Below are 54624 nucleotides of genomic sequence, written 5' to 3'. Positions count from 1 at the left end.
TCGAAGGTGCCAAGGCGCTGATGGCCGAGGCAGGCTATGGCGACGGCTTCTCCATCCGCTTGGACTGCCCCAATGACCGCTACATCAACGACGAGGCGATCTGTCAGGCCGCTGTTGGGATGCTGGGCCAGATTGGCGTCACGGTGAACCTTGATGCGATCCCCAAGGCACAGCATTTCCCCAAGATCACAGACGGCAAGACCGACTTCTACATGCTGGGCTGGGGTGTGCCGACCTACGATTCCGAGTACATCTTCAACTTCCTCGTCCACGGACGTGAAAGCGATGTCGGCACGTGGAACGGCACCGGGTTCGACAACGACGAGATCGACGCCAAGATCAAGTCACTGGCCTCCAACACCGACCTCGAGGCCCGCAACGCCGACATCGCCGACATCTGGCGCGTGGTGCAGGACGAAGCGCTCTACATCCCCATCCACCACCAGGTCCTGAACTGGGGCATGGCCGACGGCGTGGGCATCGAGGTTGATCCCGAGGATCAACCGAAGGTGAAGTATTTTACGATGAACTGATTTGCGCACGACGCGTTGGGAAAGGCGGCACGAAAAGTGCCGCCTTTTTTTGTTGCCCTCGCGAGTGGCACAAGGGTTCGGCAGCAGGGTTGTGCGTCGCAGACATCGGGTTTCATGCCGGAGCAGTCGTTGATCTTGAGCGCTTTTTGCGTCCGTATTGCGGGACAAAGCGTACTTTCGCGGCGGCTGCGCCAATGTCGGCTTGGCGCCCACCTTTCCAACTGTACTCTTTTCTGGTGTTCAATCTGATTTAGGCAGAATTGTGCGCCTCAATACAGTACCGCCCTCTATTTCGCAGCGGCTGACATCATCCAATGCTGCTTTTCGCTCCATTCTAGAATGTCGGTAAGAACTCCGACTGTGCCGTCGTCCCGGACATCAGCTAGAACCTGAATTGCATTGCGGAGAGTATCGATGAAGCTCAAGAAATCAGCGCAGTGGTTCGCCAGCATTTCATTGGCAGTCTTGGCCGCAGACAATTGGGGTCCCTCGCCGCCAGCAAGTAGCTCATCCAACGATGCGGGTGCGTTCACACCCAGAACACGCAGCCGCTCTGCGACCGCATCCAGGAACCCATTCAACGCCTGGTATTGGACCTCAAACATGGCATGCAAATTGTGGAAATTCGGGCCTTCCACGTTCCAATGATAGCACTGGGATTGCAGGTAGAGGCGGAAAACCTTGCCGAGGACTGCCCTGATCGTGTCTTCCTTGACTGAGTTTGATTTCATTCTTTGTCCTTTGATTTCTGTAGGCTTGCGCGAACAAGACTGTGACCGTGCCCGCCATCTCACATGTGGATAGCGGGTACGGCAGAACTCTGATCTGGATCAGAGCCCCCTGGGGAAAGGGTTGGTTTAGCGCGCGGCCGCGTTGATTTGCGCCACAGCTTCTTGGGTGCTCCAGACCGCGTTGGCGATGAAGCGGAAGTTGATAAGGGCCGCCAGGTATCCATCACCTTCCGGCAGTTGCGCCGCAGCCGTCGCGTCCTTCACGACCGCCACTTCGAACCCGTTTTCGATCAGTTCGCGCATATGGGATTCCGTGCACAGGTTGGCCGACATCCCTGCCAGAATGACCTGATCCACGCCTTGCTTGCGCAGCTGCAGCGTCAGATCGTTGGTGTCGTTGCCGTACATCTTGTGGGGGGATGTCACGATGGTCTTGCCGTCGTTGATGTAGGGCTTGTACCGCTCAAGCCAGTCCGCGCCCGAGCCTTCGAAATCGTCAACATTCAGCTGGCCCTTGCGGTCGAACATGCCGATCTGATGCATCAGTTTTTCCAAGGCGCCTTCGAACTTCCAACCATGGTCGGTGGGAAAGTAGTAATGCGGCGACACGGCGGTCGTGATGTCGTGTTCCTTGGCCGTGCGGAACAGTGTTTCGATGTTTTCTACCGTGTTCAGTTCGGTGGCGGATGGGCCGATGACACCCCAGGTTACCCCGTCGGGGCTGAGGAAGTCATTTTGGGGATCGGTCACCACGAGGGCCGCGCGGCTCAGGTCGAGCTTCATGTCAGAGGGTGGCAGTCCGGGCTCTGCCGGTTCGGCATAGGGGTTGGCTGCCTCTTGCGCCTGAGCGGTTCCGCCAAGCGCTGTTGCTGCAGCCGCCGCAGTCCCGGCCAGCCCGGTGGTCAAAGCCTGACGGCGAGACAGTTTTCTGTCGCCATGATCGTGGTCATCACAATTGCACATAGGGTCGTTCTTTCTTTGTGTTTATCGAGAAGCCCTTCGTGCGATAGTCTGTGTGCTTTTTCGTCTTGAATTGGACCGATCACGAAAATTTACATGACTGCAAAGGTGTTTACGGTCAAAGTCCCGCAATGAGCTACGACCACATTTTCGATCAACTCGACATCCGTACGGAACCGTTTGCGGTCTGTGAAATCCATGGGACATGTCATGTTGGCCTCAAACCAGATGCCGCGGTGACCCTGCACTATATTCTGTGCGGCCAGGGCCAGATCACGATGCGGGGGCAGGCTCCGATCAGGATATCCAAGGGCAGCTTGGTTTTGATCCCATCGCTGAACAGCCACGAGGTCTTGAATGATGGCGCGGTGATCGTGCCCGGACCATCGTGCAAACCTGCTGCGCTGAACCTCGCGCAAGTTCTCAAGTCTGCCCCTGATGAAAGTGAGGGCGGCGCCAGCCGCCTGATCGCACTGTGTGCGCACGTCAATATCGGGCTGATGGGCGCCACGGACGTGGTCAACCTGATCCGCGAACCGCTGGTGACACGCGCCGAACCCGGCAGCGACCTCATGGCATTGGTTGACACGCTGATGCACGAAGTGTGCGAGCCAAGCGTGGGCAGCCGTGCCCTGATCCGGGTTCTGTTGATGCAAGCGCTGATCGTTATGATGCGCAAGAGGATAACAGAGCAGGGCGGGCCATTGGACTGGATGGCAGCGTTGCGCGACCCGATGCTCTGGAAGGCTTTGAACGCAATGCTGGACAACCCGGGCAATCCGTATTCCGTGGAATCCCTTGCGGACATTGCCGGCATGAGCCGGGCCGCCTTTGCCAAGCGATTTGCCGAAGCCTATGGCGCAGGGCCGATGGAGTTGCTGCGCAGTCTGCGGGTGCGCAAAGCGGGCGACTTGCTGCGCAACACAGATTTGCCCATCAAACGAGTGGCTGAAACTGTCGGGTTTTCCAGCCGGAGTGCCTTTAGCCGCGCATTCGAAGCAACTTCCGGCGATAGTCCCGGCGCATTTCGCAAGGACGTAAGAAAATCCTGACCGTGGTTCCGCTTTTTTTGCCGGTCTTAACGCTTCAGATGTGCGCTGAGCCGCGCGAATAGACCAAAACCGACATTCGTTCCAATCGCAGCAATTAGTACTTTGGGCTGAAAGCGGATATTGTACTCAGACTTTGCAATGTCCCTTTCCTGCGGCCTTATGTATCAAACGCACCAAGCTATTCGTCGTCTCGTTCAAAGCTGTCGTGAATTTCAGTGACGGTGTAGCCCTTGATCTCATCGTCCATGCGAGTTGCGTAGATATCCACCACAAAGACCATTGCGAATGGGTTGTCCTTGCCCTGTAGCATCTTCTCCTTCAGCCCTTGGATGCTTTGCCTAAAATAGACAGGCAGCACTTTGTCTGAAATATCAGGCACACGCCCCCTGTCGCCAGTGCGGCCTCTTTCTTTGCCGGGGCCGCGATTGGCTTGCTCAAGAAAAAGCATCACCTCTGAGCGTATCTTGTCGTCTTGGTCCTCTTCCTCAGGCTTTTTCGGTGCAGGCAGGGCCAGCGCCTTGTCTATGTTGACTGACGCCTTGTTCAATTCAGCTTCATCAAATTTGTACTCAACAACTGTCTTCTTTTCACCGTCAGTTTTTTCATACCTGGCTTGCTTGATGCCAAGCCTTGCGCCCGTCTTTCCGACCAATGGTCGTGTGAACTCTTTGAGGTCGGCGGCGTCTTCTTTGGAGGGTGCTTCGAGCAGCTTTGTGTCCTTGCCCCCTCCAGTGAAATAGCTAATACCGCGCCAAACGCGATTGGCAAAATCGGTCACGATCATGCCGCCATCCATCATGGCGATGCCGCCCATCATAATACCGTAAGGCGCGATCTCGGCTATGACTGACCCGGTTTCGAGCTTGGTCACAAAGAGACGGGGCGCATCATCCGAACCGCTACGATAGTGGCGCTCATAAATGCGAGAAAGGGCCGCAAAGCTGTCTGCCAAGTCAGTCAGTTCAACTGGCTGGCCGGGATCAAGCGTGATGATCAACCTGTCGCCTTCCTCTTTCACGTCATAAGAAACCATTTTAGAGCCTCAATTCTGTGACCTCGATTGCAGCCATACATTGCAGGAAGAAAGCCATTGTAAACACACCACGGCTAATCTTGTTCGCAATGTTCTTTTCGTTCTCTTGAACGCCTATTTTCTCAAGTAAATCAGATAATTGGGCATAAGTCACACCCTTTCTCTTTAGTTCAGAACGTAGCAAGTTCTTTGCTCGGTCCGACCATTCCGCGTCCGTTTGTGCCTTTGGCATTTCATTACCTCAGTGGATAAAACCCTATTTATAGGGATATAGCCCTTGTAATGATGATGTGTAACCCCTGTTTATAGGGTATAGACATCATAGGTAATGACAATGGCACAACACTTCCTCCTTTCCGCAGCATCCCGCACACTGAGCCTGCGCTCGATCTACAAAGCGGGCGAGGAAGCGGCTTACGAGACGTTCTGTCAGATGCGCTGGCCTGAGACGGATGGCGAGGCGGTATGCCCCTGCTGTGGCTTTGACGAGGCTTACAAGATCATCACGCGCCGCAAGTTCAAATGCAAGGCCTGTCACCACCAGTTCAGCGTCACCAGCGGCACGATCTTCGCCAGCCGCAAGATGGACTTCGTGGACCTGCTAGCCGCGATCTGCATCATCGTGAACGCATCCAAGGGCGTGTCTATGGTGCAGCTTTCCCGTGATCTGGACTGCCAATACAAGACCGCTTTCGTGTTGGCCCACAAGCTGCGCGAAGCAATGGCGTTGGAAGTCCACACAGGCGAAGTGTTGGAAGGTCATGTTGAGATTGATGGCGCTTACTTTGGCGGTCATATCCGCCCTGAGAATGCCAAGGCCGACCGCAAAGACCGCCGCTTGAAGCGCCACCAGACAGGCAAGCGCCGCGTTGTTATTGCCATGCGTGAGCGTGAGGGCCGCACCCTGCCATTTGTTACCCTAAATGAGGGTGAAGGCGTTGCGCTGGCAAGCGAGAACGTATCCCGCTTGTCCACTATGTCAGCCGATGAAGCCAGCCATTGGGATGAATTGCACATGGGGTACCATGTCGACCGCGTGAACCACTCCGAGATATACAGTGACCACGGCAAGCACACGAACATGGTCGAAAGCTATTTTTCCCGACTGCGCCGCATGGTCCAAGGCCAGCACCACCACGTCAGCCCGCAATATCTGCACCAGTATGCAAACCACGCTGCTTGGCTGGAAGACAACCGCCGCACCGACAACGGGACGCTGGCTCAGATCATCGTCAGCAACGCCATGGGGTCGCCAGTGTCGCGCCAGTGGAAGGGTTACTGGCAGCGAGCGGCTTAGCGCAAGTTGTCCACAAGTACCATCGGCACGGTCGCATATCTGCTTGAGTCGTCTAGGCGAACGTCCTGGTAATCAGTGACATAGTGGCTTGTATTAACGGTAGCAGTCTGGGGTACTCCTGTACCGTAGATCGGCATAGCGCTCTCATCACTCTTTAGAGGTACAACTATGAATTGGTCCACTATTTCTGCTCCCACCCATCAAATGTTACGCCAACTTCCGTACCAGTAACGGTCATAGGTGGCATATTTGGGGCCATTTGCTGTTGGTTCTGTATCAAACGAATGCTTCCTTTAGTCAACTGTTGAGTGCTCCCCCCAGCCACGCTCTCGATCAAAACACGCTGACACTCAAAATTTGCCTGTGGCTGTCCACCCAACTCTTGCATCGCGTCAAACTTCGATCTCAGTTGCATATCCTTTGCAATGTCTTCGTACAAATCGTTCATCAGTTTGTACAATTCCGGTGATGGTTTTTCGACGTTCAGTCCCAGCTTTGCGGCCTCTCGCCGGTTAATTGTTCGATCATGTGAGCCTGAGTCTGAACATAGAAAATCTACGATATTGTCGCTGTCGTCTTTTTTAACGCCTTGGTGTTCAAGCAAGCCTTCTGCAAGCGCTCTAATCTGGTTCCGGCTTCGAAAAATCTGTCCCAGAACCAGCGGATGCACCTGTTCTGTCAGCTTGACAAGAACTTGAGACAAGGCTGGGCCATCTGCTATCCCCAGCTCTTCTTTCGCCAGGTCTAAATACCCCTGCACCGCTTCAACGCTTACAGGCACTCGCTGATTTGGGTTGTTCGGCACAGCAGGCGACAGCGGGCCGCTAAGGCTGGGGTCTATGGGCCCTAGAGTTGCTTGTTTCGTAAGCACTATTCGATCACACCCCAAGCTGATCAGAGTTCCCGCACTGTGAGCACGATTAGGTACCAATACTTCGAGATCATCACAAAATATGCGCAAGAGGTTAATAATTCTCCATGCCGCCGCGCTGTCACCGCCTGCGGTATGCAAAATTAGGGAAATTTTCTTTGTTTCTTCAGGCCAAATCTTATCAAGATGATGGACAAAATAGTCAAAAGCATCGTTTGCAATCTGGGCTTCCATATTTGGCCGGTTGCCTGTTGCATAAAGAATTACTTTCGAACCTCTATCAGCCTCAATTGCCTTGAAAAGATCAGATCTTTCTTCAATCGTCATGCGCTTCCCCAAAAAGATGTTGCCTTTTCAACTGAGTATCACACACAAGATTAGAGGCAATGAGTAAAGGTTGACGCTATATTTAGCCCAGCCGCCACAAACACCCATCCGGCCCGAAGTCCTGCACCACATGCCCGTCTTTCTGCTGGCGCTGGATGGCGTGACGCACCCGCTTTAGCACATCTGCCCGCAACGCGTCGTCAGCGTGCCAGCCCTTCGCTGCGATGATCTGCGCGGTTATCGTTTCATCATCCGCAGGCGCTTCCCGCAGCATGTTGATGATTGTCAGCTTCAACTCGTTTCGCCCGAATAGCTGCCGATACTTGCCGCGTGGCGCTATGGCTTTGGGATCGTCCTGATAGCCGCACAGCACCAGCGTGCGATCTACGGCGTCGAGATCGGCCTTAAGGGCATCCGCGGCCTTCTGCGCGACCTTGTGCTGTCCCGCTATCTCGCCGCGCTTTTTGATCAGTCCGAATATCGTGTGTTCCATGCCGCATTATGGATTCACGCGGCCCGATTGTTCAGCTAGATTGTTGGTGCGTTTGATACATAAGGCCGCTTTCCTGCGCAAACCGACCACCCAAACAGCGTCTGCCCTTTGAACGACCTTTGACCCCATCCTCAGTCCCTACCCCTTCCCTTTCCGCGCGTGCTCGGCTCTAGTGTTCCTCAGAGTTCTGCCACTAAAGCGAAAAGGATACCCCATGTTCCGATACGTTCTTCCCGTCGCCTTGTGTATCGGCGCGGCACCCGCTCTTGCGGAAGAGTTCAAGTGGGCCGAAACAACCGACCCGCAGACCATGGACCCCCACGCGGTGAACTCTGCCGCCGTTCTGGGCTTTCTCAACAACGTCTACGAGGGCCTCGTGCGGCGGGACCGGGACATGTCCATTGAGCCTGCGCTTGCCACCTCGTGGGAGCCTATCGGCGACGGGATGGGCTGGCGGTTCAATCTGCGGCAGGGCGTGACCTTCCATGGCGGTGAGGATTTCAACGCCGATGACGTGATATTCTCGTACCAGCGCGCCAGCGACGAGGCGTCGGACACGCGCAGCTGGTTTGCGCCCGTCTCCGAGGTGATCAAGGTGGACGACTACACTGTCGACATCATGACCTCTGCCCCCAACCCGATCTTTCCCGACAGCATCGCCAACTGGATGATCATGGACAGCGGCTGGGCCGAGGCAAACAACGCTGTCCTGCCCGACAAGGAAAACGGCAACTATGCCACGCTCAACACCAACGGCACCGGAGCCTTTCGCGTCACCACGCGGGAACCCGGCCTGCGCACCGTGATGGAGCCCCATGCGGGCTGGTGGGATACGGCCACGCACAACATCACCCGCGCCGAACTGACGCCGATCCAGAACTCGGCCACCGCCGTGGCGGCGCTTTTGTCGGGGGACGTGGACCTGATCAACCCGGTGCCGATCCAGGACGCGGCGCGTCTGTCCGGAAATGACAGCGTCAAGTTGATCCAAGGGATCGAAGCGCGGGTGATCATGCTGGGCTTCCCGCATGAGGCGGAGGCGCTGAAATACTCGTCGGACGTAGACGGGGCCAACCCGTTTGCGGACGTCCGCGTGCGGCAGGCCGTGGCCCACGCCGTCAATGTCCCCGCGATCCTGCAAACCATTATGCGCGGCAATGCGGAACCTGCGAGCCAGTTGGTCAGCCCCGCGATGCGCGGCTTTTCGGACGCGCGGGCGGACCGGCCCGCCTTTGACCCGGACCGCGCCCGCGCCCTACTCGCCGAAGCGGGCTACGGCGACGGATTTTCGTTCGGGCTGAAGTGCCCCAATGACCGCTATCTCAACGATGAGGCGGTCTGTCAGGCGGTCACAGGGATGCTGGCGCAGGTGGGGATCACCGCCGTGCTGGATGCGATGCCGGTCCAGAATTACTGGCCCGAGTTGCGGGCCGACAATTATGATATGTACCTGCTGGGCTGGTCGCCGGGCACCTTTGATGCGGAGCATCCGATCCGCTTTCTTGCCGCCACGCCCAATGAGGAAAAGAAGTTGGGCAGCTGGAATTTCGGAGGCTTTTCAAATGCGCGGGTGGATGAACTTTTGCCCATGATCCAGTCGGAAATCGACGACGCCAAGCGGCAGGCAATGCTGGATGAGACCACCAAAATTCTACAGGATGAGGTGGCCTATGTGCCCATGTATGTGCAGCCTCTGGTCTGGGGGGCGGCGGCCAATATTGAGCTCACCCAGCGGCCCGACAACTTCTTTATTCTGCGCTGGGTCACGGTGAACTGATCGGGGGTGTCCCATGCTGGGACACCATCCAGCCCACCCAAAATCAATGGGTTACAGAGGCGCATTAAGCAATTGGCAACAATTAGCCCCGCGCCACACAAAACATCCAGAAGGGCCGGACCTGCGTCTGGCCCTTTGCTTTGCGCCTTGCGATAACTGCGACGAGCCCTTGCACAAGCCGGAGAGCGGACATGCGGATTGAACCCTTTGGCGTCGAGCTGTGGATGAACGCATGGGAGACGAAATGCGACTGGAACCTTGCGGAGACCTGCGTAGAGAGCCTGACGCTCCGGCAGTTGCTGGCGCTGGCTGGACAAAACGATACGGACCTGAGCGCGCTGCTGCCCATGAAGCTGACCTATGGCGACATCGAAGGCTCGCCCCGGCTGCGGCAGGCCATTGCCGCGCTTTATGCACATCAGGACCCGGCCAGAATCCTTGTCACCCATGGCACGATCGGGGCCAATATGCTGGTTCACAAGACGTTGGTCAGCCGGGGGGATCATGTGGTCGCCGTGGTGCCGACCTATCAGCAACATTACTCCATCCCCGCCAGCATCGGCGCGGATGTCGAACCGCTGCACCTGACCGAAGCGCACGGCTGGCTGCCTGACATCGCGGCGCTGCGCGCCATGGTCACGCCCGCCACGAAGCTGATCGCGCTGACCAATCCCAACAACCCCACCGGTGCCCTGATCGACCGGGAGATGATGATGCAGATCGTGGAAATCGCGCGCGCGGCGGATGCGTACATCCTGTGTGACGAGGTCTATCGCGGCACGGATCAGACCGGCAACGGGATCACCGCGTCCATTGCCGATCTCTATGACAAGGGGATCAGCACCGCAGGCATGTCCAAGGCGTTTTCGCTGGCGGGGCTCAGGCTGGGCTGGATCGCAGCACCGCAACACCTGATCCAAGACATCACGATACACCGCGACTACGACACCATTTCGGTGGGCATGATCGACGATCATTTCGCCGCATTGGCGCTGGAGCACAAGGACAGGGTGCTGGCCCGCAGCCAGCAGATCACGCGCGGCAACCTTGCCACGCTGGCGGCATGGGTGGCGGCGGAGCCGCGGATCAGTTGGATCAGGCCCAAATCAGGCACAACCGCGCTGCTGAAATACGACATCGACGTGCCATCGCAGGCGGTGTGCGTGGCGCTTCTGGAAAAGACCGGCGTGCTGCTGACGCCGGGGTCTGCCATGGGCATGGAAGGATATCTGCGCATCGGCTATGCAAACAGCCCGGACATCCTGCGCGAAGGGCTGGCGCGGCTGTCCGGGTTTCTGGCGCAGCATCCCTGAGCGCCTCAGCCGTCCGGCACCGAAAACCGTTTGGCCGATACGTTGATGCGTCCCCAATCCGCCATCGCAATCCGGCAACCCGCCCGCGCGTCTTGCACGTGCCATGTGGCCCCGTCGAGATGCAGACCAACCGGGTGGATCACCTGTTCGGCCGGGGACGCAAAGCGCAGGCGGATGATGGTCCGCGCCCGCACCGCCCGTGACACCGCAAGGACCCGCGCGTCATCCACAGGTGCCGGTGGGGTCTGGGTGAACTGCGCCATCCGGTCCTTGACGATCATCCGGGTTTTGTCGGGAAGGCTTTCGACCAGCTTGGCCCGGGCGCGGTTGGCGGCGTGACCCAGCCCCAGCGCGGAAATCATCGGGCTGTCAGCGGACAGGATCAGGCCCAGCGCCTCGGCCTCGTCACGGGCCAGCCCGGTCAGGCGGGTGCGGTAGTTGAACCCCAGTTCGATCCCGCCGCGATTGCCCTGATGCACGATGATCGGCAGCCCGGCTTCGGTCATGGCGTCCACGTCCCGCAGGATCGTGCGCTGTGCGACCTCAAGTTCCGCAGCCAGTTGCCCCGAGGTCTGGCGGCCCCGGTTTTGCAGCAGGAGCAGGATTTGCAGCAATCGTGCGGCGCGCATGGGCACCATCCTCAAATATGACAGGAGATGTCATATTAGGGTCTGTAGGCCTGCTGTCGTCAAGAGAGGCACGCCCGTGAAGACTTATGAGACAGAAACAGACATTGCCGCCACGCCCGACGTCGTCTGGCACGTGCTGACCCACGTCATGCCGCGCACCCCCGCGCCGTTTGGCATTGTGCGACTGGAGGGCACGCTGGAAGAGCGCGCGCGCATCAAGCTGTGGTCGCAGGCCAGCCCAAACCGGGCCTTTGGCCTGCGCGTGGCACGGTTTGACGCGCCGCACAGGATGGTCTGGCGTGGAGGTCTGCCGCTGGGCCTGTTCACGGGCGTGCGGACCTTCACGCTGACCCCCGCGCCGGGCGGCGCACGGTTTTCCATGCGCGAGGATTTTTCCGGGCCGCTGTCGGCTATGATCGTGGCAACGATGCCGGACCTGACCCCGAGTTTCACCACATTTGCACACACATTGAAGACAAAGGCAGAACAGGTATGACAGACGTCACCTATGGCTCCGGCACCCAAGATGATCCGTGGATTTTGAAGACCCCGCCCCTGTCGTCGGAGTTCGAGGTCTGGACAGATGCGGCACATGATCCGCCCGCGCTGGTGGTGCAAGTGGGCAAGACACGGCTGTCTTATCAGTTGCGCGCGCTGGAGGATGCGCACGCGATGCTCAAAGCCCATGGCGACTGGATGCTGCTGGGCAATGCGGATGAGGGCAAACCGACCAAGCCGGGCACGCTGGAGCATTGGGCAAGGTCCGCGGACAACCCGGTGGGCGGCTATTACGGCCTGCGCAAGGGCTATCGGGGGCGGTTTGCGAATTATGTAGCGCCCACGCTGGAGCTGTTGGGGCGGGTCGAACTGGAACACAACGCGCGCAACAATCGGGTGCGTGCGGTGTAGCGTGCGGCTTTCGACTTGACCCGCCGGGCCGGGCAATATCTGCTTGATCCATGCTCGCCTACACCCTCCAGCGAATCTTTCAGAGTGCGATTGTCCTGCTTGTCGTGGGGCTGGTCGCGTTTTCCATGTTCCGCTTTGTCGGCGATCCGGTCGACAACATGCTGGGGCAGGAACGCACCATCGAGGATGTGGAGCGGCTGCGCGGGCAGCTGGGTTTGGATCAGCCATTTGTCGTGCAGTATTTCCGGTTCCTCGAAGGGGCGGTGCAGGGCAATTTCGGGGTCAGTTACCGGCAGGGGCGGCCAGTGGCCGAGATCCTGCTGGAACGCGCGCCGGCGACGCTGGAACTGGCCGCCGTGAGCGGGTTTCTGGCGATTGGCTTTGGCATTGCGCTGGGGGTGTTCACCGCGATCCGGCGGAGCGGGTTTGCGGCCAATGCGATTATGACGGTGTCGCTGATCGGGGTGTCGCTGCCCACGTTTTTGATCGGTATCCTGTTGATTTACCTGTTTTCTGTGGAACTGGGTTGGTTGCCGAGTTTCGGGCGGGGCGAAACGGTGAAGATCGGCAACTGGTCCACCGGCTTCCTGACGGAAAGCGGGCTGAAGGCGTTGATCCTGCCTGCGATCACGCTGGGTCTGTATCAGATGACGCTGATCATGCGGCTGGTGCGGTCCGAGATGCTGGAGGTGCTGCGGCAGGATTACATCCGCTTTGCCCGCGCCCGTGGCCTGCGCGAAAGGGCGGTGAATTTTCGCCACGCGCTCAAGAACACGCTGGTGCCGGTGATCACGGTGACGGGGTTGCAGTTGGGGTCGATCATTGCGTTCGCGATCATCACCGAGACGGTGTTTCAGTGGCCGGGTGTTGGGCTGCTATTTATCAATGCGATCCAGTTTGTGGATATCCCGGTGATGGCGGCGTATCTGATGCTGATTTCGGTGATGTTCGTGGGCATCAACCTGATCGTGGACATGCTGTATTTTGCCATTGACCCGCGGCTGCGGGCGGACCGGACGGGGGCGCACTGATGGTTGATATGCGTTTGCCACCCGAAGAGCTTGTGACCGGGGACCGTTCGCGTCTGGCGCTGGCGTTGCAGTCGGATTTTGCCTACCAGTTCCGCCGCGCGCCGGTTGCGGTGGTCAGTTTTGCGGTGACGCTGGTGCTGGTTCTGGGGGCGCTCTTCGCTCCGCTCATCGCGCCATTTGATCCCTTTGATCCGGCGTCCCTGAACCTAATGAACGGGTTTTCCCGGCCTATGACGCCCAATGCGTTTACCGGCGACAGCTTTTGGCTGGGCACGGATGATCAGGGGCGCGACGTGTTTTCCACGATCCTCTACGGGATGCGGATATCGCTGTTTGTCGGTGCTTCGGCGGTGCTGTTTGCGATGGTTCTGGGGATCACGCTGGGCCTGCTGGCAGGCTATGTCGGTGGCTGGACCGAGACGATCATCATGCGCGTGGCGGATGTGCAGCTGACCTTTCCGAGCATCCTTGTGGCCATGCTGATCTTTGGCATCGCCAAGGGGATCACCCCGGTGGAATACCGTGACCAGATGGCGATCTGGGTGCTGATCATCGCGATTGGCCTGTCCGACTGGGTGCAATTTGCCCGCGTTGTGCGCGGCGCGACTCTGGTGGAGAAGAACAAGGAATACGTGGCCGCCGCCCGTCTGATCGGACGGTCTGGCCCCGCCATCATGGTCCGCCACATTCTGCCCAACGTGCTGAGCCCCGTTCTGGTAATTGCAACGATTTCGCTGGCGCTGGCGATCATTGCAGAGGCGACCTTGTCCTTCCTCGGTGTGGGTGCGCCCGCGACCAAGCCGTCGCTGGGCACGCTGATCCGCATCGGTCAGGACTTTATGTTTTCGGGCGAGTGGTGGATTCTGTTCTTCCCGGCGGCGACCCTTCTTGCGCTGGCGCTGAGTGTGAACCTGCTGGGCGACTGGCTGCGCGACGCGCTGAACCCGAGGCTGCGGTGATGGGAACACGCCACGCCGCGCATAAGCGCCGGGCACATGGCGCGCCCCCTCGCAAACCCGGTACATGAAGCAGACGCACATTATGACCACCCCCATCCTCTCCATCCGCAACCTCACCGTCGATATCCCCACACGCCACGGCGTTTTGCGGCCTGTGAACGGCGTGTCCTACGACGTTGCGGCGGGCGAAATTCTGGGCGTGGTGGGCGAATCCGGGGCGGGCAAGTCCATGGCGGGGAATGCGGTCATCGGGCTTCTCAACCCGCCGGCGCATATCGCCTCAGGGGAAATCCTGCTGAACGGGCAGCGCATCGACACCCTTCCGCGCGACGAGATGCGGCGGCTTCGGGGCAAGCAGATCGGGGTGGTGTTTCAGGACCCGCTGACCTCGCTCAACCCGCTGCTGCGCATCGGGGATCAACTGACCGAGACGATGCTGGCGCATCTGGACATCTCGCCGTCGGAGGCGCGCAAGCGTGCCATTGCCGCGCTCGAAGAGGTGGGCATTCCCGGTGCCGCGCAGCGGGTGGACAGCTATCCGCATGAATTCTCGGGCGGGATGCGGCAGCGGGTGGTCATCGCGCTGGCGCTGTGTGCCGAACCCAGCCTGATCATCGCGGACGAGCCCACAACCGCGCTGGACGTGTCGGTGCAGGCGCAGATTATTGCGCTCCTGAAACGGCTTTGCCGCGAACGCGGTACGGCGGTGATGCTGATCACGCATGATATGGGCGTGATTGCCGAAGCCGCAGACCGCGTGGCGGTCATGTATGCTGGCCAATTGGCCGAGATCGGCCCCGTGCGCGAGGTGCTGGCGGCCCCGATCCACCCCTATACCGACGGTCTGATGGGGTCGACCCCGCTGGCCTCGCGCGGCAAGGACCGGTTGCACCAAATCCCCGGTGCCATGCCGCGCCTCGACGCGTTGCCCCCGGGCTGTGCGTTCCATCCGCGCTGTCCCTATACCCAAGACGACTGCAGGGCCGATCCCGGCCCGCGGATCGAAGACGGGGCCGGGCGCGCGGCCTGTTTCCATCCCATCAGCCGCACCGAGGTGGCATGATGGCGCTGGTGTCGATCCGCAATCTGACCCGCATCTTTGACGTCTCGAAACCGTGGCTGAACCGGCTGATCGAGCGCAAACCCAAGGCGTTGCTGACGGCTGTGTCGGATGTGTCCTTTGAGATCGAAGAGCGGACGGTCTATGCGCTGGTGGGCGAAAGCGGGTCGGGCAAATCGACCATTGGCAAGATGCTGGTGGGTTTGTTGCCGCCGTCCGAGGGGCATGTGGAAATCCGGGGGATTGATCTGGCGCAGGAGACGGATGCCGACAAGATCGAGAGCATTCGGTCGGACATCCAGATGATCTTTCAGGACCCTTATGCGTCTTTGAACCCGCGCTGGCGGGTGCGCGACATCATCGCGGAGCCTGTGGCGGCGCGCGGCGGCAAGACCGAAGGGCTGGCGGAACGGCTGCTGGAGCAGGTGGGGCTGAGCGCGCGCGACGCGGGCAAATTCCCGCACGAGTTTTCCGGCGGGCAGCGGCAGCGGATTTGTATCGCGCGCGCACTGGCGTCAGAGCCGAAGCTGATCGTGTGCGATGAGCCGACATCGGCGCTGGATGTGTCGGTGCAGGCGCAGGTGCTGAACCTGATGAGCGACCTGAAGGATGAGTTCGGGCTGACCTACCTGTTTATCAGCCATGATCTGACGGTGGTGCAGCATATGGCGGACCGGATTGGCGTCCTGTATCTGGGGCGGCTGGTCGAGGAAGCGGACCCCGACACGCTGTTTGACCACCCCGCCCATCCCTACACACAGATGTTGCTGGCGGCAGCACCCAAGCTGGATGGGTTCGGGCGCGAAGTGCCGCCACCGCAAGGTGAGATTCCCGACCCGATCAACCCGCCGCCCGGCTGTGCGTTCAACCCGCGCTGTCCCTTGGCGGCGGAGCGGTGCCGGACAGAGCGGCCCACACTGCGCGACGTGCGCGGCGCGCGGGTGGCCTGTCACTTTGCCGGCTGAGGGGCGGATCAGGGCCGAAGGCCGCCGCACACCCCCGCACAGCGATACGGTGACGGCTGCGCGTTGCGTCAACAGATTGCCGCCATAACAGCCGTGAATCGCCCCGAACGCCGCCCCCATCGCCATGCCGCGACCCACCGACGGTGCGGCCCGTGCTACACCCGCCCGGCAATTGGCGCGGGCACGCCTTGCGGGATTGCCTGTTTCTTGGCCTTGCTGCGGGCCACCTTGCCCTTGGGCGGGTAGACCAGTTTCGACGCCTCCACCATGAACGCGCCCCCGGCAAACATGCCCGGCATCGCGCGCCCGACCCGTTCGAACATCGGCCCGGATTTCATCCACACCCGTTTGGCCGATGGAAACTGATAAAGCGCCCCCACATGCCGTTCGGGCAGGAACTGGTGCTTGCGCAGTTGGGTTTCCAGCTGCCCCGCCGAATAGGGGCGGCCAAAGCCAAAGGGCGTGCGGTCGCGCCGCGACCACAGCCCGGCCCGGTTCGGCACAATAAAGAGCGCCTTGCCCCCCGGCCCCAGCACGCGCCACGCCTCTTCGAGCAGGTCAAAGGCGCGTTCGGACGTCTCCAGCCCGTGCAGCATGATCAGCTTGTCCACATGGCCCGTCTCAATGGGCCACAGGGTCTCTTCGGTCAGCACGGACACGTTGGGCGCATTGGCTGGCCATGGCATCACCCCTTGCGGGCCCGGCATCAGGGCGATGACCCGGCGGGCGTCCGCCAGATAGGGCCGCAGCAGGGGAATGGCAAAACCAAAGCCCGCCACGGTCTGCCCCTTGGCCTCGGGCCAGATTTGGCGCAAACGGGCGCGCAGCGACACCTGCGCCGCCCGTCCGAGGGGGCTGCGATAATAAAAGTTCCGCAGATCCTGCACATCCAGATGCATCGGCCTTGCCCTTTCGGTGCCAGCGCACCACCTTTTCAGGTAAGCTTACGAAGATGAAAGACGTTTTGCCATGGCCCTTGAGATCGCAACCATCCCCTGCCTCGACGACAATTACGCCTTTCTGGCCCATGACACCGCGACCGGTGCCACGGCGCTGATTGATGCGCCCGAGGCGGGGCCGATTATGGCGTTTCTGGACGAGACGGGCTGGCTGCTTTCGGATGTGTTCCTGACGCACCACCACGGCGACCACGTGCAGGGGCTGGCCGACATTCTCGCCCGCTTTCCGGCGCGGGTCACAGGGGCGGCGGCGGATGTGCCGCGCCTGCCCGCGCTCGACGTCACGGTCAAGGAGGGCGACCGGGTGGAGATCGGATCGGTCGAGGGCCGCGTGATCGACGTCTCTGGCCACACCCAAGGGCATATCGCGTTCTACTTTCCCGACGCGCGGGCCGCGTTTACCGCCGACAGCCTGATGGCGCTTGGCTGTGGCCGCGTGTTCGAGGGGACGATGCCCCAGATGCACGACAGCCTGCAAAAGCTCGCGGCACTTCCCGAGGATACGCTGATCTTTTCCGGGCACGAATATACAGCCGCAAACGGGAAATTCGCGCTGACCATTGATCCCGACAATCCCGACCTTATATCGCGGGTCCGTTCGGTTGATGCTGCCACCGCCGAAGGCACGCCGACAGTTCCGTCCACCTTGGCCGAGGAATTGGCCACCAACCCCTTCTTGCGCGCCGATGATCCCGCGATCCAAGCCCATCTGGGCATGGAAGATGCAGACCCCGTTGACGTTTTTGTTGAAATCCGGACCCGCAAGAACAACTTCTAGAGGTATCTGGCCACCGCTATTGCCTCAAAACGATACCATGCGCACGCAGATGCGCGCCTTTGTGACTGTCAAGATCAAGAAAATCCTTGAAGCTTGGCAATCTTCAACCAAACTTAAACACATGAGGCCATGGTTGGATCGGGGCCTCGATATACCTCGTTGCCCCCCCGACCCCGAGCGATAAGGAGCACTGCCCGTGCCTTCATTCTCGACGACCCTTGAAAAAGCGATCCATCAGGCGCTTGCGCTGGCCAACGAACGCCGGCACGAATTTGCAACGCTCGAGCATCTGTTGCTCGCTCTTCTGGATGAACCCGATGCCCGCCGCGTGATGCAGGCGTGTTCGGTGGATATGGAAGAATTGCGCGGTACTCTGGAAGAGTTCGTGGACGACGATCTGTCCAACCTTGTAACAGATATCGACGGCTCCGAAGCCGTCCCGACAGCCGCGTTCCAGCGGGTGATCCAGCGCGCCGCCATCCATGTGCAGTCTTCGGGCCGCACAGAGGTGACAGGCGCCAACGTGCTGGTCGCCATCTTTGCCGAACGCGAATCGAATGCCGCCTACTTCCTGCAAGAGCAGGACATGACGCGCTATGACGCGGTGAACTTTATCGCACATGGCGTGGCCAAGGACCCGGCCTTTGGCGAAAGCCGGCCCGTGTCCGGCGCGCCCGAAGCCGAGGAAGAGGCGCAAGGCGTCACCGAAGGCGACAAGAAGGAAAGCGCACTTGCCAAATATTGCGTGGACCTGAACGAAAAATCACGCGAGGGCGACATTGACCCGTTGATCGGGCGCGACAGCGAGGTGGAGCGGTGTATTCAGGTGCTGTGCCGCCGTCGCAAGAACAACCCACTGCTTGTGGGTGATCCCGGCGTGGGCAAGACGGCGATTGCCGAAGGGTTGGCGCGCAAGATCGTGGCCGGCGAGACACCCGAAGTGCTGTCCGGCACCACCATCTATTCGCTCGACATGGGCGCATTGCTGGCGGGCACACGTTATCGCGGGGATTTCGAAGAGCGGCTGAAAGCCGTCGTGACCGAGCTTGAGGATCACGACGACGCGGTTCTGTTCATCGACGAGATTCACACTGTGATCGGTGCGGGTGCCACATCCGGTGGCGCGATGGATGCGTCTAACCTGCTGAAACCTGCATTGCAGGGTGGCAAGCTGCGCACCATGGGCTCCACCACCTACAAGGAGTTCCGCCAGCATTTCGAAAAGGACCGCGCGCTGAGCCGCCGGTTCCAGAAGATCGACGTGAACGAGCCGTCGGTCGAGGATGCGACGAAAATCCTGCGGGGTCTCAAGCCCTATTTCGAAGATCACCACGGGGTCAAATACACCTCGGATGCGATCAAGACCTCTGTCGAACTGGCGAGCCGGTATATCAACGACCGCAAGCTGCCCGACAGCGCCATTGACGTGATCGACGAAGCCGGTGCGGCCCAGCATCTGGTGGCTGCTGCCAAACGGCGCAAGACCATCGGCACCAAGGAGATCGAGAATGTCGTGGCCAAGATTGCCCGCATTCCTCCGAAAAACGTGTCCAAGGACGATGCAGAGACCCTCAAGGACCTCGAAGTGTCGCTGAAACGCGTGGTGTTTGGTCAGGACCCGGCAATCGAGGCGCTGTCCTCGGCCATCAAGCTGGCCCGTGCCGGTCTGCGCGAGCCCGAAAAGCCCATCGGCAACTATCTGTTTGCCGGGCCCACGGGTGTGGGCAAGACCGAAGTGGCCAAGCAACTGGCGGATACGCTGGGCGTGGAAATGCTGCGCTTTGACATGTCGGAATACATGGAGAAACACGCGGTGTCGCGTCTGATCGGCGCGCCTCCGGGCTATGTCGGTTTTGATCAGGGCGGGATGCTGACCGATGGTGTGGACCAGCATCCGCACTGCGTGCTCCTGCTCGACGAGATCGAAAAGGCGCATCCGGACGTGTTCAACATCCTGTTGCAGGTGATGGATCACGGCAAGCTGACAGACCACAACGGGCGGTCGGTGGATTTCCGGAACGTGATCCTGATCATGACCTCGAACGCGGGGGCGGCGGACATGGCCAAGGCGGCCATCGGATTTGGCCGCGACCGGCGCGAGGGCGAGGATACGGCGGCTATCGAACGCACGTTCACGCCCGAGTTCCGCAACCGTCTGGACGCGGTGATCAGCTTTGGTCCGCTGGGCAAGGATACGATCCTGTCCGTGGTCGAAAAGTTCGTTTTGCAGCTTGAAGCGCAGTTGATGGACCGCAACGTGACCATCGAACTGACCAAGCCCGCGGCCGAATGGCTGGCCGACAAGGGCTATGACGACAAGATGGGCGCGCGGCCGCTGGGTCGTGTGATCCAGGAACACATCAAGAAGCCGCTGGCCGAAGAGTTGCTGTTTGGCAAGCTGATGAAAGGTGGCGTGGTCAAGGTCGGCGTGAAGAACGGCGCGCTTGACCTCAAGCTCGAAGGGCCGGAAAAGCCGCGCATTTCGGGTGACAAGCCGCCGCTGCTGACCGCAGATTGATGCGCGCGGCGCGCCTTGCCGCACTGACATTTGCCGCCGCCGCAGGGGTGCCTGTGGCGGCGGAAATCGTTCTGCAAACCCCGGTGGACTGCGCGCTTGGGGACGCGTGCTATATCCAGCAATACGTGGATCACGACCCCGGCCCGGGTGCATCGGATTACCGCTGTGCCCCGTTGTCCTATGACACGCACACCGGAACCGATTTTGCGCTGCCGACATGGCGCGACATGGCAGAGGGCGTCGATGTCGTCGCTGCCGCCCCCGGCACGGTGCGCGGGATGCGCGACGGGATGCAGGACAAGGTTTACGCGCCGGGCGACTCGGCCCGGGTGGCGGGTCGGGGCTGCGGGAACGGCGTGGTTGTGGACCATGCGGACGGGTGGAGCACGCAGTATTGCCACCTCAAACGCGGATCGGTCACGGTACGGTCGGGCGACCGGGTCGCGGCGGGCACGGTGCTGGGACAGATCGGCATGTCCGGGCGGGCTGACTTTCCCCACTTGGAACTTATCCTGCGCAAGGACGATGCACCGGTTGATCCGTTTGACCCGGACGGCCAGATCACGTGCGGCGCGCCCTCGGATCACACCCTGTGGGAGACACCTCCGGCCTACCGGCCCGGCGGTCTGCTGGATGTCGGGTTTTCCGATGCCGTGCCGGAATACGACGCGATCAAGGCGGGTGAGGCCGCGCGCGCGCAACTGCCCGTGACCGCACCTGCGCTGGTCGTGTTTGGCTATGCCTTTGGATCGCAAGCGGGGGATGAGATGCATCTGCGTATTGATGGCCCCGTTGGCACTGTCATTGAACACGTGGCCACGCTGGACCGGACGCAGGCCCTGCTGTTCCGCGCCACGGGCAAGCGGTTGCGCGACGCAGCGTGGCCTGCCGGTCAGTATCGGGCAACGGTCACGATGGTCCGCGACGGGCAAGAGATCAGCGTCAAGACCGCAGAACTGGAGGTCCGCTAGGGCGCTGTTATTTCTCAGTAAACTTCAGTTCGATCCGCCGGTTCTGCGCGCGCGCCTCGCGCGTGTCGTCGGTGTTGATCGGCTGGTACTGCCCAAAGCCGTTGGCCGACAGGCGGTCGGGCGGCAACCCGAGGAAGTTGATCATATAGCGCACCACCGACAGCGCGCGCGCCTGGCTCAGTTCCCAATTGTCGGCAAAGGCGCCAAAACCGGACAGCGGGATGTTGTCGGTGTGCCCGTCCACTTGCAAAACCCAGTCGATCCCTGCGGGGATATCGTCCGCGATGTCACGCAGGATGCTGGCGATTTTGGCGATCTCGGCCCGGCCCGCTTCGGACAGTTCTGCCGCACCCGGCGCAAACAACACCTCTGACGAAAAGACAAAGCGGTCCCCGACGATCCGCACGCCGTCCTGCGCGCCCAGCACATCGCGCAACTGGCCAAAGAATTCCGAGCGGTAGCGTTCCAGATCCTGTGCCTGCGCTTCGAGCGCGCGCGCCTCTTCCTCCAACCGCTTGCGCTCTGCCTCTTCGAGCGCGCGGCGGCGGCGTTCTTCGAGGGCTGCGCGGGCCAGCGCGGTGTTGAGGTCCTGCCCCAGCGTCGCCAGTTGCACGTCCTGTGCGGCATCCCGCGCCACCGCATCGTCCAAAAGTGCCTGCAATTGCCCCAATTGTTCCCTAAGCGCGGACACCTGCTGGTTCAGCAATTCCGTCTGCCGCTGCGCCTCAAGAGTTGCAGCCTCTTCCGCCGAGAGCGCGTCGCGGGCGGCGGCCAGCAGGGCCGCGCGTTCTTCGGCGTTGGTGCGCGCCTCGGCCAACGCTGCATCGGTTTGTGCACGGGCGGCAAGCGCCGCCACCAATTGCGCGCGCACCTCGGCGGTGTCTGCCGACAGGCTGTCCAGTTCCGTCTCTGCCGCCAGACGTGCGGCCAATGCGGCGGCCAGTTGCGCGCGCACATCGGCGTTGGAACTGCCTGCGGCATCCGCATCGGCAAGGGCGGCATCCCGCGCCGCGATGGCGCTAGCAAGCTGCGTGCGCAAGGCGTCGAGGTCCGTGGCCTGTGCGGTCACCCGCGCCTCGGCGGCCAGACGTTCAGCAAGAGCGGCAGCCAGTTGGTCACGCACCTGCGACATCTCAAGCGTTGTCGCGTCAAGCTGCGCCTCGACCGTGGCCAGCCGTGCCGTCAGTTCGGCGGCCTGCGCGGCAGAGGTTTCGCCCTCTTGCGCTGACAAAAGAGCGGCGGCCAGTTGCGATTCAAGGCTCGTGCGGGCCGTCTCAAGCCGGGTGTTGTCGGATTTTGCAGCCTCCAGCGCCGCGAGGGCCGTGGCCACGTCCGCCTCCAGCGCGGCGATCTGTGCCTCTGCGGCTGTGGCGGAGCCTTGCGCGCTGTCAGTGGCCAACAAAGCGGCGGCCAGTTGCGCATCCAGATCGTCATTGGCGGCCCGTGCAGCGGCCAGCAGCGTCAGCGTATCCTCCGCCTCTTGCCGCTGCGCCTCAAGCGCGAGGGTCATCGCGGTCAGTTCCGCATCCGCATTTTCCAGACGTGCGCGCAACGCTTCTGCCGCCGCCGCTTCGGTCAGGCGCGCCGCCTCTTCGGCGCTGAGCGCGTCGCGGGCGGCGTCCAGATCGGCCTGCAAGGCGGTCGCTTCTGCTGCGCTGTCGGCGTTGCGGCTGCGCAGATCGGCGATCAGCGCCTGCAACGCCTCGGTGCGGGCTGCGGCCAGTCGTGCCGCTTCGGTTCCGGCGTCGATTTCGTCGCGCGCCTGCGCGAGGGCAAGGTTCAGCGCCTCCTGCTCTGACAAAAGCTCTGCCTGCGCCCCTTCGAGGCCGGCGACCGTTTCCAGCGCGCCGTCGCGTTCGGCAATGAGTGCGGCCACCTGCGCCTCAAAGCTGGTGATGCGCGTGCGCGCCTCGGTCAGCGCGGCCAGTTGCGCATCCCGGTCAGCGGTCAGCGCGGCAATCCGCGCCTCGGCATCGCCCAAGGTGCTGGTCAGCGTATTCACCCGCGCGTCCAGAGTGTCGGCGCGGTTTTCTTCCAACCCCAGCGCCTGCGCCAGCGCTGCGACCTCTCCGGCGAGTTGGTTCAGTTCGTCTTCCTGCCCCGAGATCGTTTCGCGCAGCACAAATTGCACAACCATAAAGATCGTCAGCACGAACATCAGGACAAGCAGCAAGCCCGTCATCGCGTCGACAAAGCCCGGCCAGATCGAATTCTGGAACCGTTGCCCGGTGCGTCGAGACAGCGCCATGCTCAGCCCTTACCCGCCACCTGGCCCTGACCGGGGCGTCGCCCGGTGCCGGGTTTGCGATCCTGCCCCCGCGGCTGGCTGAGCGCTTGGGCCAGCGCCGAGATGTCAGTGCGCAACTCTGCCATGCTTTCCTGACGCCCGGCGCTGATTTCCTCAAGGATACGGAGCATCTGCACGTCGATGGAGCGCAGGCGCATCCGGCTTTCGGCGTCGATGCCGTCGCCGGTGCCTTGCGCCTCAATGAGGGCGATCAGGCGTTCCTGCCCCTCGGCCACGCGCAGCAGCGCGCCGGTTTCTGCGCCTTGCGCCTGCCCTTCCATGGTGCGCGTCATGCGGTCCACCGCGTCGGCCAGTTTGCCCAGCTTTTCGTCCACCATGGACCGGCTCACATCCGATTGGGTGAACATGGTTTGCAGGCTTTCCATCTGTTCCGCCAGATGGTCGATCACGCCCGCCATGGCGTGGCTTTCGCCGCCCGCTTCGCTTTCGTGGGTGAGGCCCACGCGGGTAATGGAGCTTAGCCATTCCTCAAGCTCGCGGTAAAAGCGGTTCTGGCCGTGCCCGGCAAAAAGCTCAAGCAGCCCAACGATCAGCGACCCGGCCAGACCCAACAGCGACGACGCAAAAGCGACACCCATGCCGCCCAGCTGCGCCTCAAGGCCTGTCATCAGGCGGTTGAACACCTCCACCCCGCCTTCGCCCTCTTGCGGGGCGAGGCTGCGGATGGTGTCCACCACCGCCGGGACGGTTGTGGCCAGACCGTAGAACGTGCCCAAAAGGCCAAGGAAAATCAGCATGTTGACGATGTAACGCGTGATCTCGCGCACCTCGTCGATGCGGGTTGCAACCGAATCGAGGATCGACCGCGTGGACGAGGCCGATAGCTGCATTCGCGCGCCCCGCGACCGCAAGAGCGACGCCAGCGACGCCAAAAGCTGCGGCGCCTTGGCTTGGGCACCCGGCGTGCCCGAGGCGAAATCCTCGATCCAGCGGACCGACACGATCAGTTGCAGCACCATGAAAAAGCACGCAAGCACGCCGATCACAAAGACGAACATGATAAAGCCGTTCAGGTACGGGTTTGCCTCAAACACCGGCAGCACGCGGGGCAAAGCCACAATGGCACCGAACCCCGACAGCCCCAGCACGATCAGCATCAATGCGATCTGCCGGAATGGCTGGGAGAAATGCGGTTGTGCCTCGGGTGTCGTCTGCGCTACGGCCACGCCCCAAATCCCTGTCTTTGCCTGCTCTTTGGCGCAATCTACCGGGTTTTCAGCAGAAGCGCCAAGGATTTATGCCCGGATCGCTGCGACGCGGCGTACCAGCCAGTCCATGTCCGGATCGGGGATGCCCAATTCGGCCAGATGCCGCGCGGTGTTGTCCAGATACTCGTGATTCGGTCCGCGCCCGCCCGTGGCATGGGCGATGATCTGCGCCTGCTCTTCGAGTGGCAGGTTGCCGCAATATTGCACGTGGTCGGGGTCAATCACATAGGCCAGCGCCGCGACGATGCGCCCATCCTCCAGCGTGATGTCCAGCCGCCGCTCCAGATAGGCGGAGGAGATCAGCTCGCGTTCGCGCAGATAGGTCAGGGTCCGGGTTTCTGTGCCGGGGGCCGCGCGCAGGGCGACACCTGCGCAGGTGGCCCCATGTGCGGCATCCAGCGCCAGCACCAACCCCGGATCAGTTTCCGACCCACGGTGGTGGATGGAGCGCATACAGAACGACCGGTGATAGGCGTTCAGCGTCGCCCGCACGGTTTCGGCCACGTCGAAACCGGGGTTCCACAGCAAGCTGCCGTAGCCAAAAACCCACATCTCGCCGCTCTGTGCCATTGCCGCTGGTCCTTTTGTTGCGTGCTGCGGTAGACCTCAAAATCAGACCAAGGGAAAGGGGCCTTGATGCGCAGGCTGATCTGGATTTTCGCACTTGCCCTGCTGGCGTGGTGCGGGTGGTGGTGGGCCGCCTCGACCGGATTGCAGCGCGGGGTGGACCAGTGGCTCTCCGAGCGCGCCGACGAAGGGTGGCAGGCCGAAGTGTCAGGCATCTCGGGCGGCGGGTTTCCGACACAGCTGCGCGCAGGCCTGAACAATTTGGCCCTCGCGGACCCTGAAACGGGTCTGGCGTTGCGCACCCGCGCGCTCGCCCTGTCCGCACCGGCGTGGTGGCCGGGGAACGTGACGGTCACGCTGGACGACGCCCCAATTGCGCTGGCCTCGCCTTACGGCGTGTCGGAGCTGACCATGACCGACGGCGTCATGGCGATGGAACTGCGGCCCGGCGGCGCGCTGACGCTTGAGGCTTTGGGCTGGACCGCCGGGCCGTGGCAGGTGACGGATGCGCAAGGCGTGCAGGCACAAGCGCAGGACCTCACACTGACGATGGCCCAGACAGACGGGCCCGCCTATGCCTTTGTCGCCAGTGCGCGAGAGTTTTCACCGGGGGACGCCACCCGGCGCGGGCTGCGCCTGCCAGACGGGTTTCCGGATGCCTTTGACAGCCTGCAATTGCGCGCGGATGTCACCTTTGACCGGCCCTGGGACCGGCGCGCCCTGAACGAGCGCCGCCCACAGCCGCGCCAGATCACGCTGCACCTCGCCGAAGCACGCTGGGGCGATCTGAGCCTCAACCTCGCCGCTGATCTCACTGTCGACGCGAACGGCACGCCCGAAGGCACGGTCAGCCTGCAAGCCGAAAACTGGCAAACCATGCTCGACATCGCCCAAAGCACCGGCACCCTGCCCTCGAACCTGCGCGGTCAGGCCGAAGGTATCCTTGGCGCGATGGCCCGCGCATCGGGCAACGATACAACGCTGGACGTGGATCTGACGCTCAAAGGCGGCGCGGTCCTGATCGGCTTTATCCCGATTGCCCCTGCACCCCGCCTGATCCTGCGCTAAGCTTCTGTTTCTTCTGACCAAAAATACCACGGGGTCTGGGGCAGCGCCCCAGTCCAGTCCCCACCACCCTTACCGACAATATGGTCCGTTGCGATAGCGGGCCGTGTCGAAGTGAAAGTGGTCGCGGTGAAACCGGTCCGAGTTCGGGCCCAAAACGGTGCCGAACGGTCCGCACGCCGCTTTGTGCATCGACCGCAGCGCGGTGCGGTGCCGGGAGTTCCAGTCATTCAGCACCGTCAATTGTGTGCCGTCGCGCAGAGAAAAGCCCGAGATGTCGATTGCCCGCCCCTTGCCGTGTTCGGACACGCGCGCGCCGGGCTGGTTGTTTCGCGTCCGGCACGCATAGTGTGCCGCAACCCGGTAGCCCGCCAGCCCGCCGCCGTTGCCCCGCAATGCGGGCTTGGCCCCGGCTTCGGTCCAACGCTTGAGCGCCTTGGCGGTCTTGCAATCCATCAACGCGCTCTGGCTCAGTGTGACGCCGGACACGGACCGCAGCCGCACCGCCTCCGAAATGCCGCAGGCGCTCAGCCGTCCGGGCACATAGCCCACCACGTCCCCCTGAAGGTCAGGATCGCCACAAACCTGCCCCTTGCGGCGTGCTTCGCGCCGCGCCATCGCCTTTTGCACCACCGACCGGGGCCGAAGGCTGGGCCGCAGGGACGTGGCGCGCGGCAGGCTGGATGCGGCCACGACCTGTTCCAGTGCAGGCACCGGCGCGCCGGGGTTTCGGGCGTTGGTGCCTGGCCGCGACACGGGCCGCTGCACCGCCCCCAGCACGCGGGCAAGCGACGGGTTGTCGATGCGTGTGACCGACAATGGTGCGTCGGTGCCTGCGCGGGCCACGGGGCGCTTCGACGCCTCGGGTGCCGCCACCGCAGCGCCCGCCAAAACGACGGACAGTGCGAGCACAATCCGCTTCACCGCGTGCTCCCGCGGCCAAAGTCGGGGGCATCGGTGTCCTGACCCGCCTCAATGATGCCGCGGCGTATGGCACGTGTGCGGGTGAAATAGGCGTGCAGGTGGTCACCATCGCCGGTGCGAATGGCCCGCTGTAGCGCAAACAGTTCTTCGGTAAAGCGTCCGAGGATTTCCAGCGTAGCTTTCTTGTTGTTCAGAAACACGTCGCGCCACATGGTCGGATCGCTGGCCGCAATCCGGGTAAAATCACGAAAGCCCGCAGCGGAGTATTTGATGACCTCGCCGTCGGTCACCCGGCCAAGGTCGTCGGCGACGCCCACCATCGTGTAGGCGATCAGGTGCGGCGCGTGGCTGGTGACTGCCAGCACAAGGTCGTGGTGATCGGCGTCCATCGTTTCGACATTCGATCCCAGACCTTCCCAGAAGGCGTGCAGTTGCGCGACGGCTTGGGGATCACTGCCCGGCACCCGCACCAGCAGGCACCAGCGGTTGTCGAACAACTCGGCAAAGCCGCTTTCGGGCCCCGAATGCTCGGTCCCGGCCAGCGGGTGGCCGGGCACAAAATGTACGCCGTGGGGCAGATGCGGACCCACGGCGTTGATCACCTCGCGCTTGACCGATCCCACATCCGTGACCGTGGCACCGGGCGCGAGATGCGCGGCCATCTCCGCAGCAACCGCGCCCATCACGCCCACCGGCACACACAGCACCACAAGGTCGGCGCCTTGGACCGCTTCGGCCAAACTGTCGCAGACACGGTCGCACAGGCCGATCCGGCGCGCGGTGTCGCGCGTCTCGGCGCTGCGGGCATAGCCGGTGACTTCGCCGGCCAGCGCGCCGCGCTTCATCCCCCAGAACATCGACGATGCGATCAGGCCCAGACCAATCAGGGCAACCCGTTTGTAGATCACGCCACATCCTCCGTGCGCCAGCGGGTCAGCACATTTATCACACGGCCCGTCTGGGCCGCGTCCCCCACGGTGATCCGCAACCCTTCGGGAAACCCGTAACCACCGACGCGGCGGATCAGGATGCCCTCCGCATTCAGTGCCGCCTCTGCCGCGTCCGCCTCTGCGACCGTGGCCGCACGGGCCAGCACAAAATTTGTGTCGCTGTCATCGCAGGCCAGTCCCTGCTGGCGCAACGCTCCGATCAGGCGCGCGCGTTGTTCGGCGTTCAGCGCCGCGCAACTGTCCCGCCATGCGGTGTCCCGCACCGCAGCCTCTGCCGCGGCAAGCGCGGGCACCGACAGGTTGAACGGCTGGCGGATGCGCGTCATCACATCGATCATCGCCTGCGGCCCGTATCCCCAGCCGACCCGCAGGCCACCAAGCCCGTAAATCTTGGAAAAGGTCCGCGTCATCAGCACGTTGGGGCGTGTTTCAGCCAGCGGCAGCCCGCCGTCATAGCCCGCTGCATATTCGGTATAGGCCCCGTCAATCACCAGAATGATATCCTCGCGCAGGCCGTCGGCCAGCCGCGTGATCTCGGCATCGGCGATCCGCGTGCCTGTGGGGTTGCCGGGGTTCGTGAGCAGCACAATCCGCGTGCGCGCCGTCACCGCGCGCAGGATGGCGTCCACGTCGACAACCCGGTCGACCTCGGCCACGCGCACGGGTGTTGCACCGCACATATGCGTCAGGATCGGGTACATGGAAAACCCGTGTTCGGTATGGATGATCTCGTCTCCGGGCCCCGCATAAGCTTGGGTGACGAACTGCAACACCTCGTCCGATCCAACCCCGCAAATGACCCGTTCCGCATCCACGCCCCAGACCTCGGCAATGGCTGCGCGCAGCGCCGCGTGATCGGTCGACGGGTAGAGGTGCATATGCCGCCCCGCAGCGCTCAGCGCGTCGATGGCGGCGGGGGGCGGCCCCGCCGGGTTCTCGTTCGAGCTGAGCTTGAGCACATCGCGCACACCGGCCAAATGGGACTGCCCGCCTTGGTATAGCGCAATCTCCATAATCCCTGGCTGTGGTGTGGGCGTGGTCATGTGGCCTCTCTTGCTTTGCAGCGGTTTTAGGCCCCGCGCGGTGCGTGCGCCAGAGCCAAAAGTAAGGGTGCAACCGCGCATGGCAATGACATCTGTGCTAGGACAGGCGGAACAGGACACATGGACACACCGTATGACCGATGACCCAAGTGCGGTTTGGCCGCTGCCCAAGTTTCACTTTGAGGTCTCCTTTGACGGGGTCACGATGGCGTTTCAGGAGGTGACCGGACTGGACACGGAGGCCCAAACGCTGGAATACCGCGCGGGCAACAACCCGGTCTTTTCCACCATCAAGATGCCCGGCCTGACGGAAACGTCGAACATCACCATGCGCAAAGGTGTCGCCGCCAAAAGCAGCGGTCTGTTCGACTGGTTCTCGGACATCAAGATGAACACGATCGCCCGCAAGGCGATGACGATATCGCTGCTGGATGACGGCGGTACGGTGGTCATGCAGTGGCACGTCCCAAACGCCTTTCCAGTCAAAATCGGCGGCGCCGACCTCAAGACCGGTGGCGATGAAATCACTGTCGACACGCTCGTGATCGCGCACGAGGGCTTTGACGTCGAAACCGGCTGATCACGCCGCCGGCGCGGGCCGCCACAGCGGGCCAACAGCCGCCACAAGAATTGCGATGTTGAAAAGCACGTTGGACGCGTGCCCCGATGCAACCGACCCCGCGCCGTCCAGTACGAACCACAGCACGACACTCATCACGACGGACCGGCGCACGCCCTCGGGGGCTGCGTCGAACACCCATGCCCGCAGACACCAGATCAATGCACCCCACCCCAGCAAGAGCCCGCCCATGATCGCCGCCAGAAAGCGGCTGGCCGGGTCGCCATGCACTGGCAGACCGTCCAGCGGCAGCCCCAGCAGATCGAGCGTGAATTGCAGCGGCGCGGACGTGGCCTGCATCGCCCCCAGAAACATCACCGGGGCAAAGGATGCGATGACGAACCCCGTCACCAGCAGCCAGTTCTTCTGAAACGCATAGGTCATCGGACCCTCCGTGGATTGCACTTGACCCAACCGCTAGCGGAGCCGGGCTGTGCCAATCAATTACCTCGCAGGTAACTGACGCGCCGCACGGGGCGCGGTAAGGTGGGGGCATGAGTGATTTTCCCGGAACATTGCGCACATGGCGCAAAGCGCGGCGTCTGAGCCAGCTGGACCTTGCAGGCGAGGCAGATGTGTCGGCGCGCCACATCTCTTTTCTGGAAAGCGGGCGGGCGCGTCCCAGTCGCGACATGATCGCCCGGCTGGGAGATGCGCTGACCTTGCCGCTGGACGCGCGCAACCAGATGCTGACCCATGCAGGCTTTGCCGCGCGCTACCCCGCGCGCGCATGGGACGCGGCAGATATGGCCCCGATCCGCGCAGCTGTTGACCACATGCTGGCCGTGCATGACCCCTACCCCGCGCTCGCGCTGGACCGGCTCTGGACCGTGCTTGATATGAACGCCGCCGCCACGCGGCTTTATGCGATGCTGGGGGTCCGTGTGGGCGGCAGTCTGCTTGACCTTTTGATGTCCGACCATTTGCCCCCGCTGGTCGAAAACTGGGCGCAGGTCGCCTATCACAGTTGCCTGCGCCTGCGCACGGAAAGTGCGGCCCAAGGTGGTGTGCCCGACCTTGACCGCGCCGCAGATCATCTGGGGAAGAGTGCGATGGCACCGCCAGAAACGCGCAACCCCGTTGTGCCGACAGTTCTGCGCGCGGGTGATCTGCGCCTATCACTGTTTGCCACCATCGCACAGTTCGGCACGCCCGAAGATGTCGCGCTGGAAGAGATGAAGGTCGAGCTGTTCTTTCCCGCGGACGCCGCAACCGAAACAGCGTTGAGAGCGATGGCAGGCTAAACGCTTTGCCGGGCCACCCGCGCCAGCGCATTGCGCGCCACCATGATGTGGAACGGCATGATCGCCGCGAGGTAGAGCCGCCCGCCCACATTGTGCGGATGCACCCAAGTGGCCAGCGACACCCGCCCGTCGCGTGACAGGACCGACACGCGGAATTCGAGGTGTTTGTCGTCAAAACCCGCGATCATTTCGCTGTCGGTGTCGTATTCCACCGGGAACGGCCCCACTTTGTCATCCGCTTCGGGCCCATCCTGCGACAGGCCGAACGGTGCAGTCACGACATGCCGGATCAGCAAGAGCAGGCGCGCCCAGCCGGGAAAATCAGTGATGATCTCCGCCGCTTTGCGCGCAGGCACATCCGCGGTCACCGAATAACAATCCACAAAATCACCCGCACCGACACGCGCGTGCAGGACGCTTTCGGGTGGCAAGGTGGTGGCGGACACTTTGGTCTGAAACAGCATGGGTACGCTCCGGTCTGCTTTGCTAAAGAAAACCTATGCCTGTCGCAGCCCGTGCGCGCCGTGGCAGATGGCCACAACGAAACAGGCCGCCCCGGTTCGGGACGGCCTGCTTTGTGCGTTGGATGGACAATTGGCCCATCAAACCTTAGTTTTTGGCGTAGAATTCGACGACAAGATTGGGTTCCATCATCACCGGATACGGCACGTCGCCCAGACCGGGTGTGCGCACGAATGTCGCGGTCATCTTGGAGTGATCGGCGTCGATATAGTCCGGCACGTCACGCTCGGGCAGTTGCACAGCCTCAAGGATCGCGGCCATCTGCTTGGACCGGTCACGGACTTCGATCACGTCGCCTTCCTTCACGCGGTAGGAGGGGATGTTCACCTTGCGGCCATTCACGCGGACGTGGCCATGGTTCACAAACTGACGGGCGGCAAAGACGGTTGGCACGAATTTCGCGCGGTAGACCACGGCGTCCAGACGGCGCTCCAGCAGGCCGATCAGGTTTTCACCGGTGTCGCCTTTGACACGCTCGGCCTCGGCATAGATGCGGCGGAATTGTTTTTCGGTCAGGTCGCCATAGTAGCCCTTGAGCTTTTGCTTGGCGCGCAGCTGGATACCGAAATCGGACAGCTTGCCCTTGCGGCGCTGACCGTGCTGGCCGGGGCCATATTCACGACGGTTGACGGGGGATTTGGGGCGGCCCCAGATGTTTTCGCCCATACGGCGGTCGATTTTGTACTTGGCAGACGTGCGTTTTGTCACGGCTGATCTCCTTCGGTTCAGTTTACTGCCGCTTCACCTTGTCCGAAATCCGGTACCCGATTTTCAGGGCGAAACGCGCATCCAAAGGGCGTTGTCCTCTCCCCGGATTTGGCCGGGACGACAGGAACCCCCTCGCGGGGACCACCAACACCAATGAAGCCGCGCTTATACGGGCAGAATCAGCAGAGTCAACGTTTTGCGAGGGCGGCACATGCGGCGTGGCGCGGGCAGCCAATCAGGTGGTCGTTGATCAGCCCGCACGCTTCGAGCCACGCATAGACGATGGTCGGCCCGCAAAAGGTAAACCCGGCGCCCTTGAGGTCCTTGGAGATTTGCGTGGACAGGGGGGTGAATGCGGGCACATCCGCGTCGCAGGACCATCGGTTCTGCAATGGCACCCCGTCAAAGTAATTCCATAAAAATTGGTCGAAGCCGGTGGTCGCGTTAACCTCGAGATAGGCGCGGGCATTCTTGATCGTCGCCTCGATCTTGCCGCGGTGACGGATGATGCCGGGGTCCGCGACCAGCCGGTCCACCTCTGCCGTGCCCCATTCGGCAATGATCTCGGGATCGAACCCTGCAAAGGCGTGGCGAAAGTTATCCCGCTTTTTCAATATGGTGATCCAGCTGAGCCCCGCTTGGAACCCGTCGAGGATCAGCTTTTCCCACAGCGCGCGGGGGTCATATTCCGGCACGCCCCACTCGGTGTCGTGATAGTCCACATAGATGGGTTCCGGCCCGGCCCACCCGCATCGTTCACCCATCATCCCCCCCGAAATGGTTAAAGTTCCAATTTGGAACAAAATGCCAACATTAAGGACATCTTTACGGCTTCCGGTCCAATCTGACCACGTCAAATGGGTCAAGGCACAGACATGCGCACCTCAAAATTCGCCGACATTCCGCCGGGGACGGACAATCCTTTGAATGCCGCCGTGTCCGCGCGGGACAAGGGCACGTTGCATATGGTGTCCGAAGCGGTGCGACATAGCCAGACTTTGCTGGCGTTCCAGCCGATTGTGATCACCCACAGCCGTCAGGTCGGGTTCTACGAGGGGCTGATCCGTATTATGGACGATACCGGCCGGGTTATCCCGGCCAAGGATTTCATGCCCGTGGTCGAAAAAACCGAACTGGGGCGGGAAATTGATACGCTGGCGTTGAACATGGGCCTGCGGACGTTGGCGGAAAACCCGTCGGTCCGCCTTTCCATCAATATGTCCGCCCGCTCAATCGGGTATCAGAACTGGATGAAAACGCTGAACCGCTGGCTCAAGCGGGACAGGACATTGGGTGAGCGATTGATCCTTGAGATCACGGAAAGCTCGGCCATGGACCAGCCCGAACTGGTGATCGACTTCATGGATCGGCTGAGCCAGCAGGGCATCTGCTTTGCGCTAGACGACTTTGGCGCGGGCTATACCGCGCTGCGCTATCTCAAGGATTTCTATTTCGACATCCTCAAGATCGACATGCAGTTCTGCCACGGAATCGCCGACGACCCCGACATCCGCGCGCTGACCAAGGCGATGCTGGGCATCGGGCACCATTTCGACATGCTGGTCGTGGGCGAAGGGTTGGAACGTGCCGAAGACGTGGCCGTTATGGCGGAACTTGGCACCGATTGTTTGCAAGGCTATTACTTTGACGCACCGACCGTGCGTCCCAACTGGATGTTCGGTGAGCGGCGGACCGCTCAAACCGTTCAAGCGCGTGCCTGAGACACCGTGTCTCTTTGAGGCTCGTTAAAGAATCCTTTAAGCGACACGCGACGCGGGGATTCTGGGGCCCGCACGTCCATCATGTGCAGTCTCGGATGACCCTCTCGCGCAACCGAACAGAGGATCTGACCTTATGACAAATGTTGTCATCGCTTCTGCTGCCCGGACTGCCGTAGGCAGCTTTGGCGGCTCATTCGCAAACACACCCGCACATGACCTTGGCAAAACCGTGCTTGAAGCGGTCGTTGAGCGCGCCGGGATCGACAAGGGCGAAGTGTCCGAAACCATCCTGGGCCAGGTCCTGACGGCCGCCCAAGGTCAGAACCCTGCCCGTCAGGCCCACATCAACGCGGGCCTGCCCAAAGAAGCCGCGGCATGGTCGATCAATCAGGTCTGTGGCTCCGGTCTGCGCGCCGTGGCGCTTGGTGCACAGCACATCCAACTGGGTGATGCCGACATCGTCGCCGCCGGTGGTCAGGAAAACATGACGCTCAGCCCTCATGCCGCCGCCCTGCGGGCCGGTCACAAGATGGGCGACATGCAGTATATCGACACGATGATCCGCGACGGTCTGTGGGACGCCTTCAACGGCTATCACATGGGCCAAACGGCAGAGAATGTTGCCGATCAGTGGCAGATCACCCGCGACATGCAGGACGAGTTCGCTGTCGGATCGCAGAACAAGGCCGAAGCCGCCCAAAAGGCTGGCAAGTTTGCCGACGAGATCACCGCCTTCACCGTCAAGACCCGCAAGGGCGACATCGTGGTGGACAGCGATGAATACATCCGCCACGGTGCCAACCTCGAAGCGATGGCCAAAATGCGCCCCGCTTTTGCCAAAGACGGGTCGGTCACGGCCGCCAACGCATCCGGCCTGAACGACGGCGCGGCAGGTGCACTGCTGATGTCCGCAGCCAACGCCGAAAAGCGCGGGATTGAGCCGCTGGCACGCATCGCATCCTACGCAACGGCCGGTCTGGACCCGTCCGTGATGGGCGTCGGCCCAATCTATGCAAGCCGCAAGGCACTGGAAAAGGCGGGCTGGTCCGTCGATGACCTCGATCTGGTCGAAGCCAATGAAGCCTTTGCCGCGCAAGCCTGCGCTGTGAACAAGGACATGGGCTGGAACCCCGAGATCGTGAACGTGAACGGCGGCGCCATCGCCATCGGTCACCCCATCGGCGCGTCCGGCGCGCGGGTGCTCAACACCCTCCTGTTCGAAATGAAGCGGCGCGATGCGAAAAAAGGCCTCGCCACGCTTTGCATCGGTGGCGGCATGGGCGTTGCCATGTGCCTTGAGCGCGACTGAGCCGAACCACGGCGGTGCCCAACGGCACCGCCACCCTAAATCCACCCCACATTCCCGCTAAAATACCCTCGGACTGCGTAATAAAGTTGCGCAATCCGGGGATATGAGCGAAACAATATGACATACATCCCAAAGGAGTTCACCCCATGTCCCGTGTAGCACTTGTCACCGGCGGTTCCCGCGGCATCGGCGAGGCCATTTCTAAGGCCCTCAAAGACGCAGGCTATTCCGTTGCGGCCACCTATGCCGGCAACGACGAAGCCGCCGCGAAGTTCACCGATGAAACCGGCATCAAGACCTACAAGTGGAACGTCGCCGATTACGACGAATCCAAAGCCGGGATCGAACAGGTCGAAGCGGACCTTGGCCCCATTGACGTGGTCGTGGCCAATGCGGGCATCACCCGCGACGCGCCGTTCCACAAAATGACGCCCGAGCAGTGGCATCAAGTCATCGACACAAACCTGACCGGCGTATTCAACACCGTCCACCCGGTCTGGCCCGGTATGCGCGAGCGCAAATTTGGCCGCGTCATCGTGATCTCTTCGATCAACGGCCAAAAGGGTCAGTTTGCCCAAGTGAACTATGCCGCAACCAAGGCGGGTGATCTTGGCATCGTGAAGTCACTGGCTCAAGAAGGCGCGCGCGCAGGCATCACCGCCAATGCGATCTGCCCCGGCTATATCGGCACCGACATGGTGATGGCCGTCCCCGAGAAAGTACGCGAGAGCATCATTGCGCAAATCCCGGCAGGCCGCTTGGGTGAACCCGAAGAGATTGCGCGCTGCGTCGTGTTCCTCGCATCGGATGATTCCGGGTTTATCAACGGCTCGACAATTTCCGCCAACGGCGCGCAGTTCTTCGTCTGACGCGCAATTCCTTGCGTGGCATGTGACCGCCCAGAAACACAAAAAGGGCCGGTGCAGATTGCACCGGCCCTTTTCGTATCCCGTAAGATGGCGCGCGCCCATCAGCGGGAAGTCTTTGTCCCAAACAGCCAGCCCCATGCGTCGGCCAGTGCCGCGCCGCGTTCGGCGTGGGCTTTGACCATTGCGTTGCGGATGGTGGGGTTTGCAGATGTCTCGAACATGGCGTGTCTCCGGTGTGCTGGTGTGTGTCGTCTTGCGATCAATATGGCTGCCACCGCCGTTTCCGACAAACGAGACTTTTCAGCGCCTCAGTTAAGTTGTACTTAAGCGACTATGTCAGATCGCCTTCCACCGCTCACCGCTTTGCGCGCCTTCGATGCCGCCGCACGGCACATGTCTTTTGCCAAGGCTGCGGAGGAGTTGCACGTGACCCCTGCCGCGCTCAGCTTTCAGATCAAGTCGCTCGAAGAGCATTTGGGCACACAGGTCTTTCGCCGTTTGAACCGCGCGGTTGAGTTGACCGAGTCGGGCAAGGCGTTGGCCCCGGGCGTGGCGGATGGGTTTCAAACCCTTGCCGCTGCATGGCGGTCGGCGGAACGGGTGCAGGATAATCAGACACTTACGGTGACGGCTGGGCCCGCTTTTACCGCGAAATGGATGGCGCCGCGCCTGTTCGAATTTGCGCAGGCGCATCCGGATGTGGAATTGCGCTTTGCTGCGAGCCTCAAGATGATGGACCTTGCCCGCGATGGCATCGACGTGGCGATCCGCTTTGGTCACGGCAACGAAGAGGATCATTACGTGCTGCCCCTTGCCGAAGAATGGGTCTGCCCGGTGATGACACCCGAAATGGCGACCCGGTTTCCGACGTTGGACAGCCTCGTTGACGCACCGCTGGTGTTTGATGACAGTATCAGTTTTCTCATCCCACCTGCGGACTGGACAACGTGGTTCCGGGTTATGGGCGTGGACCACAGCGCGACGCATGGACTGCGGTTCAGTCAGGCAGACCACGCGGTGGACGCCGCTCTTGCCGGGGTGGGTGTTGCCCTTGGCCGCCGGTCGCTGGTGGTCAAGGATCTGGACGACGGGCGGCTTGTCGCGCCGTTTCCGACTGCGCTGAAAACCGGTGTCCGGTTTCGCTTTCTCTGCGCCAAAGGTGCCGAAGAGAGGCCGCATATCGCGGCTTTCCGCGACTGGGTTGTCGCAGAGATCAGTAAGACCGGCCATATCACCGACGGAATGACATTGGTGGACGTTTCAGAATGACGCAGACCCGTGCGACATGGCTCGGTTTTGTTGCGATATTGCTGTGGGGGGTGCTGGCGCTGCTGACGGTGGGTGCAGCGCCGACGCCGCCCTTTTTGCTGAACGCCATTTGCTTTGCGGTGGGGGGCACGCTTGGGCTGATCTGGATGGGGGCAACCGGCGCGCTGACTACGCTGCGCGCGGTGCCGCTGCGGGTTTATGCGTTTGGCACCTTGGGTCTGTTTGGCTATCACGCCCTTTACTTTTCCGCGTTGCGCTTGGCGCCCGCGGCCGAAGCCAGCCTGATCGCATATCTGTGGCCCCTTCTGATCGTCGTGTTTTCCGGGTTGCTGCCGGGCGAGCGGCTGCGTGGGGGGCATGTGGCGGGCGCCTTGGTGGGATTTGCCGGAGCCGCGTTGATTGTCACCGGCGGCGGCGCGGGTTTTCAGGCGGACGCCCTGCCGGGCTACCTGCTGGCGGCGGCCTGCGCCCTGACATGGTCTGGGTATTCGGTGACGTCACGCGCCTTTGGCGCGGTGCCGACCGCGTCGGTCGCGGTGTTTTGTCTGGCCAGTGCGGCGCTGTCCGTGCCGCTGCATGTGATGCTGGAAGAACCGGTATGGCCTGACACAACACTGGCCTGGACCAGCGCGCTGCTGCTAGGTCTGGGCCCCGTGGGGGCCGCGTTCTACGTCTGGGACATCGGCGTGAAGCGCGGCGATATCCAACTGCTCGGAACAGCATCCTATGCTGCGCCGCTCTTGTCGACGATCGTATTGGTGCTGGCTGGCGTCGCACAAGCCACGTGGTCACTTGCCCTCGCCGCCGTGTTGATCACGGCAGGGGCACTGTTGGCGGCGCGCGCCAGCCTAAGGCGTCACGACTAGCCCGACAGGCGCGTGATTTCTTCTTTCAGCTTCAGTTTTTGTTTTTTCATCGCCGCGATCTCGATCTGATCTATCGCGGGGGAGCGTTGGGCCACGTCGACCTGTTCGCTCAGGGATTGGTGCTTCTTTTTCAACTCTTCGAGATGGGCGGTGACGCTCATGCGGGTCCTCCTTGCTGATAAAGTGCCCCGTCAGCGAACCACAACTTGACGCGCAAGTCACGCCGCAGGCGCAGCATGTGGACAACTCAACACATACAACTTTAACGAAAGCTTAAGAGAACAAAGACACCCCGTCCCGTAAAACCGCTTGTATCTCAGCGGTGTAGTCGTCCCCGTCACGTTCATGGCGCGGTGCTGCGTGCAAAATGACTGGCGCGTGCAGGCAAAAAGGCGCGCGCCCGTCCTTGCGTGCCCGCAGAATCACCAGTTCTGCCGCTTTTCCACGCCGCGGACAAATTGGCCACAGCTCGATACTGCCCAGACGCGGTTGCGTCGCCGCCAGCAGGTCCGGCACCCGTTCGGCCCTGTGGATCATGTGCATATACCCCTTTGGCTTCAGCCTGCGGGCCGCCACATCAACCCAATCCAAGAGCGGCGTGTCGATCCCAAGCGCCCCTTCGCGCCCCAAATCTGCCGCCTCGCGTCCCGCGCTGCGGTCAAAATATGGCGGGTTGGCCAGCACATGATCAAAGCTCTGTTGCTTGATCGGTTCGGGCAGATCCGCCAGATCGGCTGTCACAACGTCAAGCCCGTTGCGCGCGGCAAGCTGCGCGTAATCTGCCTGCCGCTCCACCCCCGTCAGCACAAGCCCGGGCACACGCGCGCCCAGACACAAAGCCGCAGCGCCCGCCCCGCATCCCAGATCAAGCACGCTTTGGCCTGCACGGGCCGGAACAGAGGCCGCCAGCAGCACCGGATCTACCCCTGCCCGATACCCCCGGCGCGGCTGCCACAGGTGCAGCCGTCCGCCCAGAAAGGCGTCGTGGGTCAGGTCATCGTCCAAGGTCGATCTCGTTGTCGGTTATCACCTTGAGCGCGTCGTCATAATCGTCCGCATGGACCATCAGACGGCGCGGAAAAATTCCGATGCCACCTTCGAGGATGCTCATGTTTACGTCCATCTGAAAGCAGTCTATATCCTCGCCCTCAAGAAGGGCGGAGGCAAAGGCGATGATCGTCGGGTCAGTGCTGCGCAAAAGTTCCTTCATATCATGGATGTAGGGGCAATATGGCCTACTTGTCGAGTGGGCATCGGGGATGGCAATGGACGCGTCTGCAATCGCAAAACCACATGACCGGCTGGCAACCTATCTGGCCGACGACCTAGAGGCCGTGAACGGCCTGATCCGGACCAAGATGGCGTCGAAACACGCCCCGCGCATTCCGGAGGTGACGCAGCATCTGGTCGAGGCGGGCGGCAAGCGCCTGCGCCCGATGCTGACACTCGCTGCAGCACGTATGTGCGGTTATGACGGTCCGTTTCACGTACACCTCGCAGCGACGGTTGAGTTCATTCACACCGCAACCCTGCTGCATGACGATGTGGTCGACGAAAGCGCGCAACGCCGCGGGCGGCCTACGGCCAACCTGCTGTGGGACAACAAATCTTCGGTGCTGGTGGGGGACTACCTGTTTTCCCGGTCGTTCCAGCTGATGACCGAGACGGGCAATATGGAGGTGCTGCGCATCCTGTCGGACGCCTCTGCCACCATCGCAGAAGGCGAAGTGCTGCAACTGACAGCGGCGCAGGATTTGGCCACGGACGAAGGCATTTACCTACAGGTGATCCGGGGCAAGACGGCGGCGCTGTTTTCCGCCGCGACTGAGGTGGGCGGCGTGATCGCCGGGGCCGAAGAGGCGCAGGTGCGCGCGCTGTTTGACTATGGCGACGCACTCGGCATTGCGTTCCAGATCGTGGACGATCTGCTGGACTATCAGGGACAGTCGGCGGCAACGGGCAAAAATGTGGGCGACGATTTCCGCGAGCGCAAGCTGACGCTGCCGGTGATCCGTGCGGTGGCTCTGGCCGATGCCGAAGAACGCGCGTTCTGGTCCCGCACCATCGAGCGCGGCAAGCAGGACGACGGCGATCTTGACCACGCGCTGCGCCTCTTGGCCAAGCACGACGCGCTGACCTACACCAAGGACAGTGCAATTGGCTGGGCTTCCAAGGCCAAGGCGGCGCTTGACCCGCTGCCCGGTCACGCGCTCAAGGACATGCTGCTGGATCTGGCCGACTACGTCGTCGAACGGATCAACTGAGCGCGCAAGCGCGCACCCACCAGTCCGGGTGAACGCCCGCAAGGTCTTTTGCCGCCAATTCGGCCTGGCCTTTGTTCTGGAACAGGGCAAAGCAGGTGGCACCCGACCCTGACATGCGCACAACGCCACCGCAGGCGACCTTGGTCAGCGCCTTGAGAACGTCCGCGATAACGGGTTGCGCCGAGACTGCGGGCGCTTCCAGATCATTCCGCTGATCCCGGAGCCATTGAACGAAAGCGCCCGCTGTCTGCGCGGTCGGCAGCGTCGACATCGCGGGGTTATCCTTGTGCGTCAGGGCCGCAAAGACGCGCGGTGTGGGGACGTGGACGCCGGGATTCACAAGCACTGCATGAAGCTGCGGCAGACCATCTACCGGGCGGATCACCTCGCCAATCCCGGACATGCGCGCCGCGCGCCCGTGCAGGCACACAGGCACGTCGGCCCCGAGGGCGCTGGCGTCTCCGGCAAAGTTCGCCGCGCGCAACAGCGCCGCCGCGTCCGAAGACCCCCCGCCGATTCCGGCCCCGTGCGGCAAGTGTTTTTCCAAGTCGATATGGCCGGTCCAACGGGCATGAATTGCCGCCTGCCACACCAGATTTCGGTGATCTGACGGCACGCCATCGGACAGGGGCCCGGTCACACTCATGCTCAATTGGGATGCAGGCGTCAGACGCAGGGTGTCGCCGACATCAGCAAACATGACCAAACTGTCGAGCAGGTGATACCCATCCGCCCGTTGGCCGGTCACATGCAGTGTCAGATTGATCTTTGCCGGGGCAAAGACCTCAGGCGTCGTCATCCGCCACCCGAAGCGGCTCTGCCCCTTCTTCGTCCAGCACGACGTCAAGACCCACCTCAAGCTTGCGCCGAATGCGGTCGGGCTGCGCGTCTCCGGGGTTTTCCTCGTCGACAAAGGATAGTGCGCGCATCCACTGGAACTCTGCCTCGCGCGTGCGGCCCACGGCCCAGTAAACGTCGCCAAGGTGGTCATTGACCACCGGGTCCACGGGCATCAGTTCGACGGCCCGCTCCATATGTTCGACCGCCTCATCGTAACGGCCAAGGCGGTAAAGCACCCAGCCCAGACTGTCGACAATGTATCCTGAATCCGGGCTGGCCGCGACCGCCTGTTCGATCATCGACAGCGCCTCGTCGAGGTTGATCTGCATTTCGACCATCGAATAACCAAGGTAATTCAGCACCTGCGGCTGGCCGGGGTTCAGTTCCAGTGCCTTGCGGAAATCTGCTTCGGCTTTGGGCCAATCCTTGTTGCGCTCGTGACAGATTGCGCGGGCATAGTGCAGGAACCATGTCCCACGCGCCGCCTCGTCGGTCAGCGCAATGGCGCGGTCATAAGCGGGGATCGCCTCGTCGAACCGGTCCTGTTGGCGCAGCACGTCCCCGAGTGTGGAATGCACGATGCTGAGGTTCGGATAGCGTTTGGCCAGCTGTTCCAGCACCTCGATGGCGGCGTCGGGCTTGCCCGATTGGCGCAGCGCGGATGCGCGCCCCAGCTCGGCCGCGTGATAGGCCGGGTGGTCGGTCGACATCTGTTTGTAGGCGGCATTGGCCAGTTCGTACTGGCCCAGCGAATCAAGGAGTTCCGCATTGAGCAGAAGCGCGTCCACGTGATCCGGCCGCAGGTGCCGCGCGACGCGGCCATAGAGCAGCGTGTAATCCGCGCCCGCCTCGGACCGCAGCGCGCCCGCCACGGAATAGAACACTTCGGCGGCGCCGTCGCGGGCGGAGGTGATATGGGTAAAGGGCACGGTATCACCCGCCTCCAACGCATCGACCAGGATGCGCAGTTCGGGATCGCGAGAGGCGCCAAAGGCCTGTTCGATTGCCGCCAGCGCATCTTCGTTGCGGCCCAGTTGCGACAGGATCTCTGCCCGTGCCATGGCGCCACGCCGGGTCTCTTGCAGGGGGCCGGTGCCGTCGCCTGCAAACACCGCTTCTGCGGCCTCAAAGTCCCCCACGGACGCCAGCGCCATGGCCTTGTGGTACATGGAAAAACCTTGCAGCCCGCGCTCTTCGGCGAGCGCGTCAAACGTGGCCAGCGCGGCGGGGCGATTTCCGGCCCCGATCAGGGCCCATGCCTCAAGAAGACCGTCCACCAGCGGCCCAATGCCTTGCGCCTCGACATCGCGGGCGAGGAACGTGGCATAGTCTTCGCGGGCAAGCAGGTCGGCGATGACAACCAGATGCGCGATCTGGCTGCGGTGGCCCTGTTCCTCCATCAGCCTGGCGATGGGCAGCGCGCGTTCCACACGCCCCATGGCCAGTTGCGCCGCAATTGCGTCGCCCATCAGTTCGGCGTTTCCGGGATCGGCGGCCAGCGCCTGCGTCAGATAGCGTGCAGCGGCTGCAAAATCGCTGTCCATCGCGGCCTGTCGTCCGGCGAGGTAGTCCCCGGCCAGCGATTGGGCAGATGCGGGCGACGCCAGTGACAAGGCAACGGCCAGCGCCGCTGTGGTGGACAAAAGGTGACGGATCAAGCGCTCGGACCTCGGTTCGGGATCATATGTCCCGAAAGCTAGCAGCTTACGCGCTCAGCGCAACGCACGCTCGCGAAAAGGTCATGAAAAAGCACCCCGCCGCCGGGCAGGGTGCCGTCCCGGATCACATATTGGGGTAATTCGGCCCATCGCCGCCCTGTGGCGTGGTCCATGTGATGTTCTGCGCCGGGTCCTTGATATCGCAGGTCTTGCAATGCACGCAGTTCTGGAAGTTGATGACAAAGCGCGTGTCCTTGCCCTCTTCTTCCACGAACTCGTAGACACCCGCCGGGCAGTAGCGCGCCGAAGGCCCGGCATATTTGGGCAGGTTCTGTGCAACCGGGATGCTGTCATCGGCCAGCCGCAGGTGCGCGGGCTGGCTTTCTTCGTGATTGGTAAAGCTGAAGGACACGTTGGTCAGCCGGTCGAATGACAGTTTGCCATCAGGTTTGGGATAGTCGATGGGCTTGTGCTTGGACGCCTCTTCGGTCGCCTCGGCGTCGTTCTTGCCATGACCCAGCGTGCCCAGCAGCGAAAAGCCCAGCGTGTTGCACCACATGTCGAACCCGCCGATGGCAAGCGATGCGGTGAGACCGTATTTCGACCACAGGGGTTTGACGTTGCGCACCTTCTTGAGGTCTGCGCCAATCGCGCCTCCTCGCACTTCGGCCTCATAGGCCGAAAGCTCGTCGGCACTGCGCCCGTCCTTGATCGCGGCGTGTGCCGCCTCCGCCGCCGCCATGCCGGACAGCATCGCATTGTGGTTGCCCTTGATCCGCGGGACGTTGACCATACCGACCGAACAGCCCAGCAGGGCCACACCGGGCGCCACCATCTTGGGCATCGACTGGAAACCGCCTTCGGAGATCGCGCGTGCGCCATAAGCCACGCGTTTGCCCCCCTCAAGCAGATCGGCCACCATCGGGTGATGTTTGAAGCGCTGGAATTCCATGTAAGGGAACAGGTGCGGGTTTTTGTAGTTCAGGTGGACAACGAAACCCACGTAAACCTGATTGTTCTCAAGGTGATAGATGAACGATCCACCACCTGCATTCCCGCCCAGCGGCCAGCCCATCGTGTGGGTCACGGACCCTTCGCGGTGCTTGGCTGGATCGATCTCCCAGATTTCTTTCATGCCAAGGCCGTATTTCTGCGGCTCCTTGCCGTCGCTCAGCCCGTATTTTGCGATGACTTCTTTGGACAAAGACCCGCGCACCCCTTCGGACAGGAACACGTATTTGCCGTGCAACTCCATCCCCGGTTCGGTGTTTTCACCAATCGAACCGTCCGCCTCTAGACCAAAGACGCCCGCCACAACGCCCTTTACCTCGCCAGTGTCACCATAGACCAGTTCCGAACACGCCATGCCGGGGAAAATCTCGACACCCAACGCTTCGGCCTGTTCGGCCATCCAGCGGCAGACATTGCCCATCGACACGATGTAATTGCCGTGGTTGTTCATCAGCGGCGGCATGGGGAAGTTCGGGATCTTCAGCTTGCCCGCCTCGCCCAGCATATAAAAGTTGTCCTCGACCACCGGCACGTTCAGCGGCGCGCCCTTCTCTTCCCAGTCGGGGATCAGTTTGTTCAGGCCCACCGGGTCCAGCACCGCGCCCGACAGGATGTGCGCCCCAACCTCTGAGCCTTTTTCCATTACAACGACGTTCAGGTCGGCATCTAGCTGCTTCAGCCGGATCGCAGCGCTCAGACCCGCAGGCCCTGCCCCGACGATGACGACATCGTATTCCATCGCTTCGCGTTCAATCTCGGCCATGGTGGCTGCTCCCCTTTTTCCTCACGTGGCTGTCGTGACAGCCTTGGCTAGCGCACAGATAATATGTTCGCAACTTCGTGCATCGCCGCCGTGAAAAAATCCAGCGAATATTCACGAAACGACGAGACGTTATTTCGCAACAGGTCGATCTCCGAGCAAATAGCGCGGCCCTGCACCCCTTTTGGCGGCTGAGTCAGCGGGATTATAAAGCTTGCAGGCCTCAAGGCTCAGGCATCCACAGCCGATGCACCCATCCAACGTGTCGCGCATCCGCTCCAACTCGGCGATGCGGTCATTGAGTTGGTCGCGAAACGTGCCGCTGATCCGCGTCCAGTCAGCCTTGTTGGGCGCCCGGTGGCGCGGCAGACGGTCCAGTTCGACTTTGATCTGCGCAAGAGTAAAGCCAAAGCGCTGCGCAACCATGACAAAACTCAGCCGCCGCAGATCGCTGCGCTGGTACCGCCGACGCCCGCCCGCGTTGCGCCACGGCGCAACCAGCCCCTCGTCTTCGTAATAGCGGATCGCTGACACGGCGAGGCCCGTCCGGTCCGCCATTTCGCCAATACTCAAACCCTCAAATGCCATGTGCAAAAAACCTCTTGACCTCAAGTGAACTTGAGGTCCGACGATGCCCCCGTGAGACGCAAAAGGAAAGCCCATGAGGAAAGGACCCCCCGATGCCAGCACTTCTCGAACACACCAACCTGACCGTTTCGGACCCCGACGCCACCGCCAAATGGATGTGCGACCTCTTTGGGTGGCATATCCGGTGGGCCGGAGCCGCGATGGCGGGCGGGCGCACCGTCCACGTGGGGACCGACGCGCTCTATCTGGCGCTTTACACGCCCGGCGCGCCAAACGCTCCGAATGACGACAATTACAACACTGTCGGCGGTCTCAACCACCTCGCGGTGGTGACGGATGACATCGACGCGATGGAAGCTGCGGTCAAGGCGCAGGGCTTCACCCCCGGCAATCACGGCGACTACGAACCGGGCCGCCGCTTCTATTTCCACGATAGCGACAATATCGAATACGAAGTGGTGCAATATGACTGACCCCTTCTTCTCTTGACCAAATACTCCGGGGGAGGCGCTCCGCGCCGGGGGCAGAGCCCCAAATCCCCTTGCAATCCATCGCCCCATTGGGTCAGGTAAACCCCGAATGTATGTCGAGGCGGCTCCGGTTCGGGGCCGCCTGCCCTGTTTGGACGTTGCCGATGGAAAAGATCCCGATGACCCGCGCGGGCGCAAATGCGCTCGAAGCCGAACTGAAACAGCTCAAAAGCGAAGAGCGTCCGGCCATCATCAAGGCCATCGCCGAGGCGCGCGAGCATGGCGACCTGTCGGAAAACGCCGAATACCATTCGGCGCGCGAAAAACAGTCCTTCATCGAAGGGCGCATCAAGGAATTGGAAGGCGTGCTGGGACTGGCCGAAGTCATCGACCCGTCCAAACTGTCCGGCGCCATCAAATTCGGCGCAACCGTCACGCTGGTGGACGAGGATACCGATGCCGAAAAGACATGGCAGATCGTCGGCGAATACGAGGCCAATGTCGAAGCAGGCCTTTTGAACATAAAATCGCCCATCGCACGGGCGCTTATCGGCAAAGAAGAGGGCGACAGCATCGAGGTGCGCACACCGGGTGGTGAAAAGTCCTATGAAGTGCTGAAAATCAGCTATAGCTGACCCGATGGCAGACCAAACCAATCCAGAACCGCGGCCCCAGTCGCGCCCAACTCCGTTGGGCATCTACGACAAGCCCAAACATGATCGTGTGTCGGGGATCGAGATCGTGGCGATGATCCTGTCAGGCCTGTGGCTTGTCGGGGCGCTGGCGTTTTTTCTGACCGGTTCGAACAACGGCACCGACACAGACGGTATGCGGTTCCTTGTTACCATGCTGGCCGTATTCATGCCCGTGGCGATGATCTGGGTGGCTGCAACCGCGGCCAAGTCCAGCCGTGTCATGCGCGAGGAAAGCCAGCGCTTGCAAACCGCCATCGATGCCATCCGACAGGCGTATATTGCGCAGCAACAGGGCCGCGATATTTCGGCTGAACCATCCGTGTCGCGGAAACTGGACGAGATTGCCGCCGCCGCCCGCAAGACCGAAACGGCGCTCGCAACATTCCAGACCCGCCGCGAGGCCGAAGCACCCCGCGCCGCCACCCCCACCGCCGAAGCACCCGCGGCGGATGACCAGCCTGCTCTGGCTCTCGGCACATCCGCCGAGGAAATCGCCCCGCCCGTCGACACGCAGGATTTCATCCGCGCGCTGAACTTTCCGGAAACCGCCGAAGACGAGGAAGGCTTCGCCGCCCTGCGCAAGGCTATGAAGGACCGCGAGACCGCGCAGCTCATTCAGGCCAGCCAGGACATCCTCACCCTGCTCAGCCAGGACGGTATCTACATGGATGACCTGCGCCCCGACCGGGCACGGCCCGAGATCTGGCGTCAGTTCGCCAGCGGCATACGCGGGCGCCCAGTCGCGGCGTTGGGTGGCATTCGGGACCGGTCGTCACTTGCCCTGTCGGCAGGCCGGATGAAGCAGGACCCTATCTTTCGCGACGCCGCACATCATTTCCTGCGCCGGTTCGACAAGACGATTTCGGCCTTTGCCGAACGCGCCTCCGACGCCGACCTGACAGCGCTTGGAGACACGCGCACGGCACGCGCATTCATGCTGCTTGGTCGCGTGGCCGGAACATTCGACTAGCTCTGGTCTGGACACCTGGCCTTGCCCGACACTTCCCCCGAACGCAGAATTGGACGACACGTTGCGCATGGCGTCAAATTACTAAAATTCTACAACGTCCGCCGGGCGGACGCTTCCGACATTCGATTTTGAACCTTTGCTGACGCAGCATTCGTTTGCACGTGCAGCGCGACTGCCAGTGCGGCGCCGCATATATCTCTGAATCAGCCGTTGCTTTGGTCCGATCATCGCAGCTACGGGTCTTTTGACCACTGTCTGGAACAGCTAAAGCTGACTGATTGTTCCAATCTTGAGAAGATGAAAATGACGGCGGTTCACTCTGTCGATCATCAGTCGATAGGCCAGCAGTCGTCGTGCTCTGGAACGGTTGCGATAGAGCGGGATGGAGTGGTCGCCGGCAGGTTCATTGCGGGCGTCATGATGGTCTATACCCCCAGCTATTTGCCCAAATGCTTCGTCTTTGATGTTGATGGCAGGGCTCGCTAGATCATCAATTTGTGCCACCGGGAAGACAACGGACCAGCTGCACATAGCAAGTTTGGCCACCGCAGAGTTATGCACGACAAACCATTGCCGAAGCTGTCGATGCGCTGCCATCCCCCCCTTAATCTGCTCTTCGGTCCAAGGATGCGAGATTTTCTGTGGCGTCAGCCTGTTTGCTAACCCGGTAAGGAAACCACGTTGGATGTCTTTGGAGGTCCGTAAAAAAATGATAGGGGCCGGGCATCCTGCTGCGTGGCACAAAGCTAGCAACAATGTCACTTTCGTATTGCGTTGACCCATCTCTGTTTCGCTGGTTTGGACGCCGGCACAAAATCTCCTTTCGCCGGCACGCCAAAAATGGATGCCATCGCTGACAAACATGAACAGGCGCGTATTCGCTTTATTTTCAATGCTTTCGGCCAGTCCTGCAATCGATCTATCACCTCGCAGAATGAGGGATTGACCGTGATCAACGTTTGACTGCGGCTCGGCCATAAACTGGGCCTGAAGAACCTTTCGTCCGGGCATCCGCAGATTCTGAACTTGATGTCATCCCGTCAGATTTGTGCCCTGCACTTATGCAATTGCCCGGTTGAGGATGTTTGTGAGGATACGCTTATGACACGACACAAGCCCTGCTATGGGACAATGTTCCATGACAGTCTGCACTTCGCCGTTAATGATGACATGCAAGGCAAGGTCTTTTCATTTGAACTGGATACCGCGGGGCTAGCGCGGTCCGAAAGGAGCATTCGGACCAACATTGCCGAATGGGACGATTGTATTGCCTGCCCGGAGTTTGATCACTGTTACAAGCTTTGTATGGCAAAGCTGGCTCTGGAGTCGGCGATTTCAGACAAATGACGTGATCACCTGCCGTTCCCACGGTGTCTCGCAAAGCGTCATCATCCCGTTTGGTGATGCAATGCGTTCAGGTTCAGCCAGTCTCACGCGTACTGACTTAGATCATGTGCTCCATCTTCAGTTTCTCTAGACGGCAAGAAACAACGGGATTGACCTAATAAGGAAGCGACCCTTTGGGAGAACTTTTTACCTGGCTAAATGACCAGTTGCTGCGGATGCAGTGGCTCTCGGATTTTGTCACATGGGTCCTGGCGGATGGTTTCGGCCTAGACATGACCAGTCGCGTCGCTGGCAGTGTTCATTTCTTCATCTATGACGTGATCAAGATCTTCATTCTCCTGTCGGTTTTGATTTTCTCCATTTCCTACGTGCAAAGCTATTTCCCGCCTGAACGCACCCGTCGCATTCTCGGTCAGCGACAGGGCTTAGGCGCAAATACACTTGCTGCTTTGCTGGGAACCCTCACGCCATTTTGCTCGTGTTCGTCCATTCCCTTGTTCATCGGGTTCACCAGCGCTGGCCTTCCGCTTTCCGTGACGTTTTCCTTTCTGATCTCCTCGCCATTGGTCGATCTTGCGTCGGTGATCCTGCTTGCCAGTATCTTCAATTGGACGATAGCGCTGAGCTATGTGGTTGTCGGCCTGATCCTCGCAGTTTTTGGCGGCACTTTGATCGGATATCTGAGGCTCGAAAAACAGGTAGAGGGTTTCGTCTTTCAAAGCCCTGTCAGCGATCACGACAATGATGGTCAGATCAGTCGCCGGGAACGTCTGGCCTACGCGCGAGATCAGGTCTCAGACATCGTTCATCGGGTTTGGCTGTATGTCTTGGTTGGTGTTGGAATAGGGGCTGCGATCCACAATTGGATCCCCGAAAGCTTCATTGCGGCCACGTTAGGTCAGGACAGATGGTGGTCAGTCTTCGTTGCGACGATTGCTGGAGTTCCGATGTACGCAGACATTTTCGGCACGTTGCCGATCGCAGAAGCACTTGTGCAAAAGGGCGTCGGCGTCGGTACGGCACTCGCGTTCATGATGTCGGTTACGGCGCTTTCCTTGCCATCGATGATCATGCTTAAGCGTGTCGTGAAGCTGCCCTTGCTAGCCATATTTATCGGGATCGTGACCGTTGGCATCATTGTGATTGGCTACCTCTTTAACAGCGCAACCCACCTGCTCATTTGAACCGGAGAAATGTCATGCACATCAAAATTTTGGGATCAGGCTGCCAGAAATGTTTGGCTTTGGCAGACAATGCGAGGGCGGCCGCGAAGGCGGCCGGCATCGACGTTGAGATTGAGAAGGTCACGGACGTTGTTGCCATTGCCGGCTATGGCGTGATGTCAACGCCGGGGCTGGTCATTGATGAAAAGGTCGTTTCATCGGGGCGCGTCTTGACTGCCGCTGAGGTTGAAGCCCTGCTGACACGTGTTTAGGGTCCAGACCCTCTTTTGTTTGTTTTGAGTGGTATAAAACCAACTCATTGCGCTTTCCCTTGGCGCAGGGGACGCAAGATATGCGGGGTGACCCAGGTACCTGAAATCGGGCCATTGAGGTGTTTGTGATCCGTCCAAGCAATGGATGGACACTGAAAAGCAGACGATCGGCCGAACGGATCATTGGAACGATCAAAGAATTTGAGGCAGGCGTGAAGGCGCAGGCGCCGTGCCGGACAAATCGGATCAGCGACGCCATTTATTAACAAACGCAAAGCCAAGTTTGGCGGCATGAACGTGTCGGATGCGAAGAAGCGGCGGAAGCCCTCCGCCGTGTTGCTGGCAGAGTGCATTTCCCGTCAGTGAGCCTTTCGGAAGACTACGTTGTCGTCACCGTCGGCCCAAGAGTTGCGGATGTGTACGTCCCTGAGTGACGCGGTCGCGGCAAGTTTGTTGCTACGATCCTACGCCGCGATGGCTCTCATGCTCTTCTAAGGGCTCGAAGCTGGCCTTCCTGTCGGTCTTGGCATGAAACCCAACCCATCTACGCTTCGTCTTTGCGGGCCTCGGCGTCCTGTTTGAGCCGAGTCATGAACGCCACCGAAATATGATCGCGCAGTGCCGTGCCCGCGGCCTCTTCGTCCTTGGCTTCGATGGCGGACACGATAGCGTTGTGTTCGCTTTGCGCGATCTCGCCCCGGCCCACTGCCGCCAGCGACGTGGTCGCCATCAGCGCCATGGTGCGGTACACAAGGTCCAGTTGCTGCACCAGATAACGGTTGTGCGACGCGAGATGCACCTGTTTGTGAAACCGCCGGTTGGCGCGGCTCAGCGCGGGTGGATCATCGACCAGCGCGTTGTCCTCTTCGACCATGTCGCGCAGGATGCGCACCTCTTCCTGAGTGGCATGGCGGGCGGCGAGGCTGGCGGCCAGCCCCTCCAGTTCACGCCGCACGACATAAAGTTCGGACATCTGGTTGTGATCCAGTGAGGCCACAATCAGGCTGCGCCCGTCGCGCGCCAGCAAGGATTGGGTCTCAAGACGTTGCAGCGCCTCGCGCACCGGGGTACGCGACACGCCAAACCGGTCGGCCAGTTCGCTTTCGACCAACCGGTCGCCGGGACGGTAGGTCCCGATGTCGATGGCATCGAGGATCATCGAATATGCGTCTGTATTGACGGGACGTTGCGAGGCCATGACACGCCTTTCCTCATTTGATCCCAACACACTAGGCCCGTGCGCGCGCGTCGCGCAAGCCCTCAGGCTTGCCCCCGCCGCCCAAACCGGCCTATGCACCCGCCCATGACACAATCGTCCGTACCCTGCCCCGTTGCCGCCGATTTCGACCATGTGCGGGCGTGGGTCTTTGACCTTGACCACACGCTATACCCGCCGCACATGCGTCTGTTTGACCAGATCGAAGCACGGATGACGGCCTATGTGGTGCAAACGCTTGGCGTGACCGAAGCCGAGGCGGACCGGCTGCGCGACCACTATTGGCGCACGCATGGCACGACGCTCGCCGGACTGATGCAGGAACACGGGATTGACCCTGACCCGTACCTTGTGGCGGTCCACGACATTTCGATGCACCCGCTGTCGCCCGACCCCGACCTAGCCGCGCAGATCGGCAATCTGCCGGGGCGACGCATTGTCTATACCAATGGCAGCGCGCCCTATGCCCGCCGCGTGCTTGAGGCGCGGGGCCTGTCAGGCCTGTTTGACGCGGTGTACGGTGTTGAGCACGCAAATTACCGGCCCAAACCGCAGGCCGATGCCTTTGCCGAGGTGTTTGCCCGCGATCAGCTTGATCCCGCCGTCGGCGCGATGTTCGAGGATGATCCGCGCAACCTTGCCGCGCCGCACGACATGGGGATGCGCACGGTCCATGTGGCAGACGCGCCGCACAGTGCCGATCACATTCACCATCACACCGATGATCTGGCCGCGTTTTTGAGCCGCGTGTTGGGGTAGGACAGGATGCCGCTTTGGCAGTGGCGCGGGGCCGCCTAGATTGATCGTTATGACAGACAGATGTGACATCCTCATCTCGGGCGGCGGTATCGCCGGGCTGGCGGCGGCCGCGGCCTTTGGCACCGCAGGGTATTCGGTGATCTGCGTCGATCCGGCCCCCCCGATCACCGACCGCGATACCGACGGCGCTGACATGCGGACGACTGCGATGCTCCAGCCTGCGCGCGACGTATTGCAAGCCGCAGGGGTGTGGGATGCGCTGGCACCGCACGGGGCGGCGTTGGAGGTGATGCAGATCGTGGACGCGGGCGGCACCGATGGCACCGCGCGCACAGCCAAGGCGTTCCGCGCGTCGGACGTGTCCGATCTGCCCTTTGGCTGGAATTTTCAGAACTGGCGTCTGCGGCAGGTTCTGGTGGCGCGGCTTGCTGCACTCGACAATGTCGATTTTCGCCCCGGAACAGGGGCGGAGACATTGCTGACCCGCACCGCCGAGGCCCGCGTGGGTCTGAGCGATGGCAGCCCTGTGCGGGCCAAGCTGGTCATTGCCGCTGATGGGCGCAATTCGCCGATGCGGGAGGCGGCAGGCATTGCGGTACAGACGCGCCGCTATGGTCAAAAGGCGCTCGCCTTTGCCGTAACGCACCCGGAACCACACCAGAATATTTCGACCGAGGTACATCAAACCGGCGGCCCCTTTACGCTTGTACCGCTGCCCGATCATCAGGGACACCCCTGTTCGGCTGTGGTCTGGATGGATGACGGGTCAAAGACACTGGCCCGCCACACCGCTGCCATCGACGCGTTCGAAGAAGAGATGACGGCACGCAGTTGCGGTGTTCTGGGGCCGCTGCGCTTGGCCTCGCCGCGGTCGATCTGGCCGATCATCAGCCAGCAGGCAGAACGGTTCAGCGGTGAGCGCATAGCGCTTGTGGCCGAAGCGGCCCATGTGGTGCCCCCCATCGGCGCACAGGGGCTGAACATGAGCCTCGCAGATATCCAGACCCTGCTCGACCTTGCACAGGCACAGCCCGACGCGTTGGGAGGTGCGGACATGCTCGACGCCTATCATAAGGCAAGGTTTGGCGACGTCAGCCTGCGGGTGGCCGGGATCGACCTGCTTAACCGGACAAGTCAGGCGTCCTCGCCGTGGATGCGCGGTGCACGGGCCTTTGGGGTCCGGGCCTTGCATGACGTTGCGCCTGTGCGGCGAACGCTGATGCAGTTGGGGCTGGGCACACGGCGCGCGGGGTGAACTGACCTGATGGTCACAGAACGCGGCCACCCGGCCCTCCGGGGGGGATTTTTTGGGGACAGAGACGGGGACGCGCAGCGCCCGGTCGGCCTAACCGGTGCGTCTGAAGGTCAGGTAATGTGGCACGCGGCCCTCGCGCAATGCCTTTTGTTCGTAACGGGTTGAAATCCAGTCGGGCCACGCTGTGCGCCAGTCTTGCGGCCCTTCGGCCAGCCACTCGAACCCGGCCTTTGGCACTTCTTCCAGCGTTTGGCGGACGTAGTCGGGAATATCTGTGGCCACGCGGAATTCTGCCCCCGGTTTCAGGACGCGCGCCAATGGTTCGAGATGTTCGGGCGTGACGAACCTGCGCCGGTGGTGGCGTTTTTTGGGCCACGGGTCGGGATATAGCAGGAACGCCCTGGAGATGCTGGCCGCGGGCAGAACATCCATCAGATCACGCGCATCACCGGGGTGGACAGCCAGATGATCCGCGCCCGCGCGGCGGATCTTGCCCAACAGCATCGCCACGCCGTTGATATAGGGTTCCGCCCCGATGATCCCGACCTGCGGATTCGACACGGCCTGATGCACCATATGTTCACCGCCGCCAAACCCCACTTCGAGCCACACATCCCGGTCGCCGAACAGCGCGTTTAGGTCAAGCGGTGTGCGGTCGGGATTTTCGTCCCACGTGACAGAACCGGGCGACAGGGCCGCCAGATCTTCGTCGATGTAGCGTTTCTGGCTGTCCTTGAGGGGTTTGCCCTTGAGGCGGCCATAGAAGTTGCGGTGGGGTCGGGTGCTCATGGCGCGGGGCTTTAGCCTGTGGGGCGGGCGGGCGCAATGGAGCGTGCAAGGACAAAGCGGACGCGGGCAGCAATCGGTGCGCGCGGCAGGTGGGCGATGCGGTAGCCGAGCAGCGGCAGGGCGGCGCAGATGCGGTCATGTTCGGCGACCGCGTCACCAAAGCTGTGGCGGCGGTCCGCATCGCGGGCATACAGCCGCGGCCATGGTGG

At 61.6% G+C, this 54624-nt stretch carries 60 protein-coding genes (2 of these 60 cut by a window edge); 31 read left to right on the top strand and 29 right to left on the bottom strand.

What is annotated here, in order from left to right; genetic code table 11:
• Window positions 1–533, top strand: the 3' end of a protein-coding gene (locus Q1A85_RS16675; RefSeq protein ID WP_299691942.1) for an ABC transporter substrate-binding protein. Its footprint begins 1045 nt before the window's first position; only the last 533 of its 1578 coding nucleotides appear in the window; its start codon lies off the left edge, out of view; it ends in the stop codon at window positions 531–533.
• Window positions 534–820: 287 nt separating this feature from the next.
• Here Q1A85_RS16675 and Q1A85_RS16670 read toward each other — a convergent pair whose 3' ends face one another.
• Window positions 821–1264: a DNA starvation/stationary phase protection protein gene (locus Q1A85_RS16670; protein WP_299691940.1), complete on the bottom strand. Its 444-nt coding sequence runs from the start codon at window positions 1262–1264 to the stop codon at window positions 821–823.
• A 126-nt stretch (window positions 1265–1390) separates the two neighbouring features.
• Window positions 1391–2227, bottom strand: coding sequence for a cysteine hydrolase (locus Q1A85_RS16665; protein WP_299691937.1), 837 nt, complete (start codon window positions 2225–2227; stop codon window positions 1391–1393).
• 128 nt (window positions 2228–2355) lie between these two features.
• Here Q1A85_RS16665 and Q1A85_RS16660 point away from each other — a divergent pair, with 128 nt between their 5' ends.
• Window positions 2356–3276: an AraC family transcriptional regulator gene (locus Q1A85_RS16660; protein WP_299691934.1), complete on the top strand. Its 921-nt coding sequence runs from the start codon at window positions 2356–2358 to the stop codon at window positions 3274–3276.
• A 178-nt stretch (window positions 3277–3454) separates the two neighbouring features.
• Here Q1A85_RS16660 and Q1A85_RS16655 read toward each other — a convergent pair whose 3' ends face one another.
• The gene (locus tag Q1A85_RS16655; RefSeq protein ID WP_299691932.1) at window positions 3455–4309 is read right to left on the bottom strand and encodes a hypothetical protein; all 855 of its coding nucleotides are present in this window, start codon (window positions 4307–4309) and stop codon (window positions 3455–3457) included.
• 1 nt (window position 4310) lies between these two features.
• A complete protein-coding gene (locus tag Q1A85_RS16650) occupies window positions 4311–4541 on the bottom strand; it encodes a DUF6471 domain-containing protein (protein WP_299691928.1) in 231 nt (76 codons plus the stop codon).
• Between the two features lie 102 nt (window positions 4542–4643).
• Between Q1A85_RS16650 and Q1A85_RS16645 the strand changes: the two genes are divergently transcribed.
• Window positions 4644–5606 carry an IS1595 family transposase gene (locus Q1A85_RS16645; RefSeq protein WP_299691925.1) on the top strand — a complete coding sequence of 321 codons (963 nt, stop codon included), beginning with the start codon at window positions 4644–4646 and terminating at the stop codon, window positions 5604–5606.
• Between the two features lie 181 nt (window positions 5607–5787).
• On the opposite strand, the gene Q1A85_RS16640 is transcribed toward Q1A85_RS16645, so the two are convergent.
• Window positions 5788–6804: a hypothetical protein gene (locus tag Q1A85_RS16640; RefSeq protein WP_299691922.1), complete on the bottom strand. Its 1017-nt coding sequence runs from the start codon at window positions 6802–6804 to the stop codon at window positions 5788–5790.
• Window positions 6805–6886: 82 nt separating this feature from the next.
• Entirely contained in the window at window positions 6887–7297 is a 411-nt protein-coding gene (locus Q1A85_RS16635) for a hypothetical protein (RefSeq protein WP_299691920.1), read from the bottom strand.
• A gap of 214 nt (window positions 7298–7511) precedes the next feature.
• Between Q1A85_RS16635 and Q1A85_RS16630 the strand changes: the two genes are divergently transcribed.
• Window positions 7512–9074 carry an ABC transporter substrate-binding protein gene (locus Q1A85_RS16630; protein WP_299691918.1) on the top strand — a complete coding sequence of 521 codons (1563 nt, stop codon included), beginning with the start codon at window positions 7512–7514 and terminating at the stop codon, window positions 9072–9074.
• Window positions 9075–9265: 191 nt separating this feature from the next.
• The gene (locus Q1A85_RS16625; RefSeq protein WP_299691915.1) at window positions 9266–10387 is read left to right on the top strand and encodes an aminotransferase; all 1122 of its coding nucleotides are present in this window, start codon (window positions 9266–9268) and stop codon (window positions 10385–10387) included.
• 5 nt (window positions 10388–10392) lie between these two features.
• On the opposite strand, the gene Q1A85_RS16620 is transcribed toward Q1A85_RS16625, so the two are convergent.
• Window positions 10393–11016 carry an HTH domain-containing protein gene (locus tag Q1A85_RS16620; RefSeq protein WP_299691912.1) on the bottom strand — a complete coding sequence of 208 codons (624 nt, stop codon included), beginning with the start codon at window positions 11014–11016 and terminating at the stop codon, window positions 10393–10395.
• A gap of 76 nt (window positions 11017–11092) precedes the next feature.
• Between Q1A85_RS16620 and Q1A85_RS16615 the strand changes: the two genes are divergently transcribed.
• From Q1A85_RS16615 to Q1A85_RS16590, 6 genes are all read left to right on the top strand, one after another.
• Complete coding sequence (locus Q1A85_RS16615; RefSeq protein ID WP_299691909.1) at window positions 11093–11512, top strand: SRPBCC domain-containing protein; 420 nt, start codon at window positions 11093–11095, stop codon at window positions 11510–11512.
• A complete protein-coding gene (locus tag Q1A85_RS16610) occupies window positions 11509–11925 on the top strand; it encodes a DUF6855 family protein (RefSeq protein WP_299691907.1) in 417 nt (138 codons plus the stop codon). Before Q1A85_RS16615 ends, Q1A85_RS16610 begins: the two co-directional genes overlap by 4 nt.
• A gap of 50 nt (window positions 11926–11975) precedes the next feature.
• Entirely contained in the window at window positions 11976–12956 is a 981-nt protein-coding gene (locus Q1A85_RS16605) for an ABC transporter permease (protein ID WP_299691905.1), read from the top strand.
• Complete coding sequence (locus tag Q1A85_RS16600) at window positions 12956–13915, top strand: ABC transporter permease (RefSeq protein ID WP_299691903.1); 960 nt, start codon at window positions 12956–12958, stop codon at window positions 13913–13915. Before Q1A85_RS16605 ends, Q1A85_RS16600 begins: the two co-directional genes overlap by 1 nt.
• 82 nt (window positions 13916–13997) lie before the next feature.
• Window positions 13998–14978, top strand: coding sequence for an ABC transporter ATP-binding protein (locus tag Q1A85_RS16595; RefSeq protein ID WP_299691901.1), 981 nt, complete (start codon window positions 13998–14000; stop codon window positions 14976–14978).
• On the top strand, window positions 14978–15940 hold the full coding sequence (locus Q1A85_RS16590) for an oligopeptide/dipeptide ABC transporter ATP-binding protein (protein ID WP_299692293.1): 963 nt from the start codon (window positions 14978–14980) through the stop codon (window positions 15938–15940). Before Q1A85_RS16595 ends, Q1A85_RS16590 begins: the two co-directional genes overlap by 1 nt.
• A 155-nt stretch (window positions 15941–16095) precedes the next feature.
• Here the strand turns inward: Q1A85_RS16590 and Q1A85_RS16585 are convergent, their stop codons facing one another.
• Complete coding sequence (locus tag Q1A85_RS16585) at window positions 16096–16839, bottom strand: hypothetical protein (protein ID WP_299691899.1); 744 nt, start codon at window positions 16837–16839, stop codon at window positions 16096–16098.
• 70 nt (window positions 16840–16909) lie between these two features.
• Here Q1A85_RS16585 and gloB point away from each other — a divergent pair, with 70 nt between their 5' ends.
• From gloB to Q1A85_RS16570, 3 genes are all read left to right on the top strand, one after another.
• Window positions 16910–17677, top strand: a complete 768-nt coding sequence (gene gloB, locus Q1A85_RS16580) for a hydroxyacylglutathione hydrolase (RefSeq protein ID WP_299691896.1) — start codon at window positions 16910–16912, stop codon at window positions 17675–17677.
• Window positions 17678–17873: 196 nt separating this feature from the next.
• Window positions 17874–20195, top strand: coding sequence for an ATP-dependent Clp protease ATP-binding subunit ClpA (clpA, locus tag Q1A85_RS16575; RefSeq protein WP_299691893.1), 2322 nt, complete (start codon window positions 17874–17876; stop codon window positions 20193–20195).
• The gene (locus Q1A85_RS16570; RefSeq protein ID WP_299691890.1) at window positions 20195–21166 is read left to right on the top strand and encodes a peptidoglycan DD-metalloendopeptidase family protein; all 972 of its coding nucleotides are present in this window, start codon (window positions 20195–20197) and stop codon (window positions 21164–21166) included. Before clpA ends, Q1A85_RS16570 begins: the two co-directional genes overlap by 1 nt.
• A gap of 7 nt (window positions 21167–21173) precedes the next feature.
• On the opposite strand, the gene Q1A85_RS16565 is transcribed toward Q1A85_RS16570, so the two are convergent.
• From Q1A85_RS16565 to Q1A85_RS16555, 3 genes are all read right to left on the bottom strand, one after another.
• Window positions 21174–23414: a peptidoglycan -binding protein gene (locus Q1A85_RS16565; protein WP_299691888.1), complete on the bottom strand. Its 2241-nt coding sequence runs from the start codon at window positions 23412–23414 to the stop codon at window positions 21174–21176.
• Between the two features lie 2 nt (window positions 23415–23416).
• Window positions 23417–24640: a biopolymer transporter ExbB gene (locus Q1A85_RS16560; RefSeq protein ID WP_299691885.1), complete on the bottom strand. Its 1224-nt coding sequence runs from the start codon at window positions 24638–24640 to the stop codon at window positions 23417–23419.
• Between the two features lie 69 nt (window positions 24641–24709).
• Window positions 24710–25252 carry a gamma-glutamylcyclotransferase gene (locus Q1A85_RS16555; RefSeq protein WP_299691882.1) on the bottom strand — a complete coding sequence of 181 codons (543 nt, stop codon included), beginning with the start codon at window positions 25250–25252 and terminating at the stop codon, window positions 24710–24712.
• A gap of 66 nt (window positions 25253–25318) precedes the next feature.
• Here Q1A85_RS16555 and Q1A85_RS16550 point away from each other — a divergent pair, with 66 nt between their 5' ends.
• The gene (locus tag Q1A85_RS16550) at window positions 25319–26317 is read left to right on the top strand and encodes a DUF2125 domain-containing protein (RefSeq protein WP_299691879.1); all 999 of its coding nucleotides are present in this window, start codon (window positions 25319–25321) and stop codon (window positions 26315–26317) included.
• 69 nt (window positions 26318–26386) lie between these two features.
• Here the strand turns inward: Q1A85_RS16550 and Q1A85_RS16545 are convergent, their stop codons facing one another.
• Genes Q1A85_RS16545 through hisC form a run of 3 tightly spaced genes read right to left on the bottom strand, consistent with a single transcriptional unit; the run spans window position 26387 to window position 29231 of the window.
• Window positions 26387–27238: an extensin family protein gene (locus tag Q1A85_RS16545; protein ID WP_299691876.1), complete on the bottom strand. Its 852-nt coding sequence runs from the start codon at window positions 27236–27238 to the stop codon at window positions 26387–26389.
• On the bottom strand, window positions 27235–28146 hold the full coding sequence (locus Q1A85_RS16540; protein ID WP_299691873.1) for a prephenate/arogenate dehydrogenase family protein: 912 nt from the start codon (window positions 28144–28146) through the stop codon (window positions 27235–27237). Before Q1A85_RS16540 ends, Q1A85_RS16545 begins: the two co-directional genes overlap by 4 nt.
• Window positions 28143–29231, bottom strand: a complete 1089-nt coding sequence (gene hisC, locus Q1A85_RS16535) for a histidinol-phosphate transaminase (RefSeq protein WP_299691870.1) — start codon at window positions 29229–29231, stop codon at window positions 28143–28145. Before hisC ends, Q1A85_RS16540 begins: the two co-directional genes overlap by 4 nt.
• A 79-nt stretch (window positions 29232–29310) precedes the next feature.
• Here hisC and Q1A85_RS16530 point away from each other — a divergent pair, with 79 nt between their 5' ends.
• The gene (locus tag Q1A85_RS16530; protein ID WP_299691867.1) at window positions 29311–29811 is read left to right on the top strand and encodes a phage tail protein; all 501 of its coding nucleotides are present in this window, start codon (window positions 29311–29313) and stop codon (window positions 29809–29811) included.
• Here the strand turns inward: Q1A85_RS16530 and Q1A85_RS16525 are convergent, their stop codons facing one another.
• Window positions 29812–30234 (bottom strand): hypothetical protein, encoded by a 423-nt coding sequence (locus tag Q1A85_RS16525; RefSeq protein WP_299691864.1) that lies wholly within the window; start codon window positions 30232–30234, stop codon window positions 29812–29814.
• Window positions 30235–30344: 110 nt separating this feature from the next.
• Here Q1A85_RS16525 and Q1A85_RS16520 point away from each other — a divergent pair, with 110 nt between their 5' ends.
• Window positions 30345–31094: a helix-turn-helix transcriptional regulator gene (locus tag Q1A85_RS16520; protein ID WP_299691861.1), complete on the top strand. Its 750-nt coding sequence runs from the start codon at window positions 30345–30347 to the stop codon at window positions 31092–31094.
• Here Q1A85_RS16520 and Q1A85_RS16515 read toward each other — a convergent pair.
• The 3 genes from Q1A85_RS16515 to Q1A85_RS16505 all read right to left on the bottom strand — a co-directional run bounded on the left by Q1A85_RS16515 (window position 31091) and on the right by Q1A85_RS16505 (window position 33088).
• A complete protein-coding gene (locus Q1A85_RS16515; RefSeq protein ID WP_299691858.1) occupies window positions 31091–31558 on the bottom strand; it encodes a DUF2867 domain-containing protein in 468 nt (155 codons plus the stop codon). The two genes, Q1A85_RS16520 and Q1A85_RS16515, sit on opposite strands and share 4 nt — an antisense overlap.
• A gap of 145 nt (window positions 31559–31703) precedes the next feature.
• A complete protein-coding gene (gene rpsD / locus Q1A85_RS16510) occupies window positions 31704–32324 on the bottom strand; it encodes a 30S ribosomal protein S4 (RefSeq protein WP_299691855.1) in 621 nt (206 codons plus the stop codon).
• A gap of 188 nt (window positions 32325–32512) precedes the next feature.
• A complete protein-coding gene (locus tag Q1A85_RS16505) occupies window positions 32513–33088 on the bottom strand; it encodes a DNA-3-methyladenine glycosylase I (protein ID WP_299692290.1) in 576 nt (191 codons plus the stop codon).
• Window positions 33089–33199: 111 nt separating this feature from the next.
• Here Q1A85_RS16505 and Q1A85_RS16500 point away from each other — a divergent pair, with 111 nt between their 5' ends.
• The 5 genes from Q1A85_RS16500 (at window position 33200) to Q1A85_RS16480 (ending at window position 38358) form a co-directional block, all read left to right on the top strand.
• On the top strand, window positions 33200–34045 hold the full coding sequence (locus Q1A85_RS16500) for an EAL domain-containing protein (protein ID WP_299691852.1): 846 nt from the start codon (window positions 33200–33202) through the stop codon (window positions 34043–34045).
• A 133-nt stretch (window positions 34046–34178) separates the two neighbouring features.
• Window positions 34179–35354: an acetyl-CoA C-acetyltransferase gene (locus tag Q1A85_RS16495; protein WP_299691849.1), complete on the top strand. Its 1176-nt coding sequence runs from the start codon at window positions 34179–34181 to the stop codon at window positions 35352–35354.
• Window positions 35355–35500: 146 nt separating this feature from the next.
• The gene (phbB, locus tag Q1A85_RS16490) at window positions 35501–36223 is read left to right on the top strand and encodes an acetoacetyl-CoA reductase (RefSeq protein WP_299691846.1); all 723 of its coding nucleotides are present in this window, start codon (window positions 35501–35503) and stop codon (window positions 36221–36223) included.
• A gap of 333 nt (window positions 36224–36556) precedes the next feature.
• On the top strand, window positions 36557–37492 hold the full coding sequence (locus Q1A85_RS16485) for a transcriptional regulator GcvA (RefSeq protein ID WP_299691840.1): 936 nt from the start codon (window positions 36557–36559) through the stop codon (window positions 37490–37492).
• Window positions 37489–38358 (top strand): EamA family transporter, encoded by an 870-nt coding sequence (locus Q1A85_RS16480; RefSeq protein WP_299691836.1) that lies wholly within the window; start codon window positions 37489–37491, stop codon window positions 38356–38358. The genes Q1A85_RS16485 and Q1A85_RS16480 overlap by 4 nt, the downstream gene beginning before the upstream one ends.
• Here the strand turns inward: Q1A85_RS16480 and Q1A85_RS16475 are convergent.
• From Q1A85_RS16475 to Q1A85_RS16465, 3 genes are all read right to left on the bottom strand, one after another.
• Window positions 38355–38519: a DUF465 domain-containing protein gene (locus tag Q1A85_RS16475; protein ID WP_299691833.1), complete on the bottom strand. Its 165-nt coding sequence runs from the start codon at window positions 38517–38519 to the stop codon at window positions 38355–38357. The two genes, Q1A85_RS16480 and Q1A85_RS16475, sit on opposite strands and share 4 nt — an antisense overlap.
• A gap of 112 nt (window positions 38520–38631) precedes the next feature.
• Window positions 38632–39363, bottom strand: coding sequence for a methyltransferase (locus Q1A85_RS16470; protein ID WP_299691828.1), 732 nt, complete (start codon window positions 39361–39363; stop codon window positions 38632–38634).
• Window positions 39353–39568 (bottom strand): DUF2007 domain-containing protein, encoded by a 216-nt coding sequence (locus Q1A85_RS16465; protein ID WP_299691826.1) that lies wholly within the window; start codon window positions 39566–39568, stop codon window positions 39353–39355. The genes Q1A85_RS16470 and Q1A85_RS16465 overlap by 11 nt, the downstream gene beginning before the upstream one ends.
• Window positions 39569–39617: 49 nt before the next feature.
• Between Q1A85_RS16465 and Q1A85_RS16460 the strand changes: the two genes are divergently transcribed.
• Window positions 39618–40622, top strand: a complete 1005-nt coding sequence (locus Q1A85_RS16460; protein WP_299691823.1) for a polyprenyl synthetase family protein — start codon at window positions 39618–39620, stop codon at window positions 40620–40622.
• Here the strand turns inward: Q1A85_RS16460 and Q1A85_RS16455 are convergent.
• From Q1A85_RS16455 to soxR, 4 genes are all read right to left on the bottom strand, one after another.
• Window positions 40615–41421: a 4-(cytidine 5'-diphospho)-2-C-methyl-D-erythritol kinase gene (locus Q1A85_RS16455; RefSeq protein ID WP_299691821.1), complete on the bottom strand. Its 807-nt coding sequence runs from the start codon at window positions 41419–41421 to the stop codon at window positions 40615–40617. The genes Q1A85_RS16460 and Q1A85_RS16455 overlap by 8 nt on opposite strands.
• Window positions 41408–43117: a tetratricopeptide repeat protein gene (locus tag Q1A85_RS16450; protein WP_299692287.1), complete on the bottom strand. Its 1710-nt coding sequence runs from the start codon at window positions 43115–43117 to the stop codon at window positions 41408–41410. The genes Q1A85_RS16455 and Q1A85_RS16450 overlap by 14 nt, the downstream gene beginning before the upstream one ends.
• A 127-nt stretch (window positions 43118–43244) precedes the next feature.
• Window positions 43245–44894, bottom strand: coding sequence for an electron transfer flavoprotein-ubiquinone oxidoreductase (locus Q1A85_RS16445; RefSeq protein ID WP_299691819.1), 1650 nt, complete (start codon window positions 44892–44894; stop codon window positions 43245–43247).
• A gap of 129 nt (window positions 44895–45023) precedes the next feature.
• Entirely contained in the window at window positions 45024–45479 is a 456-nt protein-coding gene (soxR, locus tag Q1A85_RS16440) for a redox-sensitive transcriptional activator SoxR (protein ID WP_299691817.1), read from the bottom strand.
• A 92-nt stretch (window positions 45480–45571) separates the two neighbouring features.
• Here soxR and Q1A85_RS16435 point away from each other — a divergent pair, with 92 nt between their 5' ends.
• The 3 genes from Q1A85_RS16435 (at window position 45572) to Q1A85_RS16425 (ending at window position 47614) form a co-directional block, all read left to right on the top strand.
• Window positions 45572–45952, top strand: a complete 381-nt coding sequence (locus tag Q1A85_RS16435; protein WP_299691815.1) for a VOC family protein — start codon at window positions 45572–45574, stop codon at window positions 45950–45952.
• A gap of 161 nt (window positions 45953–46113) precedes the next feature.
• Entirely contained in the window at window positions 46114–46584 is a 471-nt protein-coding gene (gene greA, locus Q1A85_RS16430; protein ID WP_299691813.1) for a transcription elongation factor GreA, read from the top strand.
• Between the two features lie 4 nt (window positions 46585–46588).
• Window positions 46589–47614 carry a hypothetical protein gene (locus tag Q1A85_RS16425; RefSeq protein WP_299691811.1) on the top strand — a complete coding sequence of 342 codons (1026 nt, stop codon included), beginning with the start codon at window positions 46589–46591 and terminating at the stop codon, window positions 47612–47614.
• 264 nt (window positions 47615–47878) lie between these two features.
• On the opposite strand, the gene Q1A85_RS16420 is transcribed toward Q1A85_RS16425, so the two are convergent.
• A complete protein-coding gene (locus Q1A85_RS16420) occupies window positions 47879–48592 on the bottom strand; it encodes a hypothetical protein (protein ID WP_299691809.1) in 714 nt (237 codons plus the stop codon).
• Between the two features lie 153 nt (window positions 48593–48745).
• Between Q1A85_RS16420 and Q1A85_RS16415 the strand changes: the two genes are divergently transcribed.
• From Q1A85_RS16415 to Q1A85_RS16405, 3 genes are all read left to right on the top strand, one after another.
• Window positions 48746–48961 (top strand): hypothetical protein, encoded by a 216-nt coding sequence (locus Q1A85_RS16415; protein WP_299691807.1) that lies wholly within the window; start codon window positions 48746–48748, stop codon window positions 48959–48961.
• 173 nt (window positions 48962–49134) lie between these two features.
• Window positions 49135–50145: a permease gene (locus Q1A85_RS16410; protein ID WP_299691805.1), complete on the top strand. Its 1011-nt coding sequence runs from the start codon at window positions 49135–49137 to the stop codon at window positions 50143–50145.
• A gap of 14 nt (window positions 50146–50159) precedes the next feature.
• On the top strand, window positions 50160–50396 hold the full coding sequence (locus Q1A85_RS16405; protein WP_299691803.1) for a thioredoxin family protein: 237 nt from the start codon (window positions 50160–50162) through the stop codon (window positions 50394–50396).
• Between the two features lie 544 nt (window positions 50397–50940).
• Here the strand turns inward: Q1A85_RS16405 and Q1A85_RS16400 are convergent.
• Window positions 50941–51594, bottom strand: coding sequence for a GntR family transcriptional regulator (locus Q1A85_RS16400; protein ID WP_299691800.1), 654 nt, complete (start codon window positions 51592–51594; stop codon window positions 50941–50943).
• A gap of 105 nt (window positions 51595–51699) precedes the next feature.
• Between Q1A85_RS16400 and Q1A85_RS16395 the strand changes: the two genes are divergently transcribed.
• Both Q1A85_RS16395 and Q1A85_RS16390 read left to right on the top strand, forming a co-directional pair.
• Window positions 51700–52371 carry a pyrimidine 5'-nucleotidase gene (locus Q1A85_RS16395; protein ID WP_299691798.1) on the top strand — a complete coding sequence of 224 codons (672 nt, stop codon included), beginning with the start codon at window positions 51700–51702 and terminating at the stop codon, window positions 52369–52371.
• A gap of 49 nt (window positions 52372–52420) precedes the next feature.
• Entirely contained in the window at window positions 52421–53626 is a 1206-nt protein-coding gene (locus Q1A85_RS16390) for a UbiH/UbiF family hydroxylase (protein ID WP_299691796.1), read from the top strand.
• Window positions 53627–53716: 90 nt separating this feature from the next.
• Here the strand turns inward: Q1A85_RS16390 and Q1A85_RS16385 are convergent, their stop codons facing one another.
• Together Q1A85_RS16385 and Q1A85_RS16380 are read right to left on the bottom strand one after the other, a co-directional pair.
• Complete coding sequence (locus Q1A85_RS16385; protein WP_299691794.1) at window positions 53717–54415, bottom strand: tRNA (guanine(46)-N(7))-methyltransferase TrmB; 699 nt, start codon at window positions 54413–54415, stop codon at window positions 53717–53719.
• An 11-nt stretch (window positions 54416–54426) separates the two neighbouring features.
• A protein-coding gene (locus tag Q1A85_RS16380) for an AAA family ATPase (protein ID WP_299691792.1) crosses the window boundary here: on the bottom strand, window positions 54427–54624 show its 3' end. The gene runs 345 nt beyond the window's last position; the window shows 198 of its 543 coding nt (coding positions 346–543); its start codon lies beyond the right edge, outside the window — the gene reads right to left on this strand; the stop codon is at window positions 54427–54429.

The organism is uncultured Tateyamaria sp. (genome assembly GCF_947503385.1).
Lineage (GTDB): Bacteria > Pseudomonadota > Alphaproteobacteria > Rhodobacterales > Rhodobacteraceae > Tateyamaria.
The sequence above is the reverse complement of the archived record's forward strand: the minus strand, read 5'-3'. Positions and strand labels throughout refer to the sequence as shown.

What these genes read in the sequence shown, in the direction of transcription:
- Q1A85_RS16670 (WP_299691940.1), bottom strand. Translation starts at nt 1,264, where the DNA reads ATGAAATCAAACTCAGTCAAGGAAGACACGATCAGGGCAGTCCTCGGC.
- Q1A85_RS16665 (WP_299691937.1), bottom strand. Translation starts at nt 2,227, where the DNA reads ATGTGCAATTGTGATGACCACGATCATGGCGACAGAAAACTGTCTCGC.
- Q1A85_RS16660 (WP_299691934.1), top strand. Translation starts at nt 2,356, where the DNA reads ATGAGCTACGACCACATTTTCGATCAACTCGACATCCGTACGGAACCG.
- Q1A85_RS16655 (WP_299691932.1), bottom strand. Translation starts at nt 4,309, where the DNA reads ATGGTTTCTTATGACGTGAAAGAGGAAGGCGACAGGTTGATCATCACG.
- Q1A85_RS16650 (WP_299691928.1), bottom strand. Translation starts at nt 4,541, where the DNA reads ATGCCAAAGGCACAAACGGACGCGGAATGGTCGGACCGAGCAAAGAAC.
- Q1A85_RS16645 (WP_299691925.1), top strand. Translation starts at nt 4,644, where the DNA reads ATGGCACAACACTTCCTCCTTTCCGCAGCATCCCGCACACTGAGCCTG.
- Q1A85_RS16640 (WP_299691922.1), bottom strand. Translation starts at nt 6,804, where the DNA reads ATGACGATTGAAGAAAGATCTGATCTTTTCAAGGCAATTGAGGCTGAT.
- Q1A85_RS16635 (WP_299691920.1), bottom strand. Translation starts at nt 7,297, where the DNA reads ATGGAACACACGATATTCGGACTGATCAAAAAGCGCGGCGAGATAGCG.
- Q1A85_RS16630 (WP_299691918.1), top strand. Translation starts at nt 7,512, where the DNA reads ATGTTCCGATACGTTCTTCCCGTCGCCTTGTGTATCGGCGCGGCACCC.
- Q1A85_RS16625 (WP_299691915.1), top strand. Translation starts at nt 9,266, where the DNA reads ATGCGGATTGAACCCTTTGGCGTCGAGCTGTGGATGAACGCATGGGAG.
- Q1A85_RS16620 (WP_299691912.1), bottom strand. Translation starts at nt 11,016, where the DNA reads ATGCGCGCCGCACGATTGCTGCAAATCCTGCTCCTGCTGCAAAACCGG.
- Q1A85_RS16610 (WP_299691907.1), top strand. Translation starts at nt 11,509, where the DNA reads ATGACAGACGTCACCTATGGCTCCGGCACCCAAGATGATCCGTGGATT.
- Q1A85_RS16605 (WP_299691905.1), top strand. Translation starts at nt 11,976, where the DNA reads ATGCTCGCCTACACCCTCCAGCGAATCTTTCAGAGTGCGATTGTCCTG.
- Q1A85_RS16600 (WP_299691903.1), top strand. Translation starts at nt 12,956, where the DNA reads ATGGTTGATATGCGTTTGCCACCCGAAGAGCTTGTGACCGGGGACCGT.
- Q1A85_RS16595 (WP_299691901.1), top strand. Translation starts at nt 13,998, where the DNA reads ATGACCACCCCCATCCTCTCCATCCGCAACCTCACCGTCGATATCCCC.
- Q1A85_RS16590 (WP_299692293.1), top strand. Translation starts at nt 14,978, where the DNA reads ATGGCGCTGGTGTCGATCCGCAATCTGACCCGCATCTTTGACGTCTCG.
- Q1A85_RS16585 (WP_299691899.1), bottom strand. Translation starts at nt 16,839, where the DNA reads ATGCATCTGGATGTGCAGGATCTGCGGAACTTTTATTATCGCAGCCCC.
- gloB (WP_299691896.1), top strand. Translation starts at nt 16,910, where the DNA reads ATGGCCCTTGAGATCGCAACCATCCCCTGCCTCGACGACAATTACGCC.
- Q1A85_RS16570 (WP_299691890.1), top strand. Translation starts at nt 20,195, where the DNA reads ATGCGCGCGGCGCGCCTTGCCGCACTGACATTTGCCGCCGCCGCAGGG.
- Q1A85_RS16565 (WP_299691888.1), bottom strand. Translation starts at nt 23,414, where the DNA reads ATGGCGCTGTCTCGACGCACCGGGCAACGGTTCCAGAATTCGATCTGG.
- Q1A85_RS16555 (WP_299691882.1), bottom strand. Translation starts at nt 25,252, where the DNA reads ATGGCACAGAGCGGCGAGATGTGGGTTTTTGGCTACGGCAGCTTGCTG.
- Q1A85_RS16550 (WP_299691879.1), top strand. Translation starts at nt 25,319, where the DNA reads ATGCGCAGGCTGATCTGGATTTTCGCACTTGCCCTGCTGGCGTGGTGC.
- hisC (WP_299691870.1), bottom strand. Translation starts at nt 29,231, where the DNA reads ATGACCACGCCCACACCACAGCCAGGGATTATGGAGATTGCGCTATAC.
- Q1A85_RS16530 (WP_299691867.1), top strand. Translation starts at nt 29,311, where the DNA reads ATGGCAATGACATCTGTGCTAGGACAGGCGGAACAGGACACATGGACA.
- Q1A85_RS16525 (WP_299691864.1), bottom strand. Translation starts at nt 30,234, where the DNA reads ATGACCTATGCGTTTCAGAAGAACTGGCTGCTGGTGACGGGGTTCGTC.
- Q1A85_RS16520 (WP_299691861.1), top strand. Translation starts at nt 30,345, where the DNA reads ATGAGTGATTTTCCCGGAACATTGCGCACATGGCGCAAAGCGCGGCGT.
- Q1A85_RS16515 (WP_299691858.1), bottom strand. Translation starts at nt 31,558, where the DNA reads ATGCTGTTTCAGACCAAAGTGTCCGCCACCACCTTGCCACCCGAAAGC.
- Q1A85_RS16505 (WP_299692290.1), bottom strand. Translation starts at nt 33,088, where the DNA reads ATGGGTGAACGATGCGGGTGGGCCGGGCCGGAACCCATCTATGTGGAC.
- Q1A85_RS16500 (WP_299691852.1), top strand. Translation starts at nt 33,200, where the DNA reads ATGCGCACCTCAAAATTCGCCGACATTCCGCCGGGGACGGACAATCCT.
- Q1A85_RS16495 (WP_299691849.1), top strand. Translation starts at nt 34,179, where the DNA reads ATGACAAATGTTGTCATCGCTTCTGCTGCCCGGACTGCCGTAGGCAGC.
- phbB (WP_299691846.1), top strand. Translation starts at nt 35,501, where the DNA reads ATGTCCCGTGTAGCACTTGTCACCGGCGGTTCCCGCGGCATCGGCGAG.
- Q1A85_RS16485 (WP_299691840.1), top strand. Translation starts at nt 36,557, where the DNA reads ATGTCAGATCGCCTTCCACCGCTCACCGCTTTGCGCGCCTTCGATGCC.
- Q1A85_RS16480 (WP_299691836.1), top strand. Translation starts at nt 37,489, where the DNA reads ATGACGCAGACCCGTGCGACATGGCTCGGTTTTGTTGCGATATTGCTG.
- Q1A85_RS16475 (WP_299691833.1), bottom strand. Translation starts at nt 38,519, where the DNA reads ATGAGCGTCACCGCCCATCTCGAAGAGTTGAAAAAGAAGCACCAATCC.
- Q1A85_RS16465 (WP_299691826.1), bottom strand. Translation starts at nt 39,568, where the DNA reads ATGAAGGAACTTTTGCGCAGCACTGACCCGACGATCATCGCCTTTGCC.
- Q1A85_RS16460 (WP_299691823.1), top strand. Translation starts at nt 39,618, where the DNA reads ATGGCAATGGACGCGTCTGCAATCGCAAAACCACATGACCGGCTGGCA.
- Q1A85_RS16455 (WP_299691821.1), bottom strand. Translation starts at nt 41,421, where the DNA reads ATGACGACGCCTGAGGTCTTTGCCCCGGCAAAGATCAATCTGACACTG.
- Q1A85_RS16445 (WP_299691819.1), bottom strand. Translation starts at nt 44,894, where the DNA reads ATGGCCGAGATTGAACGCGAAGCGATGGAATACGATGTCGTCATCGTC.
- soxR (WP_299691817.1), bottom strand. Translation starts at nt 45,479, where the DNA reads ATGGCATTTGAGGGTTTGAGTATTGGCGAAATGGCGGACCGGACGGGC.
- Q1A85_RS16435 (WP_299691815.1), top strand. Translation starts at nt 45,572, where the DNA reads ATGCCAGCACTTCTCGAACACACCAACCTGACCGTTTCGGACCCCGAC.
- greA (WP_299691813.1), top strand. Translation starts at nt 46,114, where the DNA reads ATGGAAAAGATCCCGATGACCCGCGCGGGCGCAAATGCGCTCGAAGCC.
- Q1A85_RS16425 (WP_299691811.1), top strand. Translation starts at nt 46,589, where the DNA reads ATGGCAGACCAAACCAATCCAGAACCGCGGCCCCAGTCGCGCCCAACT.
- Q1A85_RS16420 (WP_299691809.1), bottom strand. Translation starts at nt 48,592, where the DNA reads ATGGCCGAGCCGCAGTCAAACGTTGATCACGGTCAATCCCTCATTCTG.
- Q1A85_RS16415 (WP_299691807.1), top strand. Translation starts at nt 48,746, where the DNA reads ATGTTCCATGACAGTCTGCACTTCGCCGTTAATGATGACATGCAAGGC.
- Q1A85_RS16405 (WP_299691803.1), top strand. Translation starts at nt 50,160, where the DNA reads ATGCACATCAAAATTTTGGGATCAGGCTGCCAGAAATGTTTGGCTTTG.
- Q1A85_RS16400 (WP_299691800.1), bottom strand. Translation starts at nt 51,594, where the DNA reads ATGGCCTCGCAACGTCCCGTCAATACAGACGCATATTCGATGATCCTC.
- Q1A85_RS16395 (WP_299691798.1), top strand. Translation starts at nt 51,700, where the DNA reads ATGACACAATCGTCCGTACCCTGCCCCGTTGCCGCCGATTTCGACCAT.
- Q1A85_RS16390 (WP_299691796.1), top strand. Translation starts at nt 52,421, where the DNA reads ATGACAGACAGATGTGACATCCTCATCTCGGGCGGCGGTATCGCCGGG.
- Q1A85_RS16385 (WP_299691794.1), bottom strand. Translation starts at nt 54,415, where the DNA reads ATGAGCACCCGACCCCACCGCAACTTCTATGGCCGCCTCAAGGGCAAA.